This is a genomic window from Rikenella sp., from assembly GCF_056799795.1.
On record NZ_JBQIQO010000023.1, the window covers coordinates 1 to 41,026 of the forward strand.

The 41,026-nt window shown below is 62.9% G+C and carries 34 protein-coding genes and 2 tRNA genes; 9 read left to right on the top strand and 27 right to left on the bottom strand.

The genetic code is table 11. The features are described 5' to 3' along the window. Positions 1–564: 564 nt before the first annotated feature. Entirely contained in the window at positions 565–711 is a 147-nt protein-coding gene (locus ACTO3O_RS06630) for a hypothetical protein (protein ID WP_297624462.1), read from the bottom strand. 231 nt (positions 712–942) lie between these two features. Between ACTO3O_RS06630 and ACTO3O_RS06635 the strand changes: the two genes are divergently transcribed. From ACTO3O_RS06635 to ACTO3O_RS06645, 3 genes are all read left to right on the top strand, one after another. Then, a tRNA-Thr gene (locus ACTO3O_RS06635) sits at positions 943–1,014 on the top strand. 82 nt (positions 1,015–1,096) lie between these two features. Continuing rightward, positions 1,097–1,169: transfer RNA gene (locus tag ACTO3O_RS06640), tRNA-Gly, on the top strand. 698 nt (positions 1,170–1,867) lie between these two features. Further along, positions 1,868–2,806 carry a hypothetical protein gene (locus ACTO3O_RS06645; protein ID WP_297829767.1) on the top strand — a complete coding sequence of 313 codons (939 nt, stop codon included), beginning with the start codon at positions 1,868–1,870 and terminating at the stop codon, positions 2,804–2,806. A 257-nt stretch (positions 2,807–3,063) separates the two neighbouring features. On the opposite strand, the gene ACTO3O_RS06650 is transcribed toward ACTO3O_RS06645, so the two are convergent. The 23 genes from ACTO3O_RS06650 to ACTO3O_RS06760 form a co-directional block, all read right to left on the bottom strand. After that, positions 3,064–3,633 carry a hypothetical protein gene (locus ACTO3O_RS06650; RefSeq protein ID WP_297829769.1) on the bottom strand — a complete coding sequence of 190 codons (570 nt, stop codon included), beginning with the start codon at positions 3,631–3,633 and terminating at the stop codon, positions 3,064–3,066. Between the two features lie 14 nt (positions 3,634–3,647). Continuing rightward, positions 3,648–4,955, bottom strand: a complete 1,308-nt coding sequence (gene flxY / locus ACTO3O_RS06655) for a flexirubin biosynthesis putative acyl-CoA ligase FlxY (protein WP_297829771.1) — start codon at positions 4,953–4,955, stop codon at positions 3,648–3,650. Continuing rightward, the gene (locus ACTO3O_RS06660) at positions 4,952–6,634 is read right to left on the bottom strand and encodes a C45 family autoproteolytic acyltransferase/hydrolase (protein ID WP_297829773.1); all 1,683 of its coding nucleotides are present in this window, start codon (positions 6,632–6,634) and stop codon (positions 4,952–4,954) included. The genes flxY and ACTO3O_RS06660 overlap by 4 nt, the downstream gene beginning before the upstream one ends. A 6-nt stretch (positions 6,635–6,640) precedes the next feature. Then, positions 6,641–8,134, bottom strand: coding sequence for a phytoene desaturase family protein (locus tag ACTO3O_RS06665; protein WP_297829775.1), 1,494 nt, complete (start codon positions 8,132–8,134; stop codon positions 6,641–6,643). 15 nt (positions 8,135–8,149) lie between these two features. Next, positions 8,150–11,851 carry an MMPL family transporter gene (locus ACTO3O_RS06670; RefSeq protein WP_297829777.1) on the bottom strand — a complete coding sequence of 1,234 codons (3,702 nt, stop codon included), beginning with the start codon at positions 11,849–11,851 and terminating at the stop codon, positions 8,150–8,152. Beyond that, positions 11,844–13,031, bottom strand: a complete 1,188-nt coding sequence (locus tag ACTO3O_RS06675) for a DUF2062 domain-containing protein (RefSeq protein ID WP_298080861.1) — start codon at positions 13,029–13,031, stop codon at positions 11,844–11,846. Before ACTO3O_RS06675 ends, ACTO3O_RS06670 begins: the two co-directional genes overlap by 8 nt. After that, a complete protein-coding gene (locus ACTO3O_RS06680) occupies positions 13,028–13,402 on the bottom strand; it encodes an ApeI family dehydratase (protein ID WP_297829779.1) in 375 nt (124 codons plus the stop codon). The genes ACTO3O_RS06675 and ACTO3O_RS06680 overlap by 4 nt, the downstream gene beginning before the upstream one ends. 6 nt (positions 13,403–13,408) lie before the next feature. Then, complete coding sequence (gene lolA2 / locus ACTO3O_RS06685) at positions 13,409–14,026, bottom strand: flexirubin biosynthesis/transport protein LolA2 (protein ID WP_297829781.1); 618 nt, start codon at positions 14,024–14,026, stop codon at positions 13,409–13,411. Then, a complete protein-coding gene (locus ACTO3O_RS06690; protein ID WP_297829783.1) occupies positions 14,016–14,732 on the bottom strand; it encodes a polysaccharide deacetylase family protein in 717 nt (238 codons plus the stop codon). The genes lolA2 and ACTO3O_RS06690 overlap by 11 nt, the downstream gene beginning before the upstream one ends. Next, the gene (locus ACTO3O_RS06695; protein WP_297829785.1) at positions 14,720–15,523 is read right to left on the bottom strand and encodes a beta-ketoacyl synthase chain length factor; all 804 of its coding nucleotides are present in this window, start codon (positions 15,521–15,523) and stop codon (positions 14,720–14,722) included. Before ACTO3O_RS06695 ends, ACTO3O_RS06690 begins: the two co-directional genes overlap by 13 nt. A 19-nt stretch (positions 15,524–15,542) precedes the next feature. Then, positions 15,543–16,724: a beta-ketoacyl-[acyl-carrier-protein] synthase family protein gene (locus ACTO3O_RS06700; RefSeq protein ID WP_297829787.1), complete on the bottom strand. Its 1,182-nt coding sequence runs from the start codon at positions 16,722–16,724 to the stop codon at positions 15,543–15,545. Between the two features lies 1 nt (position 16,725). After that, positions 16,726–16,980, bottom strand: a complete 255-nt coding sequence (locus tag ACTO3O_RS06705; RefSeq protein ID WP_297829789.1) for a phosphopantetheine-binding protein — start codon at positions 16,978–16,980, stop codon at positions 16,726–16,728. Positions 16,981–16,996: 16 nt separating this feature from the next. Beyond that, positions 16,997–18,712, bottom strand: coding sequence for a beta-ketoacyl synthase N-terminal-like domain-containing protein (locus tag ACTO3O_RS06710; RefSeq protein WP_297829791.1), 1,716 nt, complete (start codon positions 18,710–18,712; stop codon positions 16,997–16,999). Beyond that, complete coding sequence (locus tag ACTO3O_RS06715; RefSeq protein ID WP_482596613.1) at positions 18,697–19,143, bottom strand: acyl-CoA thioesterase; 447 nt, start codon at positions 19,141–19,143, stop codon at positions 18,697–18,699. The genes ACTO3O_RS06710 and ACTO3O_RS06715 overlap by 16 nt, the downstream gene beginning before the upstream one ends. A gap of 1 nt (position 19,144) precedes the next feature. Next, a complete protein-coding gene (locus tag ACTO3O_RS06720; protein ID WP_297829796.1) occupies positions 19,145–19,573 on the bottom strand; it encodes a hotdog family protein in 429 nt (142 codons plus the stop codon). After that, positions 19,558–20,649: a FlxJ family methyltransferase gene (locus ACTO3O_RS06725; protein ID WP_297829798.1), complete on the bottom strand. Its 1,092-nt coding sequence runs from the start codon at positions 20,647–20,649 to the stop codon at positions 19,558–19,560. The genes ACTO3O_RS06720 and ACTO3O_RS06725 overlap by 16 nt, the downstream gene beginning before the upstream one ends. Further along, on the bottom strand, positions 20,646–21,575 hold the full coding sequence (locus ACTO3O_RS06730) for a lysophospholipid acyltransferase family protein (protein WP_297829799.1): 930 nt from the start codon (positions 21,573–21,575) through the stop codon (positions 20,646–20,648). The genes ACTO3O_RS06725 and ACTO3O_RS06730 overlap by 4 nt, the downstream gene beginning before the upstream one ends. After that, on the bottom strand, positions 21,568–21,813 hold the full coding sequence (locus ACTO3O_RS06735; RefSeq protein WP_482596609.1) for an acyl carrier protein: 246 nt from the start codon (positions 21,811–21,813) through the stop codon (positions 21,568–21,570). Before ACTO3O_RS06735 ends, ACTO3O_RS06730 begins: the two co-directional genes overlap by 8 nt. Positions 21,814–21,824: 11 nt before the next feature. Beyond that, the gene (locus tag ACTO3O_RS06740) at positions 21,825–23,051 is read right to left on the bottom strand and encodes a beta-ketoacyl-[acyl-carrier-protein] synthase family protein (RefSeq protein ID WP_297829801.1); all 1,227 of its coding nucleotides are present in this window, start codon (positions 23,049–23,051) and stop codon (positions 21,825–21,827) included. A 12-nt stretch (positions 23,052–23,063) separates the two neighbouring features. Then, a complete protein-coding gene (gene flxB, locus ACTO3O_RS06745; protein ID WP_297829802.1) occupies positions 23,064–23,798 on the bottom strand; it encodes a flexirubin biosynthesis SDR family reductase FlxB in 735 nt (244 codons plus the stop codon). Further along, positions 23,798–25,333 (bottom strand): flexirubin biosynthesis tyrosine ammonia-lyase FlxA, encoded by a 1,536-nt coding sequence (flxA, locus tag ACTO3O_RS06750; protein ID WP_297829803.1) that lies wholly within the window; start codon positions 25,331–25,333, stop codon positions 23,798–23,800. The genes flxB and flxA overlap by 1 nt, the downstream gene beginning before the upstream one ends. A gap of 222 nt (positions 25,334–25,555) precedes the next feature. Then, the gene (locus tag ACTO3O_RS06755; protein WP_297829804.1) at positions 25,556–26,071 is read right to left on the bottom strand and encodes a ferritin; all 516 of its coding nucleotides are present in this window, start codon (positions 26,069–26,071) and stop codon (positions 25,556–25,558) included. A 59-nt stretch (positions 26,072–26,130) separates the two neighbouring features. Continuing rightward, entirely contained in the window at positions 26,131–26,976 is an 846-nt protein-coding gene (locus ACTO3O_RS06760) for an AraC family transcriptional regulator (protein WP_297829805.1), read from the bottom strand. A 279-nt stretch (positions 26,977–27,255) separates the two neighbouring features. On the opposite strand from ACTO3O_RS06760, the gene ACTO3O_RS06765 reads away from it, so the two are divergent. Further along, the gene (locus ACTO3O_RS06765) at positions 27,256–27,630 is read left to right on the top strand and encodes a hypothetical protein (protein WP_298080857.1); all 375 of its coding nucleotides are present in this window, start codon (positions 27,256–27,258) and stop codon (positions 27,628–27,630) included. A gap of 1,559 nt (positions 27,631–29,189) precedes the next feature. On the opposite strand, the gene ACTO3O_RS06770 is transcribed toward ACTO3O_RS06765, so the two are convergent. Beyond that, the gene (locus ACTO3O_RS06770) at positions 29,190–29,372 is read right to left on the bottom strand and encodes a hypothetical protein (protein WP_297832884.1); all 183 of its coding nucleotides are present in this window, start codon (positions 29,370–29,372) and stop codon (positions 29,190–29,192) included. Positions 29,373–29,578: 206 nt separating this feature from the next. On the opposite strand from ACTO3O_RS06770, the gene terL reads away from it, so the two are divergent. The 3 genes from terL (at position 29,579) to ACTO3O_RS06785 (ending at position 34,294) form a co-directional block, all read left to right on the top strand. Continuing rightward, entirely contained in the window at positions 29,579–31,114 is a 1,536-nt protein-coding gene (gene terL, locus ACTO3O_RS06775; RefSeq protein ID WP_297832886.1) for a phage terminase large subunit, read from the top strand. A 1,736-nt stretch (positions 31,115–32,850) separates the two neighbouring features. Next, positions 32,851–33,705: a Clp protease ClpP gene (locus ACTO3O_RS06780; RefSeq protein WP_297832902.1), complete on the top strand. Its 855-nt coding sequence runs from the start codon at positions 32,851–32,853 to the stop codon at positions 33,703–33,705. Positions 33,706–34,144: 439 nt separating this feature from the next. Then, positions 34,145–34,294, top strand: a complete 150-nt coding sequence (locus tag ACTO3O_RS06785; RefSeq protein WP_298081158.1) for a hypothetical protein — start codon at positions 34,145–34,147, stop codon at positions 34,292–34,294. Between the two features lie 795 nt (positions 34,295–35,089). Here the strand turns inward: ACTO3O_RS06785 and ACTO3O_RS06790 are convergent. Next, entirely contained in the window at positions 35,090–35,284 is a 195-nt protein-coding gene (locus tag ACTO3O_RS06790) for a hypothetical protein (protein ID WP_298081157.1), read from the bottom strand. A 148-nt stretch (positions 35,285–35,432) separates the two neighbouring features. Here ACTO3O_RS06790 and ACTO3O_RS06795 point away from each other — a divergent pair, with 148 nt between their 5' ends. After that, complete coding sequence (locus tag ACTO3O_RS06795) at positions 35,433–36,416, top strand: hypothetical protein (RefSeq protein WP_298081155.1); 984 nt, start codon at positions 35,433–35,435, stop codon at positions 36,414–36,416. A 1,526-nt stretch (positions 36,417–37,942) separates the two neighbouring features. Here ACTO3O_RS06795 and ACTO3O_RS06800 read toward each other — a convergent pair. Beyond that, complete coding sequence (locus ACTO3O_RS06800; RefSeq protein ID WP_304709345.1) at positions 37,943–38,101, bottom strand: hypothetical protein; 159 nt, start codon at positions 38,099–38,101, stop codon at positions 37,943–37,945. Positions 38,102–38,764: 663 nt separating this feature from the next. Between ACTO3O_RS06800 and ACTO3O_RS06805 the strand changes: the two genes are divergently transcribed. Continuing rightward, positions 38,765–39,961 carry a phage portal family protein gene (locus tag ACTO3O_RS06805; RefSeq protein ID WP_297832891.1) on the top strand — a complete coding sequence of 399 codons (1,197 nt, stop codon included), beginning with the start codon at positions 38,765–38,767 and terminating at the stop codon, positions 39,959–39,961. Positions 39,962–41,026 lie beyond the last annotated feature (1,065 nt).

The window sequence follows — 41,026 nt, forward strand, 5'->3', positions numbered from 1 at the left end:
GTAGCGGCTTCGGGGGGGGGGATGGGAGGCAGGCCGAACCCAAGAGATTTGGGTGGTGAGTTAGGCTGAACACTTGCGGCTCGCAGAGCCGCGCGGGCCGAAGCCTCCAACCGCGGAGGCCCGCAACTCGCCATGCTCGTTTTAGGCCCCGCAGGCTTCGACCCGCTAAAGTACTTGCATTTTCTCAGGCTTGGTTGCGTTTCGTTGCGCCTCCGCTGGCGGCGAACAGCATTAATAAGGTGCGTCTTCGACGCACCTGAAAGAGCGGGGGAGCTTTGAGTTGCGAGATGGACTGAGTTTTTGCGGTTCGTAGAACCGCCGGGCCTGCGCGCTAGGCCTTTGGCCCACCCCCGGAGCGCGCAGTCCGAACCCGACAGAATTGGTCTGAACTATTGGCCGGGCTTTGGGCATTATTGCTTTTGCGACTCGTAGAGCCGCGCGGGCCAAAGCCTCCCGCCGCGGAGGCCCGCAACTCAACGTTGCTTTTGGGCCCCGCAGGCTTCAGCCCGTCCAAGAGAGTAGGGTAGCCCAGCCCCTTATTCACCGCCCCCACTCCTTTCCCGTTTATTCCGAGAGGCAACGCAACGGAAGACCGTGACCACGCAGACCCGCGTTGTCGGGGTCGAGGTACGTCGAACGAAAATTCAGGTTCATGCCGTTGGTCTCTTTGACCGAAGCAGACCAGCTATCTCCGCGGCACGTGATGTCCAAGAGAGCCCCTGATCGTCCATTGTTCCCCGCATCGCGGACGCCCGGGGCGGCTCTGGGGGTTCGAACGAGAAGAAATATGTAAGTCGGAAAAGGTTGATTATTAGTCGGCTGTGTAGAATCGGCAGAAAAATTTGCTTAAAATCTCGCCTTCGACCTTGCGAGAGAAGAAATTTTGTCTACCTTTGCACACGATCCTTGAGGGCCTTTCGGGGGGATGGGATCGGAACGCATGCTGTTGTAGCTCAGTGGTAGAGCACTTCCTTGGTAAGGAAGAGGTCCCGAGTTCAATCCTCGGCAACAGCTCAGAGAGGGGGGGCGGTAGAGGGGTGTCTTGCCCGAGACGGCGGTTTCAGCCGCGGAAGGGATAGGGGCGAAACATATAATTGCGGAAATAGCTCAGTTGGTAGAGCACAACCTTGCCAAGGTTGGGGTCGCGAGTTCGAGTCTCGTTTTCCGCTCACTGTAAGCGAGTGATAATCAATAGATTGTTGCTCGTTTTTGTTTTGGTGGCGTGGGAGCGTGATGTCATTTATGTAATTTCGGATGCCTTTCAGACGGCTTTTCGACCGTGTCGCTCTCCATAGACTCTCCATAAGATTCCCCATAGAGATCAGTTTCGTCAGCTGCATGATTTCCATGCCATATCATTAATCTCCCAATCTGGCGTCCTTTATGAGGATAATAGATGCTTCTTTTAGTTATTGTTAGCGATTTGTGGGGGAAACCTGTCTCAAACTATCATGAAAAAGAGCAGAGTGTAAAAGTGTATTTAATTTATTCTTGAAAAATATATCTGTAAATATAGGTCGGAATGTTAGAAGGACAAAATGTCGCACTGTGACAAATTTTCAGCTTTTAGTGTCAGTATGTCAGATATTTTTATGAAATATAAGCATTGTGAAGAATTTGCATAGTTTTTGTGTGTAATATATTGAGAATAAGAGTTATGAAAGAAGGGGTGCAATAAGTTTGCTTCCAGTCTATCAATTGCTGGATTGAGGTATATCATTACAAACTCAAGTGTTTCTGGTATTTTTTCCAGCATTCAAATGAATGCCATGATTGATTGAATTTATTGTAGAGGGAAATAATTTTGGTGCTTACAGCCTTTTCTTCTATCGCAGATAGTCATTGATTTTTTAAAAATAATTTTTTCATGAAAAAACAAAAGAAAGCACGCATTTTAAATGCTAATAAGTATTTGCCTTTTTATCTGCAGGAAGGTGAACGGTTTTATGTAGGCTTGTTGTATGAAGACTTTGTGAAAAGTACGAATCTCCGGAGATACAATATACCGGCTAATTTTCAGGAAAATTTAATAGTTACACCAGCGCCAAAAGGCTCGGTTACTCGAGCTAATGTTTATGGTAAATATGTGCGTAAATATCCAGAAGAAAAAACGATTAAAACGGTTCATATCAGCTACAACCGCAGAGACGGGGCCTATATTGAGTATGATAGAGATTTCAATGTTTATGTGAAGGAGTTGGCTCATAAGTTTCAAGTTTGTATCCATTTTAAGACTAATAAGCATGGTCAAAAGGTTGTCGTGGCCGGGCCTCTTATTTATAATGATGATGTTCAGAATGTTGTAAAAAACACCCATGTCATCAATCTGTTTTGTGAGATATTTAACGATTTTGAGGTGTTTACTGCTGATTTAGAGCCTGCAATTCATTTTAATAAGAGATTTGCAGAAGATTTGCTGCCTCAAGGTACTCTTTCGGAAGAGAAAACAATGAATGAGTTGCTTGAATTTGCAGGACGATACACTAAAAATGAAGATGTGAAGAAAGCATTTCAGAAAAGACTTCATATCCTGGAGAGATATGCTCCTGATATCAGAGGAAAGGGGCCGAGTAACTTTTTTGGTTATATCGTATTCGGATTCAGTGATTTAAAAATTGTAGTCCTTGAAACGATGTATGCAGGCAATGCAACTTATGTTTTTAGGTTGGAGGATTATGAAAAAAATGTCATTAAAGATAAGCAGACAGTCATTAAGAATAAAATTGTTTTGAGACGCTTTTATCACTATGATGATTGGGAGAATCAGTTGACTACATATTTGGATACTCTCAAAAAGAACATGTAAATAAAGTTGAGAGTCGAACGATATAGTATATTGTCGTAAAAATGAGTGGAGGTATTTTATTTAATTATATTGGGTATCGCTAGTAGGATATGTTATTGATGTATCTGTATTGAGAGCTTTCCATAATGGGATGTCATTTTTCGGATGAAAGAGCAGGGCGTGAGAATCGATTCTCACGCCCTGCTCTTTTGACAGATAGGACACCGGTCCACTGCGCACCGCAAAGAGACTCGCACTCGCGGCGGGCGGACAAAGGATTATTGGATGCGTGTCTTTTTGAGCGCCTGGTAAACCGTGTTCGCCCAGAAGTTACGCAGGCCGAAACCGCCCGCTTTGGTCGTGATCTCCCGCACGAAGATCGGCTCGCGCGTCGCCACGTCGAACCCCACCACGTAATAAGTACCGCATCCCTGCGCCTTGTCCAGAAGCTTGGCAATCAGGATGATCCCGACCCCCTCGCTCTCCGGCAGAGCGTAGCTCCGGAGGTGCGTCTCGACGTCGAGCGGAGCCGTTTGGGCCGAATTGATTTTGATCGAATCCCGGTTCATCTCGTCGATCCGTCGGCGGATCGGATCGAGGTTCATCGTCGTGGAGGCCGAACCGCATATCCGGTCGTAGGTGTACTTGTCGGCCTGGTGGAGCAGCAGGTCGTTGATCTCGCGAAAGGCCTGGACGAACTGTTCGGGCGATTCGGAGGCGCCCCAGACCTTCACCGGCGCATAGTCCACGCCGTAGATGTAGATCTTTTCGCTGCCGGAGAACCGGTTTTGGGCGTGCGAAATCAGGCAAATCGTGCCGAGGGTCAGACTGAGAAGGAATTTTTTCATGTCGTGAACATATTTTAAAGGTTAGACTTTCTGTGGTCGAAGAATTTGACGACTTTCCGGCTCATGGGCGGCATTTGCAGCCGGGCGATCAGTTCCGGCGCTTCGAACACCACGTCCGGAGCCACCCGCACTTTCGACCGGAAGATGTCTTTGATCCGTTTGACGAATTCGTCGGTGTGGATTCGGCTGCCGATTTTGATCTGTACCTGGTCGGTGCCGATGCGGTTGGTGAAGACCTCGACGAGGTAGTTCTCGACCTTCGGAATGTTGTCCAGAATGTCGAATAGGGCCGGCGGATAGAGCGTCGTCCCCTTGAATTTGATCATCTGGCCCTTGCGGCCCAGGACGGAGCTCAGCCGGGTGGTGTTCCGTCCGCAGGGGCACGGATCGTCGTAGTGGATGCAGATGTCGCCTGTCTTGAAGCGCAACAGCGGCATGCCCTGCACACCGAGGGTCGTAATCGTCACTTCGCCCGGCATGCCGGCCGGAACGGGACGGTTGTCGTCGTCCAGAAACTCCGTGATGATCAGGTCGGCTGGGAGGTGTCCGCCCGCGTGGCAGGCACACTCCGTGAACGAGGATTGCATCTCGGTGGAGGCGTAGGTCGAGAAGAGCTCCAGCGCGGGCCATCGCTGGGCGATGCGTTGGCCCAGTGTCGTGAGGTCGCCGTCCGGCGTGCGGAGGGCTTCGCCGATACAGATCGCCCGCCGGAGCGAGCTGGCGTTGCAGTCGAATCCGTTGGCGTCGGCGTAGTCGATCAGTTTGAGCAGGAACGAGGGGACGACGATACAGCCGGTGGGGCCCACGCGACGGATCGTATCCCACTGCAGTTCGGGGATTCCGTTTCCGACCCGGATCACGCCGCACCCCAGCTGGCGTGCCCCCAGAAAGTAGGCCAGACCGGCCATGAATCGCCGGTCGAGGGTGGTCATGAGTTGCAGCACGTCGTCCGCCCCGCATCCGGTCAGGGCGAACGAGCTGGCTTCGTTGTAGGCCAGCCGGTCGAGGTCTTCGGTCGTCAGGGCGAAGGTCACCGGGTCGCCCAGCGTGCCGGAGGTGGTCACGTAGTCGACGATCCGGCGCCGGTCGGTACAGATAAAGTCGGTGTTGTGGCGTTGCAGCTCCTGTTTGGTGGTTACGGGCAGCTGTTGCAGCTGGTCGAGGCGGCGGATGTCGCCGACCGCGATGCCCTCCCGGCGGAACAGGGCACGGTAGTAGGGCGAGTGTTGCTCCAGATAGGCGAGCTCTTCGCGCAGCCGGGCCTCCTGAAACGCTCGGATTTCATCGCGGGAGCGGTAGTGCAACTCCGGATTTCGTATCATAATGTGCTGATTTTTCGTTCGATTTCGTCGCGTTGTTCTTTTCGGGGGATCTCGCGGTCGAGGGCCGCGCGCCATGCCCGGAGGGCCCCGTCGCGCTCTCCCTGCCGCCGCCGGTAGTCTCCCAGCAGCTCGTGGGCGGCGTAGAGGTCGGGGTTCTCGACGGTCAGGCTGTCGGCATACCCCGGCGCGAGCCGTTCGCCGTCGGCGATGGCGCGGCGCACCTGTTCGGCCCGGCGGCGGTAGGCGAGGAGCCGGGGATAGTCGTCGCGCAGAAAGAGGGTGTCGGCCGCGATCGTGCGCTCCGGGTCGGAAAAGCCCTCGCCGGGAGCGGCCTCCCGCAGGGCGAACACCCGGCGGAGGTCGTAGCAGAGGTAGGCACCCTCCTGCCACGGGTCGGTCGAGACCCACATCAGCCGCTGCTCGGGCTGGAAGACGACCGAGTGGTGGGCGAGGCTCTGGTCGATCGAGAGTTCGTTGCCCAGTCCGATCTCGCGGTCGCCCGTTCCGCGGCGGTCGCGCAGCACGGCGACCGCTCCCTCCGGGGTCAGCGGGCCGGAGCGGTCGAGCAGCTCTTCGAGCCGCCGGTAGCGGGGATAGCTGTCCGATTCGGCGATGTTTTGCCGGTTGTCGGGGTCGTCGGCCAGCTCGGCCGACTGGTAGTGGTTCGTACAGATGAGGCGGTCGCCGGCGGGGGCGAAAACGGCCTGCCGGTCGGGCCGTTTTTCGATCACGATGGCGCGGCGGCCGGCGGCTTCGGTGACGAGGAGGCTCTCGGAGACGAAGAGACGGCACGTGTCGGCGATCCGACACGCCTCGTCGGCCGTGGCGGCGTATTGCAGGATGTGCCGCGCGAGCAGCGATACGGGCATGGCCGACCGGAACGGAATCGGCCCCTGGGCGGCGTTGAGGGTGACGGTGAGGCCCCGTTCGTTCATCCCGGAGAGGACGCCCGTCATGCCGGGCCATCCCACCGAGGCGTAGCGGTAGCCCCGATCGGGGGTCACGAAGCTGACGAGTTTGCGGCGGGCGAAGTCGTCGCCCATGTAGAAGTCGAAGTTGCGTCCCACGAGCAGGGCCGAGTCGGCGCTGGCTCCGTTCCGCAGGGCGAACGAGCTGCATCCGACGAGCATGTATTTCTGCATGGCGTGTCCGATGTCGTGGGCGGCGTGGTAGTTGAGCTGCCGTTCGTAGGGGGTTCCGAAGGCGTCGAAGTCGTGGCTGCAAAAGGCGGAGAGGGCGGCGATCTCGCGCCGGTACTCTTCGGGGATGTGGTCGGCCAGCCGGCGGTTGAAGAAGAGGGTCAGCCGGTGCAGCAGTTTCAGCCGTCGCTCGGAGGGGACGAAGCGGCGCAGTTGGGCGACGAAGGCCTCTTCCTGATCCCGCAGCAGGTCGCGGCTCATCGCCCCCATGGCGGCTCCGCGGGTTTCGGCGTCGCCGGCGATGCGGGCCTCCCAGAGGCCGTACCGGTTCCGCAGCAGGATGTTCTCGCGGCAGACGCGCAGAGAGTCGCGGGCGACGCTCAACGGATAGTCGGCCGGGTCGAAAGCGAGCTGCGGGGGTTTCATGTCGGCGGTGGCCGCGCCGATCCAAACCCAGCAGAGGGCGCCGAGCAGGAGCACGATCACGCTGCCGAGGAGCCACAGCAGGCTGCGGCCGATCTGTTTGAGGACTCTGTTCATAGCCGATTATTCATAGCCGATTTTTCGGGTGAGGTACGTTTCGCCGACCAGCGCGCAGCAGGTGGCGGCGGCGCTGACGCAGACGCCCAGAAAGCCGTGGACGTTCAGGTTCTGGCCTGTCAGGAAGAGGTTCTCGACCTTCGTCCGCGGCGAGAGGCGGGACAGGAGCGGGTTGCGGCAATCTTTCACCAGCCCGTAGGCCGATCCGTCCGGTGTGCCGGTGTAGTCGCGGTAGGTGAGGGGCGAGGCGGTGCAGACGGACTGGATCGCCTCGCGCAGGCCGGGGAGGTGGGGTGCGACGAAGTCGATCGAGGCGCGGGCGTACCGCTCTTTCCAGGCGGTGTAGGCGTCGCCCCGCTTTCCGGTGGTCGTTCCGGCCCACGGGGCCCACTCGCCGGCCTCCATCGGGAGGAGCAGGGAGATGACGTCCGAAAAACGGCCGTCGTCGGAGGGCTGGGCGCTGACGAGTACGACGGGTATCCGGCATCCGAGGTGGTCGCCGGTCAACGACCAGAGGTCTGGCCGACGGTTGTGGAGGTAGTAGTTCCGGTCGAGGCTGGGGTAGCTGCCGGGCCGGAGGAGGAGCCAGGTGGTGAAGAAACCGATCGACTGGGGGAGCGATTGTAGATGACTCAGGAAGCGGGGCCGGATGGCGTGCGGGCCGTCTAGCAGGGCGAAGGTCGGCACGGGGTGGATGTCGGAGATGACATATCGTGCGCCGAGCTGTTCGGTGCGGTTGATTTCGACGGCGTCGATCCGTCCGTCGCGCAGGATCAGGCGGGTCGCTTCGCTGTCGGCGCGGACGGTGCCGCCGTTGCGCCGGATGGTCTCGACGAGGGCGTCGGCCACGTGCTGGGAGCCGCCGACGAAGCGGCCGGCGCTTTCGATGTAGGAGTGGTGGATCATCGCGTGCTCGTAGAGCGAGGTCTGCTGCCGGTCGCCGCTGTGCAGGAGGATCGAGCCGGCCAGCACGTTCCGCAGCACGGGGTTCCGGGTACAGCCGGCGATGGCCTCTGCTGCTGAAATCCCCATATACTCCTCGCCGCCGGAGGAGAGGCGCCCCGAGCGCAGGGTCTCGACGGAGATGGTGCGGCCGACGCGGTGCAGCAGGCGGCAGTAGGCTTCGATGTCGGCCCGTTCGGCGGGAAACTGTTCGGCGAGCCGGTCGATGAAACGGTCGTAGCCGCAGGCGAACGGGTACTGTCGGCCGTCGAGCCGGATCTCGTCGTAGCAGGCGGGGTCGAGCGGACTCAGCCGAAGGCGGTCGAGGATGCCGAAGTACTTGAGGTATTGATGGAGGATCTGTCCGGGGGCGATGCTGCCGACGTAGTGCATGCCGGTGTCGAGCAGCCGCCCCTGGCGGCGGAAGGATTGCAGGCAGCCGCCGAAGCGGGCGTGCTTCTCCACGACGCAGACGTTCATCCCCTCGCGGCTCAGCAGGGCGCCGCAGGCCAGACCGCCGAGGCCGCTTCCGATTATGAGGACATCGAATGGTTTCATGAGAGGTGGGGCGGGTCAGGTGTTTCGGGTGAGTACGGTTCGACCGGCTTCGGCGCGCAGGACGAGCCCGTGTCGCCGGGCGAACGATTCGATCTCCGGCCGCGTCGCGTCCGCCGGGTCGGTCAGGAGGATCGAACCGCCGGGACGAAGGCGCGACAGGCAGCGGTCGAGCAGAGGGTCGTCCGCCGGCCCGTTCACGAGGAAGATGTCGGAGTGCGGGAGCTCCGTCTCGTCCGACAAGAGGCCGAAGGAGATGTTCCCGTCGTTCAGAAAGCCGTGCCGCGCGATGCGGATGCGCTCTTCGTCGGGATCGAGCCCGACGATCCGCCGCTGTCGGGAGAGGAGGCCGAGCATCACGGCCCGGGCGCCGTAGCCGCAGCCGAGTTCGGTCACGGCGGCATCGCGCGGAAGGGCCTGGTCCCAGGCGTCGTAGTAGTCGGCCCGGGCGGCTTCCCGGCGGATGCGATGCATCAGCAGGGGGCCTTTGTAGAGGTAGTTTTTGCGCAGGGCGTTCCGGAAGTAAGGGTTCCGGGCCCGATCGTATTCGTCGCACAGGGCGGCGTACTGTTCGACGTACCACCGGCGCCAGCTTTTGGCCTGTTTGCGGAGGGTCGTCCCGAAGCGCGGGTCGCCCGCCGACACCCGGGGCAGCAGGCGGCAGACGATCCACCCCGGTTTGATGTAGAGGCTCTGCCGCTTCGAGCAGACTTCGCCGGCGCCGTAGATGACGGCGGGGAGGAGATCCAGACCCAGCCGGTCGGCCAGGTAGAAGGCGCCTTTGTGGAATCGTCCGATGGTGCGGTCGACCGACCGGGTGCCTTCGGGGAAGAGGGCGACGGAGTAGCCTGCGGCGACCTTCTCTCGCAGCTGCCCGACGGCGGCTTCGTAGCCTGCGGCGGTGTGGAAGTACCCTAAGTAGCGGACGATCGGCCCGAGGATCGGCGAACGCCACACCCGACCGTTGGTGACGAGCACGATCTTCGGGCTCAGGGCGAGCAGCAGTAGGATATCGATGGACGACTGGTGGTTGGCGATGATGACGGCGGGCCGGTCGAACCGTTCGCGGGCGAGGTTTTGAAACCGGACGCGGGTCGAGGGGACGATCCGCAGGAGGCCGCGCACGAAGGCGCAAATCAGGCGGTGCAGAGCGGCTTGTTTCTTCGCGTGCCGGATCGGGAGGACGAGGCTGACGAGCAGCAGCAGCTGGGCGGTCAGGCAGCCGCCGAGGAAGAGGAGGAAGGCGTAGGCGGTGCGTCCCAGATCGCGCAGGGTGTAGGGGAAACCGCCGTGCTGCACGGGCGACGAGATGAACCGCGCGAAGAGGATCGGTTGCAGGGTGTAGGAGACCAGAATCACGACGCTCAGCCCGACGACGGAGATCAGGGCGATGGAGCGCAGGGCGGGATGTTGGGCGAAGAGCAGGGCCCCCAGACCGGCGATGGTGGTGAAGGCCGAGAAGAAGATGGCGGTCTTGTGGGCCCGGAACAGTTTGCGTCCGTCGCGGTACTCGCTCAGCAGGCCGTCGAGGATGAAGATGCTGAAGTCGTCGCCGATCCCGAAGATAAAGGTCGAGAGGATGATGTTCACGATGTTGAACGGGATGTCGTACAGGGCCATGATGCCCAGAATGATCACCCAGCTGACGAACATCGGCAGCAGCGACAGCAGGGCGAGTTCCAGGCTGCCGTACGACAGGAGCAGGGCGCCGAAGACCAGAAACGAGGAGACCAGAAGGATGAAGTAGAAGTCGTCGTTGATGGCCCGGATCATCTGCGAGGAGTAGTAGGCGCGGTCGAGGATGACGGTGTCGTCGCAGGTTTCGAGCGCGGCGTAGACGGCCGTTTTGTCGCTTTCGGCGAGCTCGATCTGAGAGACCAGCAGGACGGTCGTGTCGACGGCGTTGATCCAGTCCGAGAAGAGCGGGACGTCGGCCAGCCTCTCGGACGAGTAGTCGCAGACCGTGTAGCGGTTCCGCAACAGGGCGCTGAAAGCGTCGAAGGCGTGGTCGCTGAAGCCTGCCCGGGCGGCGGCCTGTTCGAGCCGGGCGATCAGCGTGTCGCTCCGCGTGGCCCAGAAGGTGTTCCAGGCGTCGATGCGCCGTTCCTGCTCGGCGGCACTGACGAAGTAGTCGCCGGCGGTGGCGTAGGAGACGATCCGACCGCTCGCCAGCAAGGTGTCGAGCTGTCGTCCCAGGGTGGCGCAGGCGGCTGCGGTTCCGGGGTTGTCGGGGGCCGAGGTGAGCAGGAAGACGCGGGTGGTCTCGCCTTCGCCCTCGGTCAGCCGTTCGAGCCGGTGCTGGGCTTCGAGGATGTGACGGGGCTCGAAGTTCAGGTGGTGCAGGTCGGTGTCGAACCGCACGTCGTTGTAGAAAAAGGCGCATCCGATGGTCGCCAGCACGATGCTGCCGACGATCCACCGGTTGCGTTCGTAGGAGTAGCCGTTGAGGCGGTCGATCAGACGGAAGAGGCGGCCCGAATGGCGTTTCCGGCGGTCGGAAAGGAAGTGCGGCAGAAAGACCAGACAGAAGAGGGTGGTGCCCATCAGGGTCAGCGAGGCGAAGGCGCCGAAGTCCTGCAACAGGCCGGAGTGGGTGAAGAGCAGGGCGACGAAGGCGCCGATGGTCGTAATGCTGCCGACGGTCAGGGGGTAGGCCAGTTCGGCGATGACGCGCCGCGGGTCGTCGGTGTGGGTGTGGTGCGAGACGATGTGGATCGAGTAGCTCAGCGCGATGCCGAGGACGGCGGCTCCGGCGCCGATGGCGATCGACGAGATGCGACCTTGGGCGAGGTAGATGGCGGCCAGGGCGAACAGGGTGCCGAACAGCACGGGGAGCAGGATGAGCAGAACGGCTCCCCGGCTGCGCAGGGCGAAGGTGATGACGGCGACGACGGCCAGCAGGGCCAAGGTCAGGGTCAGCATCGTGTCGTGTTTGATCTGCCGGGCGTTGTAGACGGCCACGGCGGGCCCCCCGAAGTAGTCGATCCGGACGCCGGTCTCTTTCCGGACGCGGGCGATGGCCGCCTCCATCTGCCCGACCAGCCGGTCGTTGGTGTCGGTGCTGCCGAGCCCGTGGGCGGGGTCGGCGAAGAGAAAAAGGGTCGACCCGTCGGCGGAAAAGATGCGGTCGCCGTAGAGCTCGTACCGGTTGCCTGCGCTGAAGCGCTGGAGGCCGGCGAGGGGGCTGCTGCCTATGCCGAGCGGGTCGCGCAGGCAGAATTCGCCGGCGAAGAGGCCCGACGGCGAGGCGATGGTCGCGAAACAGCGTTCGACGGCCTGTTCCACGCCCCGGTCGTCGCGCAGCAGGGAGTCGAGGCGTGCGTAGTCGTCGTCCCGCAGAAAGATGGGCAGGTGGTCGTAGACGAAGTCGGCGCTGCGATGGATGGTCGTGGCGTCGACGCCTTCGGTGACGCGGCTGAGCAGGCCTTCGTCGACCAGCGGGGCGAGCGATTCGACGAGGCGGTCGCCGGCTGAAATCAGGGTGTCGGGGTCGGCCTCCGAGAGCAGGAGCACGATGCGGTCCTTCAGCTTCAGGTTCCGGAACATCAGGGCCTGTTTGCGCCCGGCGTCGTCGCCGGCGAAGAAGCTGGTGATGTCTTCGACGAAACGCATACGCAGCACGAGCGCGCCCGTGCCGACGGCCCAGCCGGCGAGCAGCAGCCAGAAGACGAGGCGGTGGCCCCGGAACCAGTCGTATAGGCGGACGAAGAAGTTACTCATGTTTGCGCATGTGTTTCAGGGTGGTCAGCAGGAGCCAGCCGACGAGCCAGGCGCCGGTGCCGCACAGGGCGGCCAGCAGCAGGCTGCCGACGAGGTATTGTCCGAGCATCTCGCCGAGCGTCCGGAACGAGATTTCGGACAGGGCGATGTCGATTCGGCTGCCGGTCACGCGGGCGCCGAGGGCGACGCTGGCATAGAGGATCAGCGGGATCATCGGCGGGATGCTCACGTTGGAGAAGAGGGCGGCGACGGCTTTGTTGAGCCGCAGCAGGTGGGCGGTGGCCAGGGCGAAAACGAGCTGGTAGCCCCACAGCGGGACGATGCCGCAGGCGACGCCCCAGCCCGCGGAGGCCGATAGCCGCAGGGGGCTGTCGCCGGAGTGGGTCACGTGTCGGCGGATGAAGCGCCGGATGTTCGTCCGGTTGAGCGAGCGCACGAAGCGCCAGGGGTAGTATCCGATCAGGGCGACGACGACCAGCAGGGTGTTCAGCAGGCTGATGCGGGCGAAGTCGCGGAACGGCCGGAAGTGCGACACGCGTTGGTCGGCGGGCGGATAGTAGACCCGGACGGGGATGTTCTCGACCGGGATGCCGCGCCAGGCGGCGCGCACGAGGATCTCGACTTCGAATTCGTAGCGCGAGGTCAGGGTGCGGATCGCGTTCAGGGCGGTCGCCGGATAGAGCCGGAAGCCGCTCTGGGTGTCGCTCATCCGGATGCCGGTCTCGACGCGGAACCAGAAGTTGGAGAAGCGATTGGCGAAGGTGTTCTTCGAGGGCATGTTGTCGGCGGCCAGGTTCCGCGCGCCGACGAGCAGGGTGTCGGGCGCCTCTTCGATCCGTTCCACGAAGCGGGGGATGTCGTCGGCGAAGTGCTGGCCGTCGGCGTCGAGGGTCAGCAGGTAGCGGTAGCCCTCTGCGGCGGCAGTGCGCAGGGCGAGCCGCAGGGCGTAGCCTTTGCCCTGGTTTTTCGCATAGCGGATGGTGCGGATGCCGTCGATCCGGCCGAGCAGTTCGGGGGTGCGGTCGGTCGATCCGTCGTCGATGACGAGCACGTCGGAGGCGTACCGTCGCACGTCGTCGATGACGCGGCGGATCGTCCCGGCGTTGTTGTACGTGGGGATCGCGACGAGGCAGCGCAGGCGGCGCAGGCGGTCGGCATAGGTCGGGGCGGTGGCGGTCATGGTTCCGGGTCGGGGATCGGTGCGAGGGTGGCGGTCAGTTTCAGGACGGTCTCGCCGCGATAGGCGGCGGTGCCGCGCACGTCGGAGGTGTCGCTGAGGGTGAAGTCGAGGGTCAGCGTTTCGCCGTCGGCCGGGATGGCGGGGGCGGTGAATTTGCAGCTCCGGATGGCGGCGAAACGGACGGGGTGGCCGAGGGCCAGTCCGATCGCTTCGCGCAGGATGGTCAGCAGGCCGACGCCCGGGGTCACGGGGTGGCCGGGGAAGTGTCCGCCGTAGATGGCGTGACGGGGATCGAGCCGGGCTTCGGCCCGGTAGCTGTCGCCCCGGGGTTCGACCCGGAGCAGCTGGTAGAAGGCGGGTTGTACGGCCATGGGGGATCAGGGTTCGGTTCGGAAGGTTTCGTCGGCGATCGGGCCGTTGAAGCGTTTGTCGGTGAAGGCGTAGTGGAGGTAGTCGCCCGAGGTCTCGGTCATCCGCAGGGCGTCGAGCGACATGTCGCGTTTCGAGATGACGAGGAGCATCTCGGCGAGTCGCTGTTTGCGGCGCGGTACGAGCCGGAGTTCATAGTGTCCGCCGCGGTCGGTCAGCCGGGGGGCGAAAGCGGTCGTGAGGGCGTCGAGGTCGCCGGTCATGCAGGCGGCCAGCGTCCGGCGGAGTTCGCGGAGCATGGGGTTGGACTGGGTCTTCACGAGGGTGGTCTTGCCGCCGCTGACCAGTCGGAACCGGTCGCCGTTCATGACGATGCAGTCGCCGTCGGCGAAGAGCAGCCGGATCTGCTCGGGGCGTTTGTAGCTGAAGGTGCCTTGCTTGCTGACCTCCTGTTTCAGCACGGCGGCCCGGCGGGTCTGGGTGAAGCGGCATTCGATGGTCTGTATGTCGCGGCTTTTGCGTTTCAGCTCGTCGGCGAAGCGGCTCCACTCCGGGTCGGCGGTTTGGGCGGCGAGCGGGGCGGAGAGTCCGGCGAAGAGCAGTAGGAAGAGGTGTCTAATTTTCATAGGCTGAAAGGTGAAATAACCGGTCGATGGTTTCGAACCGATAGCCGCGTCGGCGGGCGTTCGTCAGGAGTTGCCGGACGAGGTGGTCGGCGCCGTCGATCCGGTCGTGGAGCAGCACGACGGAGCCGGGACGCAGGCGGTCGAGGATCCGGCGGAGGATCTTGTCGCGGGAGACGTGTGTCCGGGTGTCGAACGGACGGATGTCCCATCCTATTGTGTCGTATCGGCCGTCGCGCACGGCGGCGGCGATCCGGGGATTGGTGACGCCGAACGGAGGCCGGAAGAGCCGTGTCCGGAGGCCGGTGATCTGTTCGAGGGTGCGGCGGGTCGCTTCCAGCTCGGCCCGGATCGCGGCCCGGCTCCGGAAGGGAGACCGACCGGAGTGGGTAAAGGTGTGGTTCCCGATGAGGTGTCCCTCCCGGACGATGCGTCGCACGAGTTCGGGGTGGGCGGCGGCTCGTTCGCCGATGAGGAAGAAGGTGGCCCGCACTCCCTCGCTGGCGAGCGTGTCGAGCACGAGCGGGGTGTTCCGTTCGTCGGGCCCGTCGTCGAAGGTGAGGGCGAGCAGGGGCTCGTCGCTGTGGCCCGAGGCCCGGCAGCGGGCTTTCAGGTAGACGCCGCTGTCGATGAAGAACGAGGCGTAGTAGCCGAAGCCGAGGAGGCCGGCGAGGCCGATGAGGAGCGGGATCCAGATTACGGGAGGCATTGCAGTACGGTTACGGTCGGTTCGGCGCCGAAGTATTCGTTGTATATGATCGCTTCCGGGGCTCCGGCGACGATGGCGGCGACGCCTTCGGCGAAGAGCCGGGCCGAGACGGTGGGATAGCTCTCTGCTTCGGGGTCGCGGCACAGGACGACGGTGTCGGGGGTGGTGCCGTAGCGTTTGAGACACTCTTCCCAGGTGAGCCGGGTGTCGGGAAAGTCGATCCGGACAATCTTCGCCCGGCTCCGGAGGGTGGGCGCGGAGGTCAGGAGGCAGAAAACGGCGCCTTCGCCGTCCCGCTCGCGGCGCCAGCAGCCCATGCGTTCCATGATCTGGTGCTGGGTTTCGGTCTGTTCGTCGAAGGCGCCGACGAGCGCCCGGGCGGCGTCGCCGTCGGCCAGCAGCAGGGTGGCGTCGAGCAGGGCGCTCTCGAAGCTCCGGCTGCGGTGGACGTAGGTGGTGTTGTAGCTCCGGTTGCCGCCGAGCAGGGCGAGCTGGGCGCCGACGGTGTTGAAGGTGGACTGGATGAAGGGGGTGGGGTTGAGCATCTGTTCGTCGGTCTCGCAGATGTTGCGCAGGAAGCGTTCGCTGTCGCTCAGGCAGCCCCAGCCGGTGGCGGTGAGGATGGCATCGATGTCGGCGAGCCGGGGGCTGCCGCCGACGCATTCGACGGCTGTGGCGACGCTCTGGCGCACGATGCGGCTCATCCGCCGGCGCAGGGAGGCGTCGGGGATCAGCTCGCGAAGGTCGGTCGCGAGGTCGCGTTCGGTTCGGATGTTCTCGATGTAGCACATGGCGGGACGGGGCTCGGGGTTAGGGTTTCGAAAAGAGCAGCGAGGTGCAGTTCCCTCCGAAACCGAAGGAGTTGGAGAGCACGTGGCGGATCGGTCGGCCGCTCCGTAACTGCCGTTCGGGCACGAGGCCGTGCTCGGGGATCGGCTGTTCGAAGCGGAGGTTGGGGTAGACGAGGCCGTCGCGCAGGGCGAGGGCGCATAGCACGGCTTCGATCCCTCCGGCGGCGGCCAGGGTGTGGCCGGTGAAGCCTTTGGTGGAGCTGAAGGGGGGCACGCGGTCGCCGAACAGCCGCCGGATGGCGCGCCCTTCGGCGAGGTCGTTGTTGGGGGTCCCGGTGCCGTGGGCGTTGATGTAGTCCACTTGTTCCGGGGCGATGCGGGCGGCGGCCAGGGCGCCGGACATGGCCCGGTAGGCGCCCTCTCCTTCGGCCGACGAGGCGGTCTGGTGGTAGGCGTCGTTGGCGTTGGCGCTCCCGGTCAGATAGCCGTAGGGCTCGCGGCGCAAGGTGTCGGCGCGTTGCAGGACGAGGTAGCCGGCTCCTTCGCCGAGGTTCAGACCGGCCCGGCTGGCGTCGAAGGGGCGACAGGGCTGCTCGTCGAGGATCATCAGCGAGCGGAAGCCGCCCAGAGTGAACCGGCTGAGGGCGTCGGTGCCGCCCACGACGATCCGATCCGCGATGCGGTGGCGGATGAGCCGGGCGCCGGTCAGAATGGCGTTGGCGGCCGACGAGCAGGCGGTGCTGACGGTGGTGGCGAGGCCGTCGATGGCGCAGTATCGGGCGATGGCGCGGGTCGAGGCGGAGCAGTCGTGCATGACGACGTCGCGCAGCCGCCCGCGCGAGGGATCGCGCAGGTAGTCGGCGTAGAACTCCTCGGTGCGATCCATTCCGCCGACGGAGGTGGCGGAGACCAGCCCGGTGCGGAGTCCGGTTCCGTCGCCGGCGTCGAGCAGGGCTTCGCGGGCGGCGACCATCCCGAGCAGGGCGGTGCGCGAGTGACAGGCCTGCGGAGCGAGGCCGAGCAGGGCGCTCAGCGTTTCGTTCGAGTGGGGCACTTCGCCGACCGGCACGCGGTGGCGGGTGGCGAGGAAGCGCGCCGCCGGGGCGAGACCGCTCGTCGAACGGGCGATCGCGTCGAGGGTGGCGTCGGCGCCGATGCCGAGGGATGAGACGATGCCGACGCCGCTGATGGCGATTTGCATCTTACGGCCGGTGTTTAGCGATGTATTCGGCGAGGGTCTTCACCGAGTGGAAAATGGGTTTGGCTTCGGCGGTATTGTGGAGTTTGATGCCGTAGTACCGTTCCAGAATCAGGATGATCTCCAGGGCGTCGATCGAGTCGAGTCCGAGGCCGTCGCCGAACAGGGGGGCGTCGGCGTCGATGTCGGACGGGGTCAGCTCTTCGAGGTTCAGTTCTTCGATCAGGTGGGTCTTGAGTTCTTCGATCAGTTGTTCCATGTCTTTGTGTGGTATGCTATGCGTGTGTGTCGGTATGTCGGGGTTCGTCGGCGGTTTCGAGCAGCTTCAGGTCGACTTCCCAGGTGTCGCCGAGCAGTTCGCACCGGCCGCAGATGGCGGCGCGGGCATGTCCGTTCCGGAGCAGCAGCCGGGCGTAGGATTCGCTCTGGTCGCTCCCGTGTTCTTCGATGAAGAAGGTGTTGTCGCCCTGGATGCGGTGGCGGATGCAAATCTCGCCGGCGGCGACGTTGGGCAGGGTGTAGACGAAGTGGGCGGGCGAGGGCGGTTCGTGCCGGTCGAGCGTGCGCTGGTGGCGGAGGTCGGTGTCGAGCGACGAGGAGCGGTTGCTGAGCACGAGGGCGATCTCGGTCGGGGCGTAGCGTTCGCCGAGGGGCCGGGTCTGGCTCAGGAGCCGCTCGGCGGCGACGTAGAGGGCTTTGGCGAGGTCGCTCATCTTGTAGAATTTCAGGTTCGGGGCGTCGAGGGCGCGGAATTCGTCGCGGATGAAGGCGCCGAAGTCGCGGTCGCCCCGGGGCAGGCGGTAGGCGGCGGATGTCCGGATCGAGGGTTCGGGCCGGGCGGTGACGACGGGACGCGCTGCGCCGTCGGCTTCTGCGGCGAGGACGATGGCGGCGTTGCAGCCGCCGAAGCCGGAGGCGGTCTTCACGCAACAGGGGTGTTCCAGCGGCCGGTGGTCGGGAGAGACCTCTATGGCGCACGGGACGCCGAGGGTCGAGAATCCTTGGGTGCCGTACACGATCCGTCGGCGGAGTTCTTCGGCGCAGAGGATGCTCTCGACGATGCCCGAGGCGCCGAGGGTGTGGCCGAAGTAGCCTTTCAGGCTGTTGGCGGGGGTGTGGTCGAGCCGGGCCCAGCGGAGGGCTTTGCTCTCCATCTCGTCGTTGTAGAGGGTGGCGGTGCCGTGGGTGTTGACGGTGCCGACCTGCCGGGGCTCTGTGTCGGCTTGTTCCAGGGCGAGCCGGATGGCGTGGTAGAGGCCGTCGCCGGTGCGCGAGGGGCCGGAGATGTGGTTGGCGTCGTTGGTCACGGCTCCGCCGGGCAGGGCGACGGCGGGTTCGAGGGCTCTCTGCCGATCGGTGGTGAGCAGCAGGGCGCCGCAGGCTTCGCCCAGCGTGAGGCCGTCGCGGTCGGCGTCGTAGGGCCGGCAGGGCCGGTCGCTGAGCGACTGGAAGGAGCGGAAGCCTTCGGTGATGAACTCGGACAGGAGGTCGATGCCGACGACGATGGCGTGGTCGCACTCGCCGGCGTGGAGCAGCCGCTGGCCGACGATCAGGGCCGAGAGGCCGGAGATGCAGGCGTTGGAGATGACGATCGGCGGTCGGGCGGCCTGAAAATAGCGGGCGATCTGCCGGGCGGTGTGCCCCAGGAAAGCTTCGTCGGGCACGGTGTCGCCGCAGCCTGCCAGCCGGTCGACGTTCCCTTTGGTGGTCGAGAGGAGGAGTTGCACGCGGTCGTCGTCGAGCCGGAGTCCGGCAGCGGCGAGGGTGGGTTCGACGGCCCGTATGGCGAGGGCTTCGAGGCGGGTGTAGCCGTCGGGCAGCCCGATCGGCAGGCACTCCGGGGGCAGGGCGCCGACGATAAGCTGCCGCCGGGGATCGAAGGCGAGGCCGGTGCGGCGGCCTTCGATGGCTTCGAGGGTGGCGGCTTTGTCGCCGAGGGCGGTGACGAGGCTGTCGGGGCCGAGCCAGACGGTTCTCACGGGTGTAGCCATCGGGTTCTCCATTGGTGGTAGAATTCGGGTTGGGTGAGGCTCAGCTCGCCGGACGGGTCGATGAAGACCTGCATGGAGTGGCCGGTGGCGACGATCTGTCGGTCGGCGTCGCGGCGAATGAGGTAGTCGAAACAGAGTTTCGCGGCGGGGGTGTCGATGTGGCGGATCTCGACGGTGGCGGTGTCGCCGATGGTCAGCGGGTGGTGGTACTGGAGGTGGAGCTCGACGATCGGGGCGGTGTAGCCGCTGGCGTGGATGTCGAGGTAGCCGATGCCGGGGTATTGCCGACCGAAGGCTTCGCGGCTGTCTTCGAAGTAGCGGGGATAGGCGCCGTGCCAGACGATGCGCATGGAGTCCACTTCGCTGAAGCGGACGCGGATCGGTATCCGGCACGTCAGTCCGGACGGGGCGGAGGAGGTGTGGCGGTGGATTCTATCGCGTGGCATGGTTCAAAAAGATTTTCAGTTCGCACCGGGCGATGGGCCGGTCGCCGATCCGGCTGGTGGCGGCGACCAGCGAGATGTCGAAAACCTCCTGCACGACGCGGATGTCGGTCTCGACGGTCTCGCCGACGAGGGGCAGGCGGTCGGCCTGAAAGCGGCTGACGGAGCCGATGTAGCCGATCGGGACGGGTTGTCCGTTCCGGCGGCAGAGCCATCCGACGCGGGCGGCGGCGGATTGGGCCATGTGTTCGATGAGGCCGCACTCGGTCAGGGTGTCGCCTTCGCAGAAGGGGGTCTGGCCGGTCACGAGGAGGGTGGTGCGGGAGCTCTGGTCGGGGGCGATGCCGAGGAACCGGTCGACGAGCACCATCGGGGGGCGCTGGGGGATCAGGTCGAGGAGGGTCACGCTTTGCTGCATACGAGTAGGGTGTGTCCGAGGCCCAGACCGTCGTGCTGGGCCTCGATCCGCAGGCCGGCGGATTCGGCGCACCGGATCAGGTCGTCGGAGTGGTACATCTTGCTGTTGCCGTTGGCCAGGGCGGTGAAGTAGAGGCTGGTCAGGGTCAGGCAGTAGGCGGCGGTCTCGAATCGTTGCCGATCCCAGAAGGTCTCCAGGATGAAGAGCCGGGTGTGGGGCTCCATCGAGGCGGCGGCGCGACGCAGGATGCTCTGTACCTGCTCTTCGGAGAAGCAGTCGAGGAATTGGCTCATCCAGATGGCGTCGTAGGGGCGGGGAAAGGCGGTGGCGGGGTCGAGCAGGTCGGCGCCGTGGCCGTGGATACGCTCGGCTCCGGGGGTGTCTGCGGTGGCTTGCCGCATGAGGTCGAGTTGCCGGGGCAGGTCCATGATGGTGACTTCGACGTCCGGATCGTGGGCGATGCAGCGGGTGGCCCATCGGCCGGTGTTGCCGCCGACGTCGAGCAGGCGGCGAACGGGGCGGTCGCTGTCGAATACGAGGGGAAGGGCGGCGGAGAAGGATTCGTCGGAGTAGTAGTGGTCGAAGCCGAACCAGCTCTGTTGTACGTCGGCGGGGAGCTGCGAGAGGCCTTCGTAGATGGTGGCCCACGGGCCGAAGACTTGCAGCCCGGCGGGACGGCCGCTGCGGAGGGCTTCTTCGAGGTGGAAGAGGCCGAGGTAGTTCACGTCGTGGTTGAAGGCGAGGTTGGCGCGGACGCTGGGGTCGTTCAGCAGGAACCAGCCGGCTTTCGAGAGGGTGTAGCGGTCGTCGGCGGTCTTGACGGTGCCGATGGAGAGGGAGGCTTCGAGCAGTACCTGGACGGCGTAGTCGGTGAGGCCGCTCTCGCGGACGAGCTCGGCGCGGCCGAGGCCGTCGGGATGGTCGGCGAGCTGTTGCAGGATGCCGAATTTCAGCATCAGGCGCGAGACTTGGAAGACGATCGGGGCGAAGGCGATCTCTTGTGCGAGGCGTTGGGCGTCGAGGGCGGTCTGGCGGTCGTGGCCGTAGCGGTCGGCGAGGGGGGGGAAGAGGTTCATGGGCGGGTGGTTTTGTGTGCCGGAGCGGGTGACGGGACGGGGAGGTCCCAAAAACGGTAGAAGTTGAACCATTGGCGCGGGTAACGCCGCAGGATCTCTTCCAGCGAGGAGACGTATCGGTCGACCAGGTGCCGCTCGTCGCGGGTCTCGGCGACGGGGAGGTCGGTGAAGCGGAAGCGGTAGGTGCGCTTCCGTTCGCGCATGGCGTAGTAGAAGATGACGGGGACGCGGCACCGCGAGGCGATGCGGAAGGGGCCGGCGGGCAGCAGTACGGGACTGCCGAGCAGTTCGGCGGGGAGGGTCTGGCGGGTGTTGAGGTGGCGGTCGCCGTTGAAGCAGACGTATTCGCCGCGGTTCAGGGCGATTTTGATCCGGAGGAGGGTGTCGGCCGGGTGGTCGGGGTCGATGGGGATGATGTGGTACGGGGCGGGTTGTCCGTTGCGGCTGAGGATCTCTTTGATGGCTTGGTGTTCGGCGTCGAGCATGACGATGTGGAGCTTGTCGGCGTAGTCGCCGAAGAAGCCGGCGCCGGCTTCCCAACAGCCGACGTGGGCGCCGATCAGTACGGCGCCGGAGCGGGAGATGAGGTCGATGAAGCGGTCGTAGTTGTCGAATTCGAACCGGTAGCGGTGCGACAGGCCGTGCCGCAGGGCGATCCGGTCGATCAGGGTCTGGGCGAAGAGGTAGTAGTGGCGGTAGAGCTCGACGCAGGCGCGCAGCGGGCTCCGACGCTGCCGCCGCCGGTGGTAGTCCCAGATGGCGGCGGTGGCGCGCGGGGCGAAGGGGATGAAGTGGAGGACGACGAGGCTGGAGAATAGGTAGGCGCAACGTAATCCGAGGGTGCGGATCACGAAGACGAAGAAGAGGTAGCCGCGGCGGCCGCCGCGGGATTTGCCGTTCCAGGGTCGTTCGCCGGTGTTAGCCATGGAGAAGGGTGTCGAGCAGGCGGTAGAAGTCGTCGAAGGTGGCGATGCCGACGAAGTCGGGGCCTTTTAGGGTGATGCCGAAGTGCTGGTTGATGAGGACGACGATGTCGACGAGGTCGAGGCTGTCGAGGCCGAGGGTCTCTTTCAGCGGGGCGTCGGGGGTGATGAGGCTCTGGTCGATTTCGAATTCGTCGGCGAGGAGCCGATCGACGGTCTGGGCGATCTCTTCGCGGGTCATAGTGTCGTGTGTTAGTTTTGGTGTTTCTTGACTATCAGGGTGGAGTTGGTGCCGCCGAAGCCGAAGGAGTTGCTCAGAAAGAGGTCGAACCGGGTGTCGACGCGTTCGGCGGGGATGCGCAGGTGGGCGGAGGCTTCGTCGGGTTCGGCGAAGTTGAGGTTGGGGGCGATGAAGTCGTTCTGCATCATGAGCAGGGAGTAGACGATTTCGCTGGCGCCGGCCATCCACATTTCGTGTCCGGTTTGCGATTTGGTGGAGGTGACCCAGGGGCGGGCCTGTCCGAAGACGGTGTGGAGGGCGCGGGCTTCGTTGAGGTCGCCGATGGGGGTCGAGGTGGCGTGGGCGTTGATGTAGCCGATTTCGTCGATGGCGACGCCGGCGTCGCGCAGGGCCATGCGGAGCGAACGGACGGGGCCTTCGACGTTGGGGACGGAGATGTGTTCGCCGTTGGAGGAGAAGCCGTAGCCGATGATTTCGCCGAGGATGGGGACGCCGCGACGCTGGGCGGAGGCGTAGCTCTCGAGGATGACGGTGGCGGCGCCGCCGCTGGGGACGAGGCCGTCGCGCTGGCGGTCGAAGGGGCGCGAGGCGCCGGCGGGGTCGCTCTCGCGCACGGAGAAGGCGCCCAGGGCGTCGAAGTTGCTGACGGAGTAGAGGTTGACCTCTTCGGCGCCGCCGCAGACGATGCGTTCCTGGAGTCCCTGCCGGATCAGGAGGTAGCCGAGCCCGATGGCGTGGGAGCCGCTGGCGCAGGCGCCGGAGACGGTGAAGTTGATGCCGCGCAGGTTGAAGATGGTCGAGAGGTTCATCGTGACGGTGGAGGTCATGGACTGGAAGATGTTTCCGGATCCGATGAGGGCGGTGTCGCGTTTCTCGCGGAGGAGGTCGATGCCGGTCATGGTGGCCTGGGCGCAGCTGTCGTTGCCGTACAGGATGCCGACTTCGTGGGCGGCGAGGTAGTCGGCGGTGAGGCCGGCGTGGGTCAGGGCGTCGGAGGTGGCGAGGTAGGCGTATTGGCCTTGCTCGGAGAGGCAGAGGCGCTGACGGCGGTCGAGACGGCCTTTCAGGTCGGGACGGGGCAGCAGGCCGGTGAGCATGGAGCGGTAGCCGGCCTCTTTGCGACAGGGGTCGAGCCCGATGCCGGAACGTCCTTCGTAGAGGGAGCGGGTGACTTCGGGGAGGGTGAGGCCGAGGCAGGAGTAGATGCCGAGGCCGGTGATGACGACGCGGTTTTCCATAAGGGGGGTGGATCAGCTGAGGCCTCCGTCGATGGAGATGACTTCGCCGGTGATGTAGGAGGCGTGGTCGGAGGCGAGGAAGGAGACCAGGTGGGCGACTTCCTCGGCTTCGCCGAAGCGGCCGGCGGGGATGGTTTTCTTCAGGGTGGTTTCGTCGAGGTCGCTGGTCATGTCGGTGCGGATAAAGCCGGGGGCGATGGCGTTGACGGTGACGTGTTTGCGGGCGACTTCGCGGGCGAGGGATTTGGTGGCGGCGATCAGGCCGCCTTTGGCGGCGGAGTAGTTGGTCTGGCCGGGCATGCCGGAGAGGCCGGAGAGGGAGGCGATGTTGATGATGCGGCCCCATTTCCGGACGAGCATCTCCTGGAGCAGGGCGCGGGTGACGTGGAAGAAGCCGTCGAGGGTGGTGGAGAGGACGCGGTGCCAGTTGTCGCCGGACATCCACATCAGGAGGTCGTCGTGCCGGATGCCGGCGTTGTTCACGAGCAGGGAGATGTAGCTGTCGGGGTGTTGCTGCCGCCAGGTGTCGATGGCCTGTTCCACGGCTTCGGGGTCGGTGACGTCGAAGGGGAGCAGGGTGCCGTCGCCGCCGCCGGTGCGGATGTCGTTCAGGACGGCTTCGGCGGCGGAGCGGTTGGTCTGGTAGTTGAGCAGGATGTGGTAGCCGTCGGCGGCGAGTCGGAGCGCGATGGCGCGGCCGATGCCGCGGCTGGCGCCGGTGATCAGGGCGTAGCGTGAGGTGGTCATTATGCGGCGGTTTCGGGGTCGGTGGCGAAGAGGAGGGTCTGGAGTTGTTCGATCTCGCGGTATTTGGGGGTGTCGTCGCGGAAGAGGGGGACGAGGGCGCGCACGCGGTCGTAGAGGCTGCGTGTGGCGGGGGCGAGTCGGTCGGCGATGGAGAGGCTGTCGACGGCTTGGGCCAGGGCGAGGAGCTGGATGGCGAGCACTTGGCCGGCGTTCTCGATGACGTGGCGGCAGAGGAGGGCGGAGTTGGTGCCCATGCTGACGATGTCCTGGTTGTCGTTGTTGTTGGGGATGGTGTGGATGTACATGGGGTTCGAGAGGGTCTGGCTCTCGGCGGTGGTGGAGGTGGCGGTGAACTGGGCGGCCTGGAGGCCGTAGTTCAGACCGAGGGTTCCCAGGTTGACGAACGGGGGGAGGATGCCGTTGATGCGGTCGTGGAAGAGGTAGTTCAGCTGCCGCTCGGCGAGGAGGGTCATTTTCGTGACGGCGATCTTGAGTTTGTCCATCTCGAAGGAGACGTAGTCGCCGTGGAAGTTGCCGCCGTGGTAGACGTTACGGCTTTCGGGGTCGACGATGGGGTTGTCGTCGACGGCGTTGAGCTCTTCGAGGAGGATGCGTTCGGCGTGGTCGAGGGTGTCGAGCACGGGCCCCAGGATTTGAGGGGTGCATCGCAGGGAGTAGTAGGGTTGTACTTTGTGCTGGAAGGTGGGGTTGTCGCCGGGGTTCCGGTAGAGGGTGACTTCGCGTTGGAGCAGGCAGCGGCTCCCTTGGGCGCACCGGCGCATGCGGGCGGCGACGGTGCGTTGCCCGGGGTGGTGTTTCAGCCGGTTGAGGGTGTCGGAGAGGAAGTCGTCGTAGGAGGAGGCGATTTCGTTCATCAGCACGGAGGAGACGAGGGACCAGGAGAACAGACGACGGGCCTGGAGGAGGTTGACGAGGCCGATGCCGGTCATCACGGCGGTGCCGTTGGTGACGGCGAGGCCTTCGCGGATGCCGATCCGCAGGGGCTGGAGGTGTTCGGATTCCAGGACGGAGGCGGTGTCGCGCCGTTCGCCGCGATAGAGGACTTCGCCTTCGCCGATCAGGGCGAGGGCGATGTGGGCGAGTTGGACGAGGTCGCCGCTGGCGCCGACGCTGCCGTGTTCGGGGACGATGGGGGTGATGCCGCGGTTCAGGAGGTCGATGAGTAGTTCGACGACTTGGGGGTGGACGCCGGAGCGGGCCTGGACGAAGGTCTGGAGGCGGGCGAGCATGGCGGCGCGGACGCAGATCTCGGGCAGGGGTCTCCCGGCGCCGACGGCGTGGCTCCGGATGATGTTGTACTGGAGTTCGCGGAGGTGGAGGTCGTCGATGCGCCATTGGGCCATGGGCCCGAAGCCGGTGTTGATGCCGTAGATGACTTTCCCGACGGAGAATGCTTGCAGGAAGTCGTAGCAGGCGGCGATGTGTTCCCGCTCGGCGGCGGGCAGGTGGATCGGTTCGTGGTGGTATAGTACGCGCTCTACGTCGGAGAGCGATAGGTTTCGGGTGATGTCCATCTCTCTATATATACAATAGTAGCGGTGCGGCAGGTGTTGGGCCTGTCGGTTGCTGGTTGGCAAAGATACGGAAAGTTATCGGATTCTCTATGACGGGGCGGGGGCGTGTCTGTGTCGGATGTATTTCGCTCTTTTTCCGGTATTTTGGGGCGAATGTAAAAATCGGGGTCGGAGGCTGTTTCCATGGCCTCCGACCCCGATTGGATATAGGTGTGTGATGGATTACTGGGCGGCGATGCTCGGGGCGGTGTAGGTGCGGGTGCCGAGCTCTTTGTCGATCATGTAGAGGCCCATCTGGCTCTCGGAGACCATCTGGAGCTGGTCGATGATGTCGCGGGCGTTCTCTTCTTCTTCCACTTGTTCGTTCACGAACCAGATCAGCTGGTTGGAGGTGGCGAAGTCTTGCTCGTCGGCGGCCAGACGGCACAGGTTGTCGATCAGGGAGGTCACTTTCTGTTCGTGGGCGAGGGTCTCGCGGAACATGTCGAGGGGGGTGGCCCATTCGGTGGGCACGGCGGCGATCGGGGCGAGGGTTACGCGGCCGCCGCGGCTCAGGATGTAGTCGATGAAGAGTTGGGCGTGGGCTTGCTCTTCCTGGTATTGGATGGAGAACCAGTTGGCGATCCCTTTATAGCCTTTCACGGAGGCGTCGAGGGACATCGAGAGGTAGAGGTAGGCGGACCATTGTTCGGCGTTGATCTGGGCGTTGAGGGCTTCTTGAAGTTTGGTGCTTAACATAATGGATAGTTGTTTGTGTGTGGGGCAAAGGTAGTGTTTTTCGGGTTTCGGGGGGTGGGTCAGAGGCCGGTTTTTTCGTAACGCCGGCGGTAGGCGAGGGGGGTGAGACCGAAGCGGCGGCGGAAGAGTTTGATGAAGTGGGAGGGGTTGGGGATCAGGCAGTCGCGGGCGATTTTGCTGATGGGGTCGGGGGTGGTGATGAGTTGGAGTTGGGCGCGGTTGAGGCGTTGGTCGACGATCCAGCGGTGGGGGGTGGTGCCGAAGGTGCGCTGGCAGTGGTTCTTGAAGGCGGTGGGGCTCATCTCGCACTGGGCGGCGAGGGTGGCGACGCTGGCGGTGGTGAAGATGTTGGCGTGCATGACGTCGGAGAAGGTGCGTTGGCTCTGGCTGAGGGCTTGGCACATGGGGCGGCTGATGCAGCAGCCGGGTCGGGTCTGGAGGAGTTGGAAGAGTTCGCAGACTTTGAGCCGGCCGAGTTCGGGGCGTTGCCGGTGGAGGCGGGTGGTCAGGAGGCGGTTCAGGGAGCGGAAGTAGCTCTCGATCAGGGGCCAGGCGGGGTAGGTGTAGATGTCGGTGGTGTTCCGGCAGGTGGAGCAGAGGTGGTTGGTGGCGGCGATTTGGGTGGCGGGGATGAAGTCGTTGCGGAGGTCGCTGGGGCTGTAGAAGAGGAGGGTCTGGCGGAAGGGGAGGTCGTGTCCGGCGGGGTCGTTCTCGATGTAGTGGGTGCCGGGGTTCAGGTGGAAGAGTTCGCCGCTGCGGACGGTGACGTAGCGGTCGCCGAGGTGGATCAGTTTGGTGCCTTGTTCGACGTAGCCGACGACGTGGCGTTCGTAGCGGATGGTCTGGATGCCGGAGTTGGTGTCGATCTGGTAGCGGGAGATATGGGAGGTGGAGGTGGTGTTCATGGGTGGGGTGGGTATTTGGGGGTGGAAAATGGTCGGATAGGTGAATTTTATAATATAAAGGGTCGGTCTCGGCTCTTCGGGTGTAATGGCTTGGTGTGTCGTTTGGACGGGGCTGGGGGGTGGTATATCTTTGGCGCTGGTGGGGGGCATAGGGGATTGATGTGGCGAATATAATAAATTTTAACTCATATGAGTTATCGGGGGTGATTTTTTGTGGGAAAATCGGGGGCGGGGGCGGGGCGGTTTGGGGGGAAATATATTTAGTTGTCTATATAAGGTATGAAGGCGGAAATTTTACGGGAGGGGTTGAGGAGGATCGAGCGGGTGGAGGAGGCGTACGAGAGGTTGGCGAAGATGCTGGAGCCGGAGGGGCTGGAGGAGGATCTGTTGCCGTTGGCGAAGGGGTGTATGGCGGCGCTGAGGGGGCTGGAGCGTTGTGTGGAGATGAGGCTGAAGCTGGCGAGGGAGGAGGAGAGGGGGCGGGCGGCGGAGCCGGAGGCTGTGTCGGAGGGCGAAGAGGAGGAGGGGGAGCGGGCGGTGGTGGATTGGAGTCGGTTGTCGGACGGGGCGCTCCGGGAGGTGGAGGAGGCGTTGGTGCCGTGTGAAAGGAGGGCTCGATCGAGGGGGTGTCGGGTCTCGCCGGATGACTCGTGAGGGCGGTTTTAGGCGGGTCAAAGCTCGACCGTGCGTGACTGGTAGTTGGGCCGGGGCGGCAGCGCTGTATAGGGGTAGAGGCGGTCTTTATTACTTAAAAGTAACCGGCGCCCCTCCTAAAGGAGTGATTCAATTATTTCGGCGGTGAGCCGAATATAGATGAATCGCGCAAGGGCGCGAACAAAAAACGGGGCAAGGAATTGGGCCGAGGTTGGTAGTGGAAATGCGTAAGCATTTCCCGTCCACGGGACGTGGGGCCCGCGCGGCCCGAGCGCAGTCCCCTCCTGTAGAACAGACGCGCGCCACGCCTAAATGGGGAAATCGTCAAAATGCGCTTGCGTGTTTTGACAAGATTTCCCCGGCGCGCGAACAGAGAACGGGGTAGAGACGGTTATTAAAACGCCCTGTGGGCGGGCCTTTATTACTTCAATGCATCCGCGCGCCCCGCCTAAGGAGGGAAATCGTCAAAACTCGCAAGCGAGTTTTGACAAGATTTCCCCTAGGCGCGCGGATAAAGAATTGGACGAAGAGTTGGGCCGAGGCTGCCCATTCCGAGTGCCGGGAGGCACCGCCCGCCCGGCGTAAGGGCAGTACCCTCCTGTAGCCAAAGACGCGCGCCACGCCTAAAGAAGCGATTCAGCTATTTCGGCAGTGAGCCGAAATAGAATGAATCGCGCAAGGCGCGCGAAAAACGCGGCGGAGCGATAGCGGAGCCGCAGTGAGGCGGACACGGGGCGGAGAACTGGGCTGTGCTTTGGGCTGTGACAGTTCTTTGGGCTCGAAAACCGCAATCGGTTTTCGAGCCGCGCCGGGCCGAGCATGGGGACGAGCTTTGGGCGGTGGATTGGGCTTAACTGTTGGCCGAGCTCCTGCGACTCGCAGAGCCGCGCGGCCCGAACCCGACGGAATTGGGGCGAGGTTGGTGCCCGGGCTTAGGGCTTTACTCTCGGACGAGAGCGAATAGCGCGATTCCGCGAGGAATCGCCGGCCTTGTCGCCCAGGCGCGGAGCGCCTTGGGGGGATGGGCGACAGGCCGAACTTGGCTGATTTGGGCGGTGCTGGTGGCGGAGTTCTTGCGACCCAACGGGTCGCGCAGTTCGCCGCCATCCCATGCGGGGGCTGCAACTCGTCGGAGCTCGTTGCTGCTCTCCGCTGGCGGCGAACCGTTAAAACTGAGAGCGAGTAGCGCGATTCCATGAGGAATCGCCATCCTCGACGATAGCGACGCATTAGCGGCGCGTGGGGGGCGCGCCGAGGACGAACATCGTAGAATGGGGCAGTTCAATGGGGCGTGCTTTTGCGGTTCTTCGAACTGCCGGCCCTGTCGCCCAGCGGCGAAGCCGCTCGGGGGGGGTGGGCGACAGGCCGAACTTGGCCGATTTGGGCTGTGCTGTTGGCCGCAATTTGGGCCGAGCTTCTGCGGCTCGCAGAGCCGCGCGGGCCGGAGCCACCCCCGGCGTAGGGCCGCCACTTCGCGATGCTCGTTGCGTCTACGCTGGCTCCGGCTGCACAAAGTTCAACTATATTATAGTCAGTGTTTACGTGCTGCTTGTCCCCGTTTATTCCGAGAGGCAACGCAACGGGAAACCGTAGCCACGACTACCTGTGCTGTTGGATGCAAACCACGTTGTATTGAAACCCAAATATGTCCCACGGTAGCGATCTCCCGAATCATAGGGCGTGGACGACCAGCTGTATCCGCTGTTGCCGACGCTCGCCAGATCGCCCGAAGGACCATTCACGCCTGAGTCGCGGAAGCCCGGGGCGAAAGGGAGAGGGCGGAAAGATCGGTTGTTAGGAAATGAAAGGCGGAGAAATATGCTAATGAGGGAAAAAAGTAATCGAAAGTGAGCGGGAGAGAGGTGGAGGTTCGGGAGGGAAAGAGGGGGATGTGCGGCGACGGCTGAGGTGGAGAGCTGGGGGATGTGCTAAAAGCGGGAGAAATGTTTTGAAAGAAGAAAAAAGTATTCCAAAGAAAAAGAGCGAAGGGCCGAGGCGGAACGAAAAACTGGTGGTCGGGCGCGACGAACCGAGGTGGGAAAGGGCCAGGAGATCGTTCCGGGAGTTTGTCGGGGAGGTGGCGCCGGATATGGAGTGGAGCCCGTTTCATGAGGCTTATTACCGGCTTCTGGGGGAGTTTGCGGAGGGGAGAATCCGACGGATGATGGTCTGTGTGCCGCCTCAGCACGGGAAAAGCAGGGGGGCGGCGGTCTTGTTGCCGGCGTTCCTGTTGGGACGGAATCCGGATCGAAGGCTGGCGGTCGCTTCCTATTCGTTCGCGCTGGCGGGAAGGTTCGGACGGGAGGTGCAGAGGGTCATGGAGGGGGAGGCGTATGGGAGGATCTTTCCGTGGACGAGGCTGAAGGGGGTGCCGGGGGGGGACAGAAGGGGGGAGAGAACGGCCAGAAGAACGTTGCAGGAGTTCGATTGCGTCGGACGAGAGGGGGGAGTGAGGATGGTCGGAAGGGCGGGGTCGCTCACGGGGAACAGGGTCGATGTGATGGTGACGGACGATTTGTACAAAAATATGCTGGAGGCCAATTCGCCGAGGGTCAGGGAGAGGGTCTGGGAGTGGTATCAGGCGGTGGTCAGAACGAGGCTGCACGATGGGGCGCAGGAGCTGGTGGTGTCGACGAGGTGGCACGAGGAGGACTTGATCGGTCGCATGATGCGGGTGGAGCGGGTGGTGGTACCGACGAGGTGGGAGCAGATCGGGGGGGGCGGCACGGAGCGGTGGGTGGCGGTGGTGTTCGAGGCGATCAAGAGTTCGCCGTCGACGCAGATCGATCCGAGGGATAGGGGGGAGGCGCTCTGGCCGCAGAGGCATTCGGTGGGGTGGCTCAGGCAGAGGAGGGGGACGGAACCGGTGCTCTTCGAGGCGCTGTTTCAGGGGAATCCGGTGGTCAGGGAGGGGCTCCTGTACGGTGGGTTCGAAACGTATGCGAGGCTCCCGGAGCGGATCGTCCGGAGGGCGAATTATACGGATACGGCGGATACGGGCGGGGATCGGCTCTGTTCGATCTGTTATGCGGTGGGGGCGGACGGGGTGTGCTATGTCACGGGGGTGGTCTACTCGGAGGAGCCGATGGAGAGGACGGAGCGTGAGGTGGCGGAGATGTTGGCGCGCGAGGGGACGACGGTGGCGTATATCGAGAGCAACAACGGGGGGAGGGGGTTCGGAAGGGCGGTGGAGCGGAGGCTCAGGGAGGAGGGGATGCGGGGGTGTACGTTCCGGATGTTCCACCAGGCGGGGAACAAGGAGTCGAGGATTCTGACGTATGCGCCGACGGTGGAGCGGATGATCCGTTTCCCGGAGGATTGGCAGCGCAGGTGGCCGGAGCTGGCGGCGGAGGTGGTGGGGTTTCGGAGGGTGTTTCGGGCGAATGCGCACGACGATGGGCCGGATGTGCTCACGGGGATTGTCGAAACGGAGCTGGAACCGAAGCGGGGACGGCTCCGGATCGGGGGCTTCGCGAAGGAATGAGGCGCTTTGTCTGGCGGGGCTGGGGGGGGATTTGGGCGGAGGGGACTGCGAGTGTTGGGGTAGAGGCGGTCATTAGTTGTTGGGTAGAGGCTGCCACAGCGAAACGCAGTTTCGCCCGTCCACGGGACGTGGGGCCCGCGCGGCCCGAGCGCAGTACCCTCCTGTCGAACAGACGCGCGCCACGCCTAAAGAAGCGATTCAACTATTTCGGCGATAGCCGAATATAGATGAATCGCGCAGGCGCGCGGAACAGGGAGTTGGGCTGAGGCTGCCATTTGCCCACCGCGGGCACGCGGGGCCTGCCCGGCCCGAGCGCAGTACCCTCCTGTCGGACAGACGCGTGCCCCGCCTAAGGCGCGCGAAAAAACTTGCCCACTCACGAAAACTCCGTCGCCCGCTGGGATTTCACTCGTTTTGCGGTGAGCAAAATCGAGATGAATCCCAGCGGGCGACGAGAAAAAGACGCGTGCCCCGCTTTAGGAGGGAAATCGTCGAAACTCGCTTGCGTGTTTTGACAAGATTTCCCAAGGCGCGCGAAAAAGCGGCGGAGCGAAAGCGAAGCCGCAGTGAGGCGGACACGGGACGGAGAACTGGGCTGGGCTTGGGGCTGTGCTCGTTCTTCGGGCGCGAAAACCGATTACGGTTTTCGAGCCGCGCTGGGCCAAGCTTTGTGCTGGAATTTGGGCCGAGAGCGAGTAGCGCGATTCGAGAATCGCCGTCCTCGGCGAGAGCGACGCATTAGCGGCGCGGTGGAGGCGCGCCGAGGACGAACCTAATAGAATGGGAGGCGGTGAATGGGACTGTGCTTTTGCGGTTCGTAGAACCGCCGGGCCTGCGCGCTGGGCCTTTGGTCCACCCCCGGAGCGCGCAGCCCGAACCCGACAGAATTGGGGCGGCGAACTGGGCCGAGCTTTTGCGGCTCTTTGAGCCGCGCAGTTCGCCGTTAGCGGCGGGCTGCAGCTCGACGGGGCTCGTTGCTGTTCTCCGCTGGCGGCGAACTGCTTAAAAGAGGTGAATGGGCTGTGCTTCTGCGACCCTTGAGGGTCGCGCGGGCCGAAGCCTCCCGCAGCGGAGGCCCGCAACTCACGTTGCCGTGGGCCCCGCAGGCTTCGTCCGCTTGAACTGAGAGCGAGTAGTGCGCCGAGGACGAACTTCTGAGAATGGGGCGGTGAATGGGGGGAAGTGCTTTTGAGGGTCGGAGCCAGCGTGGCCGGAAACGAGCTCCACGACGTTGCAGGCCTACGCCGGGGATGACTCCGGCCCGCGCGGTTCTGCGAACCGCAATAAATGAAAAAAAAGGTGACGGCCTAATTTAGGATAGCTCCGATGGGCTTCGGGTAGAGAATGCAGATAGCTTGTGGGGCAGGCCTGTGGAGATAGAGGCTGCTGTTTGGGGTGGTTCCAGCCAGCTTTTGGGTAGAGGCGGCCAGCTTTCGAGTGCCGAGCGGCACCCCCGTTTATTCCGAGAGGCAATGCAACTGAAAAGCGGATCCGCGGACATTCGACTCGTTGGTGCTGAGCCACGTCACGTGGAAGTCCAAGTACACACTGTAGATACTATTGACTGTCGAAGACCTGCTGTAACCGCGGTTGCCGATGTCCTCCAATGTGCCCGAGCCGTAGCGGCGGTAGCCCGGGGGCGTTAATGGATCTTTATGAATATCAATAAAATAAATCTATAAATCCGATTATTTATGCAAAAGCCTGGTGAAATCCGCGTGAGCGGTGGACGAAAAATGAAAATCGAAATCGATGGTCTGATCGGGGTGCCGGAGTGGTGGAGTTTCGAAGGGGGGGAGGAGCGTGCGGCGACTTACGAACGTTTCCGACAGCAGGTCGAACGGATCGGAAGGTCGGGAGCGCGAAAAATCGAGGTAAAAATCCGATCAATCGGAGGAAATGTGCAGGATGCGTTTCTTATCTATGATGCGCTCTGTGCGCTGGCGGAGGAGGGGGCTGAAATTACTACGGTGTGTTATGGTTATACGGCTTCGGCGGCCACGATCGTGGCGCAGGCGGCGACTTCGGGAAGGCGGTATGTCGCTTCGACGGCGCTCTATCTGATTCATAATGCGACGACTACGCTCGACGGAAATGCGTTCGACGCGGAACGGACGGCCAGGTTGTTGGACAAAACGGATGAGCGGATGGCGCAGATTTATGCGCGTCGTTCGGGGCGGTCGGTGGAGGAGTTTCGGGAGCGGATGGCGCGGGACGGAGGGCGAGGGGAGTGGCTTTCGCCCGAAGAGGCGGTCGAGGCGGGGCTGGCTGACCGGGTCGGAGGCGTTACGGCGTGGGGGGAGCTCCGGGAACGAGCTGCGGAGCGGATTCGTAATTGGTTTATTTCGGAGAAAAACGCACAAAAGGAAGAAAAAATGACGATTTCAGATGGATGTGCGGTTGTGGCGGCGTTGGCGGCGCGAGGCGGCGAGGAGGGGGATTTGCGTGGTCGGATCGGTCGTTCCGAAACGGCGCCGTCGGAGGATCCGGGAGTTGCTGTGTCGGGGTTGATAGAGGAGGATTTTACAGAGTTTTCGCACAACGGCCGGGCTTATCACTTGGATGCTTCGCGTTTACGGAAAAGTTTTTAACAAATTGTTAACAATGCGGGTTGGGTGGACAGAGAATTGGGTAGAGGCTGCCATAGCGATACATAGTATCGCTCCGTCCCGCCGGGGTCACCCGGACGCCGCCCGCTTAGGGCAGTTTCAGGCGGGACAAAGCTCAACCGCGCGCGACCGCTGAAGTAGGAAATCATTCAAACGCGTAGTTCGCGTTTGAATAAGACTTCCGCCAGCGCGCGGAGCAGGGAGTTGGGCCGTGGCTGCCCACTCCGAGTGCCGGGAGGCACCGCCCGCCCGGCGTAAGGGCAGTATCCTCCTGTAGCCAAAGACGCGCGCCTCGCCTAAAGAGGGAAATCGTCAAAATGCACTTGTGCGTTTTGACAAGATTTCCCCAAGGCGCGCGAAAAATCCGTCGCCCGCCCGCGTAAAGAGGGATTTCACTCGTTTTGCGGTGAGCAAAATCGAGATGAAATCCCAGCGGGCGACGGAAATGCGGCGGAGCGACAGCGGAGCCGCAGTGAGGCTGATACGGGACGGAGAACTGGGTTCTGCTTTGGGCCGTGACCGTTTTTCGGGCGCGAAAGCCGGCTACGGTTTTCCCGCCGCGCTGGGCTGAGCATGGGGCTGTGGGTTGGGCTAAACTGTTGTCCGTGCTTTTGACCGTGCTTTGGGCCGAGAGCGAGTAGCTAAGTCCCCGTGGCAACGGTCGGCTCGCAGCCCCCGGATGCGGAGGGCCGAAATACTCCGCTTTCGCTCCGTCTTCGTTCTCCGCTGGCTGCGGCCAAGAACGCACCCGACGACTGTGTACAGTGAATGGGATGAACCATTGGTCTGGCTTTGGACTGAATCGTTGGTCGAGCTCTTGCGCCCCGAAGGGCCGCGCAGTTCGCCGCTACCCCACGCGGCGGGCTGCAACTCGACGGGGCTCGTTGCTACTCTCCGCTGGCGGCGGACTTAAGCTAAGAACGAAATAGCGCGCAAGGACGAACTTTACAGAATGGGGATGAGTTCTTGCGACCCGTAGGGTCGCGCGGGCCGAAGCCTCCCGCCGCGGAGGCCCGCAACTGACGTTGCTTTAGGCCCCGCAGGCTTCGACCCGCTAAGGCAATTGCACTTTCAAAGATTCGATTACGCCCCCGCTGGCGGCGAACAGTTGTAGGCTGAAAGCGAGTAGCGCGGTTTGTAGAACCGCCGGGCTTGCGCGCAGGGCCTTCGGCCCACCCCCGGAGCGCGCAGCCCGAACTCGCTAGGAAAAGGCGTTGCTTATGCGACCCAAAGGGTCGCTCGGGCCGGCGCCACCCCGGCGTAGGGCCCAACTCGCTGAGCTCGTTTTGTCTCCGCTGGCGCCGGCCGCCAAAGTTAAGTCAGTTAGGGTCGCCGGCCCCTTGCCCACCGCGACTCCCTTTCCCGTTTATTCCGAGAGGCAACGCAACTGAAAACCGAAAGCGCGTAAGTCTGTAACCTCGGCTCCGAGATCGTTCATGCTAAAATGCAAACATCCTCCATTGCTTTTCAGAGCTGTTGCTGCCCAGCTGAAGCCACCGCTGCCGGTGTAGATGGGATGTCCGTTCGCCCTTTCGCGGAAGCCCGGGGCGGAGATATGCACAGAGTTATTAACAAACAAACCGGAAAGGAGGCTGCATTCGAACGCGCAAACTGATTATTCTATCGCTCAAACTGACGGACGATTAGTCTCGACGTGATGATTAACCGAATCATTCACAATTTATTAACAATCAAACTTACTAAACAGAATGGGAAAAATTATTGAAAATCCGAAAAATTATACCGGAAACGAACTCGAATCGGTCTTCTTCAGACCCCTCGTCAGTGGGCCCGATGCGATGGAGCTCGGGATCCGGGTCATGTACAACATGCCGGTGCCGACGACGCTCAATTTCTGGAAGCGCGGGACGGATCTCCTGCAACGCTATGCGGCGGGGTGGAAGGGTAGCGAGGTGGCGGATAAATACCAGAAAGTAATTCAGTTACACAAGGTGAAGGCCGAAATGGGTTATGCGGCGGAGGACTATTTCGCGATGGTCTACGAACGGATCGTCGGACGGCCGGAGGTCAATCTGGGCGATTTGTCGGGCACGGAGCTCGAAGAGGCCGAAACGACGCTCTTCCGCGAGGCGATCGCCGAGGCGATTCGGGCGACGATGTGGGTCGGCGATACGGAACGGGCCAGCGGGTTCAATACGTTCGACGGATTCCTCAAACGGCTGGTGGCGGACACGGGGACGGGGGCGGAGGATGTGAAGCGGGTCGCGATGTTGCCGATGGGGACGGCGGGGAATGCCGAAAAGCTCTTCCGGGCGATCTATGCGGAGGCGCCGGCGCAGCTCCGGGCGATGAAGGGGGACGGGAGACTGGTGCTGCTGGTGACGCGCGATGTGGCGGAAAATTATGAGGAGAGCCTGCTCAGCGGGTCGCTGGACAGTGTCCGGGCGGCGCGGATCAATGGGATCGATCGGTTGTCGTTCCGGGGGATTCCGGTGGTGGACATCCAGGCGGAGGGGTATCTCGAAACGGTGGGCGATTTGCCGACTTCGTGGGCGATCCTGACGGACAGCCGAAACCTGGCGGTGGCGGTCAATACGGCGGATTTTCCGGGGTCGGAGGTCTCGATGTGGTACAATCCGGATCAGATGGAGAACCGACAGCGGGCGACGTTCATGGCGGGGTGCGACTATCTGCTGCCGGAGCTGATCGTGACGGCCTACTCGGAGGTCTAACGGTGCGTGTTTTGCCGCTGCGGCGGAGGGTGAGTGGGTCGGAACGCAGAAAAGGAGGTGGGTAGAGGCTGCCGATTCCGAGTGCCGGACCCGAGTAGCGAAGCGAGAGCACGTCGGCTTGTCAACGATGCCTCGCAAGCGCGAGGGAGACCGCAGGTCAACGCACCGCCCGCCCGGCGGACGCGTTCGCGCCACGGCGGGCGGCCTTTATTACTTCAAAGTAACCGCGCGCCACGCCAAAAAATGATTAAGCGATACGCAGTATCGCTCCGTCCCGCCGGGGTCACCCGGCCGCCGCCCGCGCAGGGCAGTTTTAGACGGGACAAAGCTCGACCGCGCCCCGCCTAAAGGAGAGCGCGAAATCCGTCGCCTGCCCGCGTAAAAAGGGATTTCACTCATTTTGCGGTGAGCAAAATAGAGATGAAATCCCAGCAGGCGACGGCAAATGCGGCGGAGCGACAGCGGAGCCGCAGTGAGGTAGACACGGGGCGGAGAACTGGGCTGTGCTTTGGGCTGTGCTCGTTCTTCGGGCGGGAAAACCGTAATCGGTTTTCCCGCCGCGCTGGGCCGAGTATAAGGCTTGGATTTGGGCGGAGAGTTGGGCTATGCTTTTTGATATGTTTTGGGCCAAGAGCGAGTAGTTCAGTCCTCGTGTCAACGGTCGGCCCGCAGCCAGCGGAGGGCCGAAATACTCCGCTTTCGCTCCGTCTTCGTTCTCCGCTGGCTGCGGCCGAAAACGAACTCGGCAGATTGGTGATGAATTGGGTGGTGCTTTTGCGGTTCGTAGAACCGCCGGGCTTGCGCGCTGGGCCTTCGGCCCACCCGGGGAGCGCGCAGCCCGAACCCGACGGAATTGGGGCGGAGAACTGGGCCGAGCTTTTGCGACCCTTTAGGGTCGCGCGGGCCGAAAGCCTCCCCCAGCGGAGGCCCGCAACTAGCGATGCTCGTTTTAGGCCCCGCAGGCTTCAACCCGCTAAGGCAATTGCATTTTCGCAAGCTCGGTTGCGTTCCTGCTGGTGGCGATCCGCTTTAACCGAGAGCGAATAGCGCGATTCGCGGAATCGCCGTCCTCGGCGAGGGCGACGCCATAGCGGCGCGAGGGGGCGCCGAGGACGAATGGGCGGAGAGTTGGGTTAAACTTTTGGTCGGTGCTCTTGCGACCCTTTAGGGTTGCCGGCCTTGTCGCCCAGGCGCGGAGCGCCTCGGGGGGATGGGCGACAGGCCGAAACCGAGAGTTTTAGGTGGTGAATGGGGTTATATGCTTGCGGCTCTTTGAGCCGCGCAGTTCGCCGCCACCCCATGCGGCGGACTGCAACTCGACGGAGCTCGTTGCACTCACCGCTGGCGGCGAACTTTCCGTGATGGGGCGTTGCTTTTGCGGCTCTTCGAGCCGCGCGGGCCGGAGCCACCCCCGGCGTAGGGCCGCAATTTCGCGATGCTCGTTGCGCCTACGCTGGCTCCGGCTGCCAAAGTTGAGCCAGTTAGGGTAACTCCAGCCCTTTGCCCACCGCGGGCACGCGGCCCGTTTATTCCGAGAGGCAACGCAACTGAAGACCGTGGGCCCGGTCGTATCCGCCGCTGGAGTTGAGACCCTGCGTATTGAAGTCCAAGAACATACCGTTAGTTTCGTTGGCTGAGCACGAATAACTATAACCGTAATTTCCGTTGTAATGCAAGGTTCCCATATGGCTATAGCGGTTGCCCGGGGCGCGCCGCCGACAGGGCGTTTTACTGGTCGCCTCGACCCCAAATGCCTCGACCCTCGTTTATTCCGAGAGGCAGCGCAACTGACGACCGTAGGCACGGCAGTAAGCGTGGCTGGGACTGAGGCCGGTCATGTGGAAATCCAAGTTCATGCCAAAGGTGCCGCGAACTGTAGATGCCCAACTGTATCCGCCCTCGCCGATGCTCATTGGAGCCCCCAATCGTCCACTGAGTCCTGCGTCGCGGAAGCCCGGGGCGATGCCGCTCGGCAAGCGAACTGGCCCTGTACCCATGGCCGCCTCTGCCCCAAGCAATACGTCTCTGTTTATTCCGAGAGGCAGCGCAACGGAAAACCGAGGCCGTGGGCATGTCCGTTTTGGGATGATAGGAACTGCGTGTCGAAATTTAAACAATGCACTCGGATGTCGTCTACCATCGGTACCTGTGTCCAGCAATGTCCGTTGTTTCCGACGAATTTCAGCGCGCCCGAGGTGTCCAAGCGGTAGCCCGGGGCGCGTCCGCAGGGCGTTCCACTGGCCGCCTCTACCCTAAACAATCAGACCGCCTCTGCCCCGATCCGGAACACCCGGAAAAGGGCTAAATCTAATTAGGTATTGTAAATCGAAATTTTAGTGTCAAAAAATATGAAAATGACGGGAAAAGCGAAAAGTAAAATCTTCGTCGTCGGACAGGCCCAACCGCCTGCCGTGAGGCCCGTGACCGAGGCCGCGCGGAAAGAGGTCTGGAGATGGGGGAGCGACAACCGGCTCCCCGAAGCGCTGGCGGCACTTTCCAGAAGCTCGACGGTGCACCGACGGATCATCAACGACAAGGCCGACTACATCAGCGGCAGCGGCCTCAGCGTCGATACGGGAGCCCCCAGAACGGCCGAGCTGGTGGCCGAGGCCAACGGACAGGGACAGACGCTGCGGAATGTCGTTCAGCGGCTGGCGCTCGACCGGTGTCTGTTGGGAAACGCCTTTCTGGAGGTGGTGACCGACCCGAAGCGGAGCTTCCTCGCGCTGTACCATCAGGATGCCACGCGGTGTCGACTCTCGCGCGACGACCGCCACGTCGTCCTGCACCACGACTGGAAGCAGTACCGGACTTCGGAGGCGATCCTGCTGCCGCTCTATCCGGCTTTCGAACCCCGACCCGACGGTACGCTCCGGGCGGTGATTCATTACAAGGATTACGAACCGATGTTCGAACACTACGGCGTGCCGAAGTATATCGCGGGGATGGGGGCGTCGGCGATCGTCTGGAAGACGGATCGATGGAATATCTCGCGGTTGGACAACTCGTTCCAGCCTTCGGGGGTGATGGTGCTGGACGGGGATACGGATTCGGAACAGGAGGCGGCCGAAATCGCCCGCTTGGCCGAGGAGCGGTTCGCCGGAAAACCGGGGCAGGTGATGTTCCTCGTGAAAAACGGGATCGACAGCGACACGACGCGTTTCGTGCCGATCACCACGGCGAGCGACGGGGACTGGAAGTCGCTCCACGACCAGGCGTTGTCGGATATCATCGTGGCGCACTCGTGGTTCCGGACGCTGAGCGGGATGGAGTATGCGACGGGCTTTTCGGCGGATCGGGTGCGGCACGAGTACAACATTGCGCTCAACACGCTGATCCGGGTCGAGCAGCAGGAGATCATCGAACCGATCCGGCGGGTCTGTGCGGAGGTGTTCCGCGAGGAGGTGCGGTCGCTGACGTTCGTCAACCGTCCGCCGTTCGAGATGAAGCCGGCCTACATGCGGGTTTGGGAGGCGCGCAAGGCGGACGGCTTCGACTACGATCCGGACGACCCGACTCAGCAGCAGTTCCTCGCTCAGCTGTAGGGGGGGCGGGGAGGTTTTTTGTGGGCCGTGGCTGCCGCGAGGTGTTGGGGTAGAGGTTTCGGGTTACTTGGGGTAGAGGCTGGCCATTCCGAGTACCGGACCCGAGTAGCGAAGCGAGAGCACGTCGGCTTGTCGACGATGCCTCGCAAGCGCGAGGGAGACCGCAGGTCAACGCACCGCCCGCCCGGCGGATGCGTTCGCGCCACGGCGGGCAGCCTTTATTATTTCAAGTAATCGCGCGCCATGCCTTAAGAGGGAAATCGTCAAAATGTGCTGGCACGTTTTGACAAGATTTCCCCGGCGCGCACGAAGAACTGGGCCAAGCTGCTTAAGCGATACGCAGTATCGCTCCGTCCCGCCGGGGCGCCCATCGGGCGTTTTGTTAGGGTTGTCTTTGCCTTATTAACCGTCCGCCGCCCGCGCAGGGCAGTTTTAGGCGTGACAAAGCTCGACCGCGCGCGATTGCTGAAGTAGGAAATCATTCGAACGCGTGATGCGCGTTTGAATAAGATTTCCCCGGCGCGCACCAAGAACTTGGCTGAGCTGATTAAGCGATACGCAGTATCGCTCTGTCCCGCCGGGGCGCCCATCGGGCGTTTTGTTAGGGTTGTCTTTGCCTTATTAGCCGGACGCCGCCCGCGCAGGGCAGTTCCAGCCGGGGCAATGACCGGATCGCGCGCCGCCGCCTAAAGAGGGAAATCGTCAAAATGCGCTTGCGCGTTTTGACAGGATTTCCGCCGGCGCGCGAAAAACCTCGACTTCGAGCAAAACTCCGTCGCCCGCCCGCCTAAGAGAGGGATTTCGCTCATTTTGCGGTGAGCAAAATCGAGATGAAATCCCAGCGGGCGACGGAAAAAGTGGCGGAGCGAAAGCGGAGCCGCAGTGAGGCTGATAGGGGACGGAGAACTGGGGCGAGCTTGGGGCTGTGTCTGTTTTGGGCGGGAAAACCGGTTACGGTTTTCCCGCCGCGCTGGGCCGAGCATGGGGCTGAGATTTGGGCAGTGGATTGGGCTGAGCTGTTGGCCGGGCTTTGGGCCGAGCTCTTGCGGCTCTTTGAGCCGCGCA

What these genes read in the sequence shown, in the direction of transcription:
- ACTO3O_RS06670 (WP_297829777.1), bottom strand. Translation starts at nt 11,851, where the DNA reads ATGAGTAACTTCTTCGTCCGCCTATACGACTGGTTCCGGGGCCACCGC.
- ACTO3O_RS06795 (WP_298081155.1), top strand. Translation starts at nt 35,433, where the DNA reads ATGGGAAAAATTATTGAAAATCCGAAAAATTATACCGGAAACGAACTC.
- ACTO3O_RS06725 (WP_297829798.1), bottom strand. Translation starts at nt 20,649, where the DNA reads ATGAACCTCTTCCCCCCCCTCGCCGACCGCTACGGCCACGACCGCCAG.
- ACTO3O_RS06660 (WP_297829773.1), bottom strand. Translation starts at nt 6,634, where the DNA reads ATGAACAGAGTCCTCAAACAGATCGGCCGCAGCCTGCTGTGGCTCCTC.
- ACTO3O_RS06720 (WP_297829796.1), bottom strand. Translation starts at nt 19,573, where the DNA reads ATGCAGCAAAGCGTGACCCTCCTCGACCTGATCCCCCAGCGCCCCCCG.
- lolA2 (WP_297829781.1), bottom strand. Translation starts at nt 14,026, where the DNA reads ATGAAAATTAGACACCTCTTCCTACTGCTCTTCGCCGGACTCTCCGCC.
- ACTO3O_RS06645 (WP_297829767.1), top strand. Translation starts at nt 1,868, where the DNA reads ATGAAAAAACAAAAGAAAGCACGCATTTTAAATGCTAATAAGTATTTG.
- ACTO3O_RS06740 (WP_297829801.1), bottom strand. Translation starts at nt 23,051, where the DNA reads ATGGAAAACCGCGTCGTCATCACCGGCCTCGGCATCTACTCCTGCCTC.
- ACTO3O_RS06700 (WP_297829787.1), bottom strand. Translation starts at nt 16,724, where the DNA reads ATGCAAATCGCCATCAGCGGCGTCGGCATCGTCTCATCCCTCGGCATC.
- flxY (WP_297829771.1), bottom strand. Translation starts at nt 4,955, where the DNA reads ATGATACGAAATCCGGAGTTGCACTACCGCTCCCGCGATGAAATCCGA.
- ACTO3O_RS06665 (WP_297829775.1), bottom strand. Translation starts at nt 8,134, where the DNA reads ATGAAACCATTCGATGTCCTCATAATCGGAAGCGGCCTCGGCGGTCTG.
- ACTO3O_RS06650 (WP_297829769.1), bottom strand. Translation starts at nt 3,633, where the DNA reads ATGAAAAAATTCCTTCTCAGTCTGACCCTCGGCACGATTTGCCTGATT.
- ACTO3O_RS06760 (WP_297829805.1), bottom strand. Translation starts at nt 26,976, where the DNA reads ATGAACACCACCTCCACCTCCCATATCTCCCGCTACCAGATCGACACC.
- ACTO3O_RS06710 (WP_297829791.1), bottom strand. Translation starts at nt 18,712, where the DNA reads ATGGCTACACCCGTGAGAACCGTCTGGCTCGGCCCCGACAGCCTCGTC.
- ACTO3O_RS06695 (WP_297829785.1), bottom strand. Translation starts at nt 15,523, where the DNA reads ATGTGCTACATCGAGAACATCCGAACCGAACGCGACCTCGCGACCGAC.
- ACTO3O_RS06755 (WP_297829804.1), bottom strand. Translation starts at nt 26,071, where the DNA reads ATGTTAAGCACCAAACTTCAAGAAGCCCTCAACGCCCAGATCAACGCC.
- ACTO3O_RS06735 (WP_482596609.1), bottom strand. Translation starts at nt 21,813, where the DNA reads ATGACCCGCGAAGAGATCGCCCAGACCGTCGATCGGCTCCTCGCCGAC.
- ACTO3O_RS06780 (WP_297832902.1), top strand. Translation starts at nt 32,851, where the DNA reads ATGAAAATCGAAATCGATGGTCTGATCGGGGTGCCGGAGTGGTGGAGT.
- ACTO3O_RS06785 (WP_298081158.1), top strand. Translation starts at nt 34,145, where the DNA reads ATGAAATCCCAGCGGGCGACGGAAATGCGGCGGAGCGACAGCGGAGCC.
- flxB (WP_297829802.1), bottom strand. Translation starts at nt 23,798, where the DNA reads ATGACCACCTCACGCTACGCCCTGATCACCGGCGCCAGCCGCGGCATC.
- ACTO3O_RS06680 (WP_297829779.1), bottom strand. Translation starts at nt 13,402, where the DNA reads ATGGCCGTACAACCCGCCTTCTACCAGCTGCTCCGGGTCGAACCCCGG.
- ACTO3O_RS06730 (WP_297829799.1), bottom strand. Translation starts at nt 21,575, where the DNA reads ATGGCTAACACCGGCGAACGACCCTGGAACGGCAAATCCCGCGGCGGC.
- ACTO3O_RS06675 (WP_298080861.1), bottom strand. Translation starts at nt 13,031, where the DNA reads ATGACCGCCACCGCCCCGACCTATGCCGACCGCCTGCGCCGCCTGCGC.
- flxA (WP_297829803.1), bottom strand. Translation starts at nt 25,333, where the DNA reads ATGGACATCACCCGAAACCTATCGCTCTCCGACGTAGAGCGCGTACTA.
- ACTO3O_RS06765 (WP_298080857.1), top strand. Translation starts at nt 27,256, where the DNA reads ATGAAGGCGGAAATTTTACGGGAGGGGTTGAGGAGGATCGAGCGGGTG.
- ACTO3O_RS06705 (WP_297829789.1), bottom strand. Translation starts at nt 16,980, where the DNA reads ATGGAACAACTGATCGAAGAACTCAAGACCCACCTGATCGAAGAACTG.
- ACTO3O_RS06690 (WP_297829783.1), bottom strand. Translation starts at nt 14,732, where the DNA reads ATGCCTCCCGTAATCTGGATCCCGCTCCTCATCGGCCTCGCCGGCCTC.
- ACTO3O_RS06805 (WP_297832891.1), top strand. Translation starts at nt 38,765, where the DNA reads ATGAAAATGACGGGAAAAGCGAAAAGTAAAATCTTCGTCGTCGGACAG.
- ACTO3O_RS06800 (WP_304709345.1), bottom strand. Translation starts at nt 38,101, where the DNA reads ATGGGAACCTTGCATTACAACGGAAATTACGGTTATAGTTATTCGTGC.